This is a genomic window from Streptomyces sp. NPDC052721 (genome assembly GCF_040678315.1).
Classification (GTDB): Bacteria; Actinomycetota; Actinomycetes; order Streptomycetales; family Streptomycetaceae; genus Streptomyces.
This window is the reverse complement of the sequence record NZ_JBFATL010000035.1, coordinates 1-57,671: the sequence shown is the minus strand read 5'-3', so window position 1 is coordinate 57,671 and position 57,671 is coordinate 1. Positions and strand designations below refer to the sequence as shown.

At 70.7% G+C, this 57,671-nt stretch carries 46 protein-coding genes and 5 pseudogenes; 25 read left to right on the top strand and 26 right to left on the bottom strand.

Features of this window, described 5'->3' with window-relative positions; genetic code table 11:
- The first annotated feature begins 76 nt into the window (after positions 1–76).
- The 4 genes from AB0L21_RS28535 to AB0L21_RS28520 all read left to right on the top strand — a co-directional run bounded on the left by AB0L21_RS28535 (position 77) and on the right by AB0L21_RS28520 (position 9,504).
- A complete protein-coding gene (locus AB0L21_RS28535) occupies positions 77–1,951 on the top strand; it encodes a carbohydrate-binding protein (protein WP_365787284.1) in 1,875 nt (624 codons plus the stop codon).
- A gap of 170 nt (positions 1,952–2,121) precedes the next feature.
- Positions 2,122–4,539: a glycoside hydrolase N-terminal domain-containing protein gene (locus tag AB0L21_RS28530; protein ID WP_365787282.1), complete on the top strand. Its 2,418-nt coding sequence runs from the start codon at positions 2,122–2,124 to the stop codon at positions 4,537–4,539.
- A 371-nt stretch (positions 4,540–4,910) separates the two neighbouring features.
- Positions 4,911–6,089 carry an SGNH/GDSL hydrolase family protein gene (locus tag AB0L21_RS28525; protein WP_365703642.1) on the top strand — a complete coding sequence of 393 codons (1,179 nt, stop codon included), beginning with the start codon at positions 4,911–4,913 and terminating at the stop codon, positions 6,087–6,089.
- Between the two features lie 586 nt (positions 6,090–6,675).
- The gene (locus AB0L21_RS28520) at positions 6,676–9,504 is read left to right on the top strand and encodes a SpoIIE family protein phosphatase (RefSeq protein WP_365787280.1); all 2,829 of its coding nucleotides are present in this window, start codon (positions 6,676–6,678) and stop codon (positions 9,502–9,504) included.
- Between the two features lie 80 nt (positions 9,505–9,584).
- Here AB0L21_RS28520 and AB0L21_RS28515 read toward each other — a convergent pair whose 3' ends face one another.
- From AB0L21_RS28515 to AB0L21_RS28505, 3 genes are all read right to left on the bottom strand, one after another.
- A complete protein-coding gene (locus tag AB0L21_RS28515; protein ID WP_365787278.1) occupies positions 9,585–9,956 on the bottom strand; it encodes an STAS domain-containing protein in 372 nt (123 codons plus the stop codon).
- 28 nt (positions 9,957–9,984) lie between these two features.
- Positions 9,985–11,130 (bottom strand): PP2C family protein-serine/threonine phosphatase, encoded by a 1,146-nt coding sequence (locus AB0L21_RS28510; protein ID WP_365703648.1) that lies wholly within the window; start codon positions 11,128–11,130, stop codon positions 9,985–9,987.
- A 354-nt stretch (positions 11,131–11,484) separates the two neighbouring features.
- On the bottom strand, positions 11,485–12,012 hold the full coding sequence (locus tag AB0L21_RS28505) for a DinB family protein (protein ID WP_365787276.1): 528 nt from the start codon (positions 12,010–12,012) through the stop codon (positions 11,485–11,487).
- Between the two features lie 321 nt (positions 12,013–12,333).
- Here AB0L21_RS28505 and AB0L21_RS28500 point away from each other — a divergent pair.
- The 4 genes and pseudogenes from AB0L21_RS28500 to gap all read left to right on the top strand — a co-directional run.
- Positions 12,334–12,486 (top strand): annotated as a pseudogene (locus tag AB0L21_RS28500) (3-oxoacyl-ACP reductase); the annotation flags it as partial.
- A 171-nt stretch (positions 12,487–12,657) separates the two neighbouring features.
- Positions 12,658–13,086 (top strand): NAD(+)--rifampin ADP-ribosyltransferase, encoded by a 429-nt coding sequence (gene arr, locus AB0L21_RS28495; RefSeq protein WP_365703652.1) that lies wholly within the window; start codon positions 12,658–12,660, stop codon positions 13,084–13,086.
- A 1,085-nt stretch (positions 13,087–14,171) separates the two neighbouring features.
- Positions 14,172–15,128, top strand: a complete 957-nt coding sequence (locus AB0L21_RS28490; protein WP_365787274.1) for a helix-turn-helix domain-containing protein — start codon at positions 14,172–14,174, stop codon at positions 15,126–15,128.
- Positions 15,129–15,240: 112 nt separating this feature from the next.
- Positions 15,241–16,239 carry a type I glyceraldehyde-3-phosphate dehydrogenase gene (gene gap, locus AB0L21_RS28485; protein ID WP_365703656.1) on the top strand — a complete coding sequence of 333 codons (999 nt, stop codon included), beginning with the start codon at positions 15,241–15,243 and terminating at the stop codon, positions 16,237–16,239.
- 190 nt (positions 16,240–16,429) lie between these two features.
- Here gap and AB0L21_RS28480 read toward each other — a convergent pair.
- From AB0L21_RS28480 to AB0L21_RS28450, 7 genes and pseudogenes are all read right to left on the bottom strand, one after another.
- A pseudogene (locus AB0L21_RS28480) lies at positions 16,430–16,579 on the bottom strand (SDR family NAD(P)-dependent oxidoreductase); the annotation flags it as partial.
- A gap of 142 nt (positions 16,580–16,721) precedes the next feature.
- Positions 16,722–17,603, bottom strand: coding sequence for a TauD/TfdA family dioxygenase (locus AB0L21_RS28475; RefSeq protein ID WP_365787272.1), 882 nt, complete (start codon positions 17,601–17,603; stop codon positions 16,722–16,724).
- A 31-nt stretch (positions 17,604–17,634) separates the two neighbouring features.
- Positions 17,635–18,462 (bottom strand): ABC transporter ATP-binding protein, encoded by an 828-nt coding sequence (locus AB0L21_RS28470; protein ID WP_365787270.1) that lies wholly within the window; start codon positions 18,460–18,462, stop codon positions 17,635–17,637.
- Positions 18,449–19,528: an ABC transporter substrate-binding protein gene (locus AB0L21_RS28465; protein WP_365703660.1), complete on the bottom strand. Its 1,080-nt coding sequence runs from the start codon at positions 19,526–19,528 to the stop codon at positions 18,449–18,451. Before AB0L21_RS28465 ends, AB0L21_RS28470 begins: the two co-directional genes overlap by 14 nt.
- 47 nt (positions 19,529–19,575) lie before the next feature.
- The gene (locus AB0L21_RS28460; RefSeq protein ID WP_365787268.1) at positions 19,576–20,445 is read right to left on the bottom strand and encodes an ABC transporter permease; all 870 of its coding nucleotides are present in this window, start codon (positions 20,443–20,445) and stop codon (positions 19,576–19,578) included.
- 528 nt (positions 20,446–20,973) lie between these two features.
- Complete coding sequence (locus AB0L21_RS28455; protein WP_365787266.1) at positions 20,974–21,777, bottom strand: tetratricopeptide repeat protein; 804 nt, start codon at positions 21,775–21,777, stop codon at positions 20,974–20,976.
- 104 nt (positions 21,778–21,881) lie between these two features.
- The gene (locus tag AB0L21_RS28450) at positions 21,882–22,742 is read right to left on the bottom strand and encodes a helix-turn-helix transcriptional regulator (RefSeq protein WP_365787264.1); all 861 of its coding nucleotides are present in this window, start codon (positions 22,740–22,742) and stop codon (positions 21,882–21,884) included.
- A 121-nt stretch (positions 22,743–22,863) separates the two neighbouring features.
- On the opposite strand from AB0L21_RS28450, the gene AB0L21_RS28445 reads away from it, so the two are divergent.
- The 5 genes from AB0L21_RS28445 (at position 22,864) to AB0L21_RS28425 (ending at position 27,613) form a co-directional block, all read left to right on the top strand.
- Positions 22,864–23,814 carry an alpha/beta hydrolase gene (locus AB0L21_RS28445; RefSeq protein ID WP_365703670.1) on the top strand — a complete coding sequence of 317 codons (951 nt, stop codon included), beginning with the start codon at positions 22,864–22,866 and terminating at the stop codon, positions 23,812–23,814.
- A 330-nt stretch (positions 23,815–24,144) separates the two neighbouring features.
- A complete protein-coding gene (locus AB0L21_RS28440) occupies positions 24,145–25,050 on the top strand; it encodes an NAD-dependent protein deacetylase (protein ID WP_365787262.1) in 906 nt (301 codons plus the stop codon).
- Between the two features lie 265 nt (positions 25,051–25,315).
- Positions 25,316–25,807, top strand: a complete 492-nt coding sequence (locus AB0L21_RS28435) for a sortase (protein WP_365787260.1) — start codon at positions 25,316–25,318, stop codon at positions 25,805–25,807.
- 218 nt (positions 25,808–26,025) lie between these two features.
- Entirely contained in the window at positions 26,026–26,607 is a 582-nt protein-coding gene (locus tag AB0L21_RS28430) for a class F sortase (protein WP_365703791.1), read from the top strand.
- A 238-nt stretch (positions 26,608–26,845) separates the two neighbouring features.
- Positions 26,846–27,613 (top strand): class I SAM-dependent methyltransferase, encoded by a 768-nt coding sequence (locus AB0L21_RS28425; protein ID WP_365787258.1) that lies wholly within the window; start codon positions 26,846–26,848, stop codon positions 27,611–27,613.
- A 63-nt stretch (positions 27,614–27,676) separates the two neighbouring features.
- On the opposite strand, the gene AB0L21_RS28420 is transcribed toward AB0L21_RS28425, so the two are convergent.
- From AB0L21_RS28420 to AB0L21_RS28390, 7 genes and pseudogenes are all read right to left on the bottom strand, one after another.
- Positions 27,677–28,225, bottom strand: a complete 549-nt coding sequence (locus tag AB0L21_RS28420) for a GNAT family N-acetyltransferase (protein WP_365787256.1) — start codon at positions 28,223–28,225, stop codon at positions 27,677–27,679.
- Positions 28,226–28,322: 97 nt separating this feature from the next.
- Entirely contained in the window at positions 28,323–28,898 is a 576-nt protein-coding gene (locus tag AB0L21_RS28415; RefSeq protein ID WP_365703678.1) for a hypothetical protein, read from the bottom strand.
- 450 nt (positions 28,899–29,348) lie between these two features.
- The gene (locus AB0L21_RS28410) at positions 29,349–30,089 is read right to left on the bottom strand and encodes a VOC family protein (RefSeq protein ID WP_365787254.1); all 741 of its coding nucleotides are present in this window, start codon (positions 30,087–30,089) and stop codon (positions 29,349–29,351) included.
- A 182-nt stretch (positions 30,090–30,271) separates the two neighbouring features.
- On the bottom strand, positions 30,272–30,988 hold the full coding sequence (locus AB0L21_RS28405) for a TioE family transcriptional regulator (protein WP_365787320.1): 717 nt from the start codon (positions 30,986–30,988) through the stop codon (positions 30,272–30,274).
- 26 nt (positions 30,989–31,014) lie between these two features.
- Positions 31,015–31,440: pseudogene (locus tag AB0L21_RS28400) on the bottom strand (hypothetical protein); the annotation flags it as partial.
- Complete coding sequence (locus tag AB0L21_RS28395) at positions 31,394–32,737, bottom strand: MFS transporter (RefSeq protein ID WP_365787252.1); 1,344 nt, start codon at positions 32,735–32,737, stop codon at positions 31,394–31,396. The gene AB0L21_RS28395 and the pseudogene AB0L21_RS28400, both read right to left, overlap by 47 nt.
- 25 nt (positions 32,738–32,762) lie before the next feature.
- Positions 32,763–33,401: an HD domain-containing protein gene (locus AB0L21_RS28390; RefSeq protein WP_365787250.1), complete on the bottom strand. Its 639-nt coding sequence runs from the start codon at positions 33,399–33,401 to the stop codon at positions 32,763–32,765.
- A gap of 135 nt (positions 33,402–33,536) precedes the next feature.
- Here AB0L21_RS28390 and AB0L21_RS28385 point away from each other — a divergent pair, with 135 nt between their 5' ends.
- Positions 33,537–34,511, top strand: a complete 975-nt coding sequence (locus tag AB0L21_RS28385) for a GlxA family transcriptional regulator (protein WP_365703686.1) — start codon at positions 33,537–33,539, stop codon at positions 34,509–34,511.
- Here the strand turns inward: AB0L21_RS28385 and AB0L21_RS28380 are convergent.
- On the bottom strand, positions 34,466–34,702 hold the full coding sequence (locus AB0L21_RS28380; RefSeq protein ID WP_365787248.1) for a hypothetical protein: 237 nt from the start codon (positions 34,700–34,702) through the stop codon (positions 34,466–34,468). The genes AB0L21_RS28385 and AB0L21_RS28380 overlap by 46 nt on opposite strands.
- A gap of 135 nt (positions 34,703–34,837) precedes the next feature.
- Between AB0L21_RS28380 and wrbA the strand changes: the two genes are divergently transcribed.
- The 3 genes from wrbA (at position 34,838) to AB0L21_RS28365 (ending at position 37,020) form a co-directional block, all read left to right on the top strand.
- Positions 34,838–35,452 carry an NAD(P)H:quinone oxidoreductase gene (gene wrbA / locus AB0L21_RS28375; RefSeq protein WP_365703688.1) on the top strand — a complete coding sequence of 205 codons (615 nt, stop codon included), beginning with the start codon at positions 34,838–34,840 and terminating at the stop codon, positions 35,450–35,452.
- Between the two features lie 314 nt (positions 35,453–35,766).
- Entirely contained in the window at positions 35,767–36,492 is a 726-nt protein-coding gene (locus tag AB0L21_RS28370) for a class I SAM-dependent methyltransferase (RefSeq protein WP_365787246.1), read from the top strand.
- A 3-nt stretch (positions 36,493–36,495) separates the two neighbouring features.
- A complete protein-coding gene (locus tag AB0L21_RS28365; protein ID WP_365787318.1) occupies positions 36,496–37,020 on the top strand; it encodes a LysR family transcriptional regulator in 525 nt (174 codons plus the stop codon).
- Positions 37,021–37,394: 374 nt separating this feature from the next.
- Here the strand turns inward: AB0L21_RS28365 and AB0L21_RS28360 are convergent, their stop codons facing one another.
- Positions 37,395–37,565, bottom strand: coding sequence for a hypothetical protein (locus AB0L21_RS28360; RefSeq protein WP_365787244.1), 171 nt, complete (start codon positions 37,563–37,565; stop codon positions 37,395–37,397).
- A gap of 80 nt (positions 37,566–37,645) precedes the next feature.
- Between AB0L21_RS28360 and AB0L21_RS28355 the strand changes: the two genes are divergently transcribed.
- A complete protein-coding gene (locus tag AB0L21_RS28355) occupies positions 37,646–38,362 on the top strand; it encodes a helix-turn-helix domain-containing protein (RefSeq protein WP_365787242.1) in 717 nt (238 codons plus the stop codon).
- A 61-nt stretch (positions 38,363–38,423) separates the two neighbouring features.
- Here the strand turns inward: AB0L21_RS28355 and AB0L21_RS28350 are convergent.
- Together AB0L21_RS28350 and AB0L21_RS28345 are read right to left on the bottom strand one after the other, a co-directional pair.
- A pseudogene (locus tag AB0L21_RS28350) lies at positions 38,424–38,758 on the bottom strand (amino acid ABC transporter substrate-binding protein); the annotation flags it as partial.
- Positions 38,759–38,878: 120 nt separating this feature from the next.
- Positions 38,879–39,865: a helix-turn-helix domain-containing protein gene (locus AB0L21_RS28345; RefSeq protein WP_365787240.1), complete on the bottom strand. Its 987-nt coding sequence runs from the start codon at positions 39,863–39,865 to the stop codon at positions 38,879–38,881.
- 384 nt (positions 39,866–40,249) lie between these two features.
- Here AB0L21_RS28345 and AB0L21_RS28340 point away from each other — a divergent pair, with 384 nt between their 5' ends.
- The 4 genes from AB0L21_RS28340 (at position 40,250) to AB0L21_RS28325 (ending at position 45,844) form a co-directional block, all read left to right on the top strand.
- Complete coding sequence (locus tag AB0L21_RS28340) at positions 40,250–40,855, top strand: sulfite oxidase-like oxidoreductase (protein ID WP_365787238.1); 606 nt, start codon at positions 40,250–40,252, stop codon at positions 40,853–40,855.
- A 2-nt stretch (positions 40,856–40,857) separates the two neighbouring features.
- Positions 40,858–41,580, top strand: coding sequence for a ferredoxin reductase (locus tag AB0L21_RS28335; protein WP_365787236.1), 723 nt, complete (start codon positions 40,858–40,860; stop codon positions 41,578–41,580).
- 29 nt (positions 41,581–41,609) lie between these two features.
- Complete coding sequence (locus tag AB0L21_RS28330; protein WP_365703700.1) at positions 41,610–41,882, top strand: DUF6510 family protein; 273 nt, start codon at positions 41,610–41,612, stop codon at positions 41,880–41,882.
- A 134-nt stretch (positions 41,883–42,016) separates the two neighbouring features.
- The gene (locus tag AB0L21_RS28325; RefSeq protein WP_365787234.1) at positions 42,017–45,844 is read left to right on the top strand and encodes a S8 family serine peptidase; all 3,828 of its coding nucleotides are present in this window, start codon (positions 42,017–42,019) and stop codon (positions 45,842–45,844) included.
- A gap of 190 nt (positions 45,845–46,034) precedes the next feature.
- Here AB0L21_RS28325 and AB0L21_RS28320 read toward each other — a convergent pair whose 3' ends face one another.
- From AB0L21_RS28320 to AB0L21_RS28305, 4 genes and pseudogenes are all read right to left on the bottom strand, one after another.
- Positions 46,035–47,039, bottom strand: coding sequence for a helix-turn-helix domain-containing protein (locus tag AB0L21_RS28320; protein ID WP_365703795.1), 1,005 nt, complete (start codon positions 47,037–47,039; stop codon positions 46,035–46,037).
- A 119-nt stretch (positions 47,040–47,158) separates the two neighbouring features.
- A complete protein-coding gene (locus AB0L21_RS28315; protein WP_365787316.1) occupies positions 47,159–47,650 on the bottom strand; it encodes a glycosyltransferase in 492 nt (163 codons plus the stop codon).
- A gap of 241 nt (positions 47,651–47,891) precedes the next feature.
- Positions 47,892–48,239, bottom strand: a pseudogene (locus tag AB0L21_RS28310) (glycosyltransferase); the annotation flags it as partial.
- Between the two features lie 254 nt (positions 48,240–48,493).
- Complete coding sequence (locus AB0L21_RS28305) at positions 48,494–48,982, bottom strand: hypothetical protein (RefSeq protein ID WP_365787232.1); 489 nt, start codon at positions 48,980–48,982, stop codon at positions 48,494–48,496.
- A gap of 587 nt (positions 48,983–49,569) precedes the next feature.
- Here AB0L21_RS28305 and AB0L21_RS28300 point away from each other — a divergent pair.
- Positions 49,570–53,658: a discoidin domain-containing protein gene (locus AB0L21_RS28300; protein ID WP_365787230.1), complete on the top strand. Its 4,089-nt coding sequence runs from the start codon at positions 49,570–49,572 to the stop codon at positions 53,656–53,658.
- A gap of 93 nt (positions 53,659–53,751) precedes the next feature.
- On the opposite strand, the gene AB0L21_RS28295 is transcribed toward AB0L21_RS28300, so the two are convergent.
- Complete coding sequence (locus AB0L21_RS28295; protein WP_365787228.1) at positions 53,752–54,969, bottom strand: MFS transporter; 1,218 nt, start codon at positions 54,967–54,969, stop codon at positions 53,752–53,754.
- A gap of 256 nt (positions 54,970–55,225) precedes the next feature.
- On the opposite strand from AB0L21_RS28295, the gene AB0L21_RS28290 reads away from it, so the two are divergent.
- Positions 55,226–56,086 carry an NAD-dependent epimerase/dehydratase family protein gene (locus AB0L21_RS28290; protein WP_365787314.1) on the top strand — a complete coding sequence of 287 codons (861 nt, stop codon included), beginning with the start codon at positions 55,226–55,228 and terminating at the stop codon, positions 56,084–56,086.
- Positions 56,087–56,279: 193 nt separating this feature from the next.
- Positions 56,280–57,176 carry a LysR substrate-binding domain-containing protein gene (locus tag AB0L21_RS28285; protein WP_365787226.1) on the top strand — a complete coding sequence of 299 codons (897 nt, stop codon included), beginning with the start codon at positions 56,280–56,282 and terminating at the stop codon, positions 57,174–57,176.
- Positions 57,177–57,671: the final 495 nt, after the last annotated feature.

Here is a 57,671-nt window from a genome sequence, read left to right as displayed (position 1 = left end):
CCTGCCCCGTACCGCACCCGTCCCCCAGCGGGTACCACCGCACCCTTCCGCTCACCCCACCCCCAGGAGGCGACCCATGCGGTCATCCCCGTACACAGCCCTGCGCGGAACCCTCCCCGGCTTCCCGCGCCGTACCCTCAGAACGACGCTGGTGCTGGCCGTCACGGCCGGACTCGCCACAGCGGTCCCGGCCGTCGATCAGGCCATGGCCGCCACCTCGAAGTCCACGACAGCGGCCGTCGATTCCGCTTCGGCCACGGCCGACGCCACCTCCGGCCTCGCGGCCAAGCCCTACATGGGCTGGTCCAGCTGGAGCATGCAGTCCTCCCAGTACCCGGGGCTCAATCCCAACGGCAGCTACAGCTACCTCACCGAGGCCAACGTGCTGAAGCAGGCGGACGCCTTGGCCGCCACGCTGAAGAAGTACGGCTACGAGTACGTCAACATCGACGCCGGCTGGTGGATGGACCAGAACTGGACGTCCGAGTTCGACCAGTACGGCCGGCAGACGCCCGACCCGGTCCGGTTCCCGAACGGCATGAAGTCCGTCGCCGACCACATCCACTCCAAGGGCCTCAAGGCCGGCATCTACCTGCCCGTCGGCCTGGAGAAGGGGGCGTACGGCGACGGCAAGGTGCCGATCCTGAACGCCCCCGGCTGCACCACCGCGGACGTGGTCTACCCCGACCTGCGCACCACCAACGGCTGGGACAGCGCCTACAAGCTGAACTTCGACAACCCCTGCGCGCAGAAGTACATCGACTCGCAGGCGCAGATGCTCGCCGACTGGGGCTACGACTTCCTGAAGCTCGACGGGGTGGGTCCCGGCTCGTTCAAGTCCGGTGACAACTACAACAACGTCCCGGACATCGCCGCCTGGCACAAGGCCATCGGTGACACCGGGCGCCCGATGCATCTGGAACTGTCCTGGTCTCTCGACATCGGCCACGCCGCCGACTGGAAGAAGTACTCCAACGGCTGGCGCATCGACACCGACGTGGAGTGCTACTGCAAGACCCTGGTCACCTGGGAGAACTCGGTCAACGACCGTTGGAACGACGCCCCCGCCTGGAGCGGCAAGGCAGGCCCGGGCGGCTGGAACGACCTCGACGCGATCGACGTCGGCAACGGGGAGATGGACGGCCTCACTCCCGCCGAGCGGCAGAGCTACATGACCCTGTGGGCCATCAGCAAGTCGCCCCTGTTCACCGGTGACGACCTCACCAGACTGGACGACTACGGCCTCTCCCTGCTGACCAACCAGGAGGTCATCGCCGTAGACCAGAACGACTCGCCGGTCGCACGTCCCGTCACCCCGATGGGCGACCAGCAGGTCTGGGGAACCAGGAACGCGGACGGCAGTTACACCGTCGCCCTGTTCAACCTCGGCGACGCGCCGGCCTCCGTCAGCGCCGACTGGGCATCGTTCGGCTTCACCGGCGCGGCCTCCGTGCGCGACCTGTGGAAGCACCAGAACCTCGGGACGTACAAGAACAGGATCACCGCGACCCTGCCCGCACACGGCTCACGGCTGTTCACCGTCAAGCCGGGCGGCCCTGCGCTGGCGACCACGCGGTACGAGGCCGAGGCCGGGAACAACACCCTGACCGGGAACGCCTCCGTCACCTCGTGCGACTCCTGCTCCGGCGGCAAGAAGGCCGGCAACCTCTACCTCGACAGCAGGCTGCAGTTCAACGACATCACGGTGAAGAAGGACGGCATCTACACCATCGACGTCGCCTACGTCAGCGGTGATCCCCGGTCGGTGACCGTCTACTCCAACAGCGGCAACGGCACCCGCCTGAAGTTCCCCTCCACGGGTGACTGGAGCACGGTCGACACCGTCAGCGTCCAGTTGGCCCTGAAGGCGGGCTCCAACACCATCACGTTCGACAGCGGCTGGGACTACTCCCCCGACATCGACAGGATCGACGTCCCCAGGACCGCCTGACCCCGCCCGCCGGGCCCCGGTCCCCCTCCGGCTCACCTGCCGGGTCCCGGCCCCCCTCCGGCCCATCCGCCTCGCACTACCCCGACGGCTCCGCATCCGTCGATCCCGCACCGTCGATCCCGCATCCGTCGTTCCCGCATGCGCCGTTCCCCGGACATGGAGTGCACCACGTGGACACCCAGCACACCGAATCGCGCGACAACCGTCCCAGCCGCAGAGGCTTCCTCGCCCTCGCCGCCACCGCCGGCGCAGCCGCCGCGCTCGGCGGTCTGCCCGCCTTCACCGCGTCGGCGGCCCCTTCCCGCCCCACCTCCTCGCCACTGCTGTCCGCAGCCGCCGCCGCGAAGAACCAGCTGTGGTGGCAGACTCCCGGCTCCTCCCACTCGATGATCCAGCAGGGCCTGCCGGTCGGTAACGGACGCCTCGGAGCGCTCGTGAGCAACGACCCGTCCAGCGAACTGCTGACGATCACCGACGCCACCCTGTGGACCGGTGGCGCCAACGACACCCTGCAGAGCGACGGCCAGTTCCCCTACGGGCGGGACGACTTCGGCTCCCTGACCCTGCTGGCCCAGCTCACCGTCGACATCCCCGGTCACGACCTGGGCTCCGTCGACACCTACCGTCGCACCCTGGACCTGGCCCAGGGCCTCGTCAGCGCCTCCTACGACCTGTCCGGCGTCACCTACCAGCGGCAGATCTTCGCCAGCCGCCCCGACGACGTCATCGTCCTGTACTTCTCCCAACTGGGCGGCGGCACCTACACCGGCACCGTCACGCTGGCCGGCACCCACGGCGAGCACACCACCGCGAACGGCACGGGGCGCTACGCCTCGTTCGGCGCGTCCCTCGCCAACGGCCTGAAGTACGGCGCCGCCGTCACAGCGACCAGCAGCTCCGGGACGGTCGCCGTCACCGGTACGTCGATCTCGTTCAGCGACTGCAAGGACCTCACCGTCGTGGTCAGCGGCGGCACCAACTACGCGCCCGACGCGGCCACCGGGTTCCGCGACCCGGCCCTGGACCCGGAGCGCCTGGCCCGCACCAAGGTCCAGGACGCGGCCGGCCACTCCGCGAGCACCCTGCTGCACACCCACGTCGCGGACTACCGCCCCGTGTTCGAGCAACTGGACATCGACCTCGGCACATCGTCCACCGCACAGCGCAAGCTGGACACCTGGCAACGCGTACAGGCCCGCTACCGGGACAACGTCCCGGACCCGGAACTGGAGGCGGCCTACCTGCAGTTCGGGCGCTACCTGATGATCTCCGGGTCACGGGGCGTCCTGCCGATGGGGCTGCAAGGCCCGTGGCTGGACGGCAACGACCCGGACTGGATGGGCGACTACCACACCGACATCAACCTCCAGATGAACTACTGGATGGCCGATCGCGCCGGCCTGTCGGACTGCTTCGACGCGTTCACGGACTACTGCCTCGCGCAACTGCCCTCGTGGACGGAGATCACGCAGCGGCTGTTCAACAGCCCGGCCAACAGGTACCGCAACTCCAGTGGGAAGATAGCCGGATGGACCGTGGCCATCTCCACCAACCCCTACGGCGGAGGCGGCTGGTGGTGGCACCCGGCCGGCAATGCCTGGCTCTGCCAGAGCCTGTTCGAACACTACGAGTACACCCAGGACCGCACCTACCTGGAAAAGATCTACCCCCTCGTCAAGGGCGCCGTGGAGTTCTGGGAGGCCCGCCTCGTCACCACGACCGTCACCGACGCCTCCGGGTCCTCACGCGAAGTCCTCATCGCCGACAGCGACTGGTCCCCCGAGCAGGGTCCGCTGGACGCCAAGGGCATCACCTACGCCCAGGAGCTGGTGTGGAACCTCTTCGGCAACTACCGCACCGCGACCCGGGTACTCGGCAGGGACACCTCCTACAGTGAGACCGTCGAGGGACTGCGCCGACGCCTGTACCTGCCCGTGGTCAGCCCCAAAACCGGCTGGCTGGAGGAGTGGATGTCGCCCGACGATCTCGGCGAGACCACACACCGGCACCTGTCCCCGCTCGTCGGTCTGTTCCCGGGCGACCGGATCCGCCCGGACGAGTCCACGCCGAAGGACATCCTCGCCGGCGCGACCGCCCTGCTGACCGCGCGCGGCATGAACAGCTACGGCTGGGCCAACGCCTGGCGCAGTCTGTGCTGGGCCCGGTTGAAGAACGCGGAGAAGGCCTACCAACTCGTCGTCAACAACCTGAAGCCTTCGGCGGGCGGCAGCAACGGCACCGCGCCGAACCTCTTCGACATCATGGACATGGGGCAGGGCCGGGGCATCTTCCAGATCGACGCGAACTTCGGCACTCCCTCCGCGATGATCGAGATGCTGGTCTACTCGCGGCCGGGCCACGTCGAGTTGCTGCCCGCGCTGCCCGCCGCCTGGGCGGCATCCGGTTCGGTGTCCGGAGTCGGCGTGCGGGGCGGCTTCGTCGCCGACCTCAGGTGGAGGAACGGCAAGGTCACCCAGGTGACGTTGAAGAGCGTCGGCGGCCGTGACACGACCGTGTTCGCGGGCGGCACCTCTCGGAAGATCAGCCTCAAGCCCGGTGGGTCCGTCACGCTGAGCAACCTCGGCTGAAGTCACGCTGAGCAACCTCTTCTGAGGTCGTGCCGAGCGATCCCGGCTGAGGTCGTGCTGAGCAACCTCTTCTGAGGTCGTGCCGAGCAATTCCGGCTGAGTCCGGTGCGGCGCACACGGTCAGCCCGAGCCAACCCCCGATGACCTGTCGTCCGCGGACCGTCCCGCCGTCCGGAATCCGTCCGTCTTCGGCGGAGGCGGGACCGGGCGGGACCCCCCGCGGAGCCGGCCCGCCGCGGACGGCACGGAGAGTGGAGAGAACAACGATGTCCCCCGAAAAGGAAGGCACGGCGGCGGATCGCCGACCGCGTCGCAGATCCCTGCTGTCCGTGTTCGGTGCGCTGACCGGAATGATCCTCACGGTCGTTCCGTTGAGCACCGCGCAGGTGGCAGGCGCCGCCCCGTCATCGTCGCAGGGCAAGGGGACCAGGGTCAGTGCCTGGTCGCCCAGCATGACGACCGGCGGCCCGTCCTTCGACAACCAGACCATCCGGATGGTGGTGCACAGCAGCGTCGCGGGTTCGGGCGTACGCATCACCCTGTCGAACCGGTACAGCACCACGCCGCTCGATGTCGGCACCGTGGACGTGGCCGTCCAGGCGAGCGGCGGCGAGGCGACGCGCGGCACCACTCGGAACGTCACCTTCGGCGCCTCCCGCCACGTCACGATCCCCGTCGGCGAAGAGGCGGTCAGCGACGTCATCCCGATCTCGGTCAGCGCCGGCGAGAACCTGCTCGTCAGCCTCTACATCCCCGGCGCGACGGGGATGTCGACCTGGCACTCCGACGCGTTCGACACCACTTACATAGCCTCCGGCAACCACGCCGGTGACGACAGCGCCGCCTGGTTCGGCACCACCACGACGTCCTGGTACTACCTGGCAGGGCTGGACGTGCTGTCACCGACCGCGAGGGGCACCGTCGTCGCCTTCGGCGACTCCATCACGGACGGCTACCACTCCTCGACCGGCACCTACACCCGGTGGCCCGACTTCCTCGGACGCCGGCTGGGCTCCGGACCGGGCCCGCAGAAACTGAGTGTCGTCGACGCCGGTATCGGCGGCAACCGCGTTCTCACCGACGTCCCGAACCTGTGGCAGGGGGTCAGCGCTCTCAAGCGCTTCGGCCACGACGCCCTCGGCCAGCCGGGCGTCAAGGACGTCATCCTCTTCGAGGGCATCAACGACATCGGCAACAACGCGGGCCCCGGCGGCCGGCCACTGACCGCCGAGGACCTGATCAACGGCTACCGCACCCTGATCGACGAGGCACATGCCGCGCACGTCGACATCATCGGCGCGACTCTGATGCCCGACGAGGGAAACGGGTACTACACCCCCGACGCCGAGCGGATCCGGCAGAGCGTCAACCAGTGGATCCGCACCAGCGGCGCTTTCGACGGCGTCATCGACTTCGACCAGACCATGCGTGACCCCGCGAACCCGGCAGCGCTCAACCCGGCCTACGACTCGGGGGACCACATCCACCCCAACGACGAGGGGATGAAGGCGATGGCCGACGCGATCGACCTGCGGCTCCTGCGCACCTGACACGTGTGGGTACCGGTCGCCTCCGAGGTGGCACCCGCGAGCCGGGAACGGCTCGCGGGCTCCCCACCGACCAGGCGGCCGGCGGCGCCCACCTCCGGCGCGCGATGGCCCTGCCTCTGGTGATCGGGGCATGGGGAGCCGCCGTCCCGGCAGTTGGCCGCTGCAGACCAGCGTGCCCGACGTGCCGGTAGACGGTGGCCACCCCCACCTTGGCGAGGCGGGCGACGTCGTTGAGCTGCCACCTCGGGGTGCGAGGCGAGGGCACGCCCGACGTCGGCGAGGGCGGCCGGGGCGACGGTGCCAGCTAGGTTTCGCAGCGGCCACCACCGGCCAGTGCTGGATGCAGGGTGGCGGCGACGATGTTGGCCGGCCCGTCACTGTCACGTTCATGTGGGAGGGGCGCGAAGAGGCAGAACGCGCGGTGCTGGTGCCCGCGGCCACGCGGGAAGCGCAGCTGACCGACCCTTCCATCACCGCCGTGCGCGCCGCGCCGCAGCACGTCCTGCCCCGCACGACGGAGCTCGCCACCACGCTGGCAGCAGCCACACCACAGCAAGTGCCGCATTTGCCCGATTATCCTGGAGCTGTGGAGTCGTACCCAACTCCTTCGGGCAGCGATCATGACGACCCGGCGCCGCCTGCGGCCGGAGTGCGCCCGGAGATCCTCGCTTCCTGGCAGCGCTCCCAGTCTCTCGGCATCGACCGCGAGCGGGCGGCGCTGCCGATCGAGAGTGACCTGGATCCCGACTCCCGGCTGACCCGGGCGGCCGCGCCGGTGCTGGCCCGCCTGTGCGAACGGTTCTCGGGCATACCGGTGACCGTGACACTGGCCGACTCACGGGCGCACATCGTGGACCGCTGGGGCGACCCGGCGGGGCTGGAACTGATGGACGCCGCCTCCCTCGTGCCGGGCGCCAATGTCGACGAGCGGTTCATGGGAACCAGCAGCGTCAGCATGGTGCTGAGCACCAGGGCGCCGTTCGTGGTCGTGGGCCACGAGCACTTTTTGCACGACCTCAAGGAGCTCACCTGCATGGCCGCGCCGGTGCGCGACCCGGTGGGCGGCACCGTGCGGGGCGCGGTCAACCTCTCCGTACCCAGGGCGCTGGCCCACCCCGGCATGGCGCTGGCCTTGCAGGACGCCACCGAACGCATCGGGGAACGCCTGCTGGAGCTGAGCACGGCCCGCGAGCTCCAGCTCACGCATTCCTTCCGCCGGGCCATGGAGCGCGGCGGGCATGCCGAGCTGGACGTCGAGTCGGGAGAGCTGTCCCGGCGCGGGGGACCGCCGCCCCGGCTGGCCTCGCAGGAGCGGCTGATCCTGCTGGAGCGTGCCGTCGAGCTGATCTCCTCGACCGGTGAGGCATTCGCCGAGGTGCCGCTCGCGGGCAGTCGTGTGGCCGTCCTGCGCCGACGGGAGCTGCACCACGGCGATGCGGAGGGGGCGGCTGTCGAGGTCAGTTTCGAGGACACCGGCGGCACGGGTACAGCAGGCCCGGCCACCTCGACCGCCTCCGACGGTCGTCGTGTGCCGCTCCTGGGCCGTCCCGCCGAGGCGACGGCGGGAGCGAACGTTCCCGGCGCGACGGCGGAACCGCACGCCACCGGAGCGGCCGACGCGTGGCTGCTGCTCGTGGGCGAGCCGGGCGTCGGCCGGCTCGCCGCCGAGGCGCGCGGACGGCTGGCCCTGCTGAACGAGGCAGGTGTGCGACTCGGCACCACCCTGGACCTGTGGCGTACCGCCGAGCAGCTGGCGGAGATCACCGTGCCGCGCTTCGCCGATCTGGTCGTCGTCGACCTGGTCGAAAGCGTCCTGGCGGGCGAAGAGCCACGGCCCGGACCGCTGAGCCCCGACGTACCACTGCGGCGGGTGGCCGCCTGGGCCGGCGAGGACTCCCGCGACCTCCCGATCGGCGGTGTGAACGAGCCCGCCTGCTACCCCGCCGGTACACCCCAGGCCCGGTGCCTGGAGACCGGGCAGCCCGTCACGGACTCGGTGGTGACCGCCGCCCTGACCGGGCAGCCGGCCGGCCGGGCGCACCCCGTCGACTTCCTCGGCGAGGGAGTGCACTCCTACCTGGGCGCTCCGCTGTCCGCGCGGGGCTCCGTCCTCGGCCTGGCAGGGTTCTACCGCCGCGGCAGGACGAGGCCGTACGAGCAGGACGACCTGACGCTGGCGGGCGAGCTGGCGGCCCGTACCGCGATCAGCATGGACAACGCCCGCCGCTACCGCCGGGAGCACCACGCCTCCCTCACCCTGCAACGCAGCCTGCTGCCCCACGCCCTGCCCCGGCTGAGCACCGTCGACCTCGCCTCCCGCTATCTGCCCGCGGACACCAGGTCGGGTGTGAGCGGGGACTGGTTCGACGCGATCCCGCTGTCCGGTATGCGCGTGGCGCTGGTCGTCGGTGACGTGCCCGGAAACGGGCTGCAGGCGGCAGCGACCATGGGCCGGCTGCGTACGGCGGTACGGACGCTGGCCGGTCTGGACCTGCTGCCCGAAGAGGTGCTGGCCCACCTGGACGACCTGGTCAGCCGCACCCCCGACGAAGAGGCCGACGAACAGGACCCGGCAACGGGGACGACCTGCCTGTACGCGATCTACGACCCGGTGTCCTGCCGATGTACGGCCGCGACGGCCGGTCATCCACCGCCCGTTCTGCTGACGCCGGACGGGGAGGCACAGCTGATCGACCTCCCGACCGGTCCGCCCCTCGGGCTCGGCGGGATCCAGCCGTACGAGTCGGCCACGGTCGGCCTGCCTGCGGGCAGCCTGCTGACGATGTACACCGACGGCCTGCTGAAAGAGAGCCGGGGCTACGAGGACACCGACGCGCGCACCGCGCAACTGCTGGCCTCCCTGAACCGCGCCGGTCCGGAGCTGGAGGACACCTGCGACCAGGTCACGGACACCCTCCTGCCCGGCGGCCCGTACGACGACGTGGCCCTTCTGCTGGCCCGTGTGCACGCGCTGCCCGAGGACCGGATGGCGTCCTGGGAGTTTCCGTCCGACCCCGCGGCCGTGGCCAGGGCCAGGGCGCTGACCCGCGCTCAGCTCGCCACCTGGGGCATGTCGGAGCTGGACTTCAACACCGGGCTCGTGGTCAGCGAGCTGGTCACCAACGCCGTGCGGTACGGCGGCCCGGGACCGGTGGGCCTGCGGTTGCTGCGCGACCACTCACTGATCTGCGAGGTCTCCGACGGCAGCAACACCTCTCCGCGCATCAGGCGCGCGGCCACGACCGAGGAGGGCGGGCGCGGCCTGTTCCTCGTGGCGCAGTTCACCACGAGCTGGGGTGCCCGCTACATGCCGCAGGGCAAAACGGTGTGGGCCGAGCAGATTCCGCAGCCGGAGCAGCCTGCGGCCGAGACGGGCGAGCAAGCGCTGCTGGCCATGTTCGACGACCCCGGCTGACCAGCCCAGGACACGAGGTCTCACAGGGTGGGGTTTCGGTCTCGCTGTCGTGACGCAGGTCCGATGCCGGTTGCGGTCAGTCAGTCGGGGACGGAGTCCGGGCTGGCGTAGCTGTGCAGTACCTGGTCCGCTCCGGTCAGCGCCAGCATGCGCCGTACGCGTTCGCTGGGTGCGATCAGCGCCAGGCGGGCTCCGGTGCTCCGGGCCGTGCGGTAGACCGCGATCAGGCAGGTGAGCCCGGTGGAGTCAAGGAAGGCGACGTCGGACAGGTCCACCAGCACGCTGTGCCCGCAGGTGAGCAGCAGGGGTTGCAGGGCGTCGGCGAGGTGTGAGGCGGTGTGCAGGTCGAGGTCGCCTACGACTGTGACGAGGTGACGGTCAGTCCTCAGAGCACGGACGTGCACCTGCAGGGTGTGCTGCTGATCGCGGGATGCGGGCCGGTCGGTGTTCATCGCCGCTCCTTTCCGCGTGGGCCGGGGTTCACGGGGTCAGCTCCTGCTGGTGTCCGCGGCGCCACTCGGTGAGCAGGACGGTGGCGTCGTCGTCGAGTTTGCCGTCGTGGTGTTCCATGATGGCGGCCATCAGCCGGCGCAGCGTCTCATGGACGGTGTGATGGCCGGAGTGGTGACGGAGGATGAAGTCGACGAACCGGTCCCGGCCGAATTCCGTCCCGTACCTGTCGCGGGCTTCGACGACGCCGTCGGTGTACAGCAGCAGGCGATCGCCGGGTTCCAGCTGTTCGGTGGCCATGGTGACCGGCAGGCCGAGGTCGGCGCCCATGGGACCCGCCGGGGGGCAGGCCAGCTCGGTGGTCCAGCGGTTGCCGCGAATCAGGATGGGCAGGTGGTGACCGCGGTTGATCCAGGTCAGGCAGCCGCTCTCCATGTCCAGGTCGGCCAGGATGCCGGTGACGTAGCGGCTGGTGCCGAACTGCTCGATCAGCGTCTCCTCCACCATCCGGCTGGTCTCGGTCAGCGGGGCACCCTGGCGGCGGGCGTTGCGGCAGGCGGCCACGGCGACGTTCGCGGTGATGCCGGCGGTGGTGTCGTGGCCCATGGCGTCGAAGACGCCCAGGTGGAGGGTGCTGCCGGCCACCGCGTACTCGAAGGCATCGCCGCCCACCTGGTAGGCGGGTTCCATCACCGCGCCGACGGTGGCGTCGTGGCCCGCGTAGGCGGGTGGCGGGGTGAGGTTCCACTGCATCTCCGCGGCCACGTTCATCGGCTCTGTACGCACAAGACGCGCGTAGGAGTCGCTGAAGGACCGCTTGCTCAGCAACAGCAGGGCCGTCATCGACGCCAAGTCGCGCAGGGCTTGGCGGATGGGTTCGTCGTCGGTGTCGGTGTCGGCCCGCAGCACACCCAGGCGCTCCACACCATCGGTGATGGCCACCCACCACCGTCGCCCGCCCGGACGATCACATGCCCCTTCCCGTCCGGGTTCGTGCAGCATTTCCACCCGTCGGTAGGCCTGGCCGGGCAGACTGCCCGAAACGGTGAACTCCTGCCCGCTGTCCCCGGCATCCGGCCCCTGGCCGGTGAGGCGGCGCAGCACCGTCTCCCGGATGTCCACCACGTAGAGGAGCACGTCGTGCATGCCTGCCCCGGCTGCGTGCTCGGCGATCATCCTCGGAAGCTGCTCGAGCGTAGCCGTATGGCTGGCCTGCATCAGTCGCAACAGCGACGCCGCGCTGCTGTCAGTCACACCCTGTACCCCCTCGCCGGGCAGGTACGGCTGGGCACGCCATGGGCAGATGTGCCACTGCGCGCCTCTTTCATGGCCGCTCAGGTCATACCCATCCTCGGACACCACACGGGTACCCGCTCCCGGACAGCACGCGCGGCCCAGCAGCGGACATCCGTTTTCTCGCGCACTCTGGCGCTCGGCGGGCGTACCGGTGCGGCAGCCTCGCCGTCACGCCAGCAGGAGGGCACCGGTCCTCGCCTGCGTCCGCCTGCGCCTGCGCGGTGCAGGCACGTCTCATGCGCCGGTGACTCCGTCGATCCGCTCGCGGATGAGGTCGGCATGACCGTTGTGACGTGCGTATTCCTCGATCATGTGCACCATGATCCAGCGCAGGGAGACTCCCTGATCGCCGACGTGACCCGCTTCCTGTCCGGACAGGCGGCCGGAGTCGTCCAGGGATGCGTCAGCGATCAGCTCACGGCCTCGGGCGATCTCCGCTCGCCACGCGGCCATCGCCTCGTCGAGCCCTCGTTCCGGCTGAAGGGCAAAGCCGTCGCGGTTGCTCTCCCCAAAGACTGGAGGAACGTCCTGATCTGCGAATACACGCTGGAACCAGTTGCGCTCCACCTCAGCCATGTGCTGAACGAGACCGAGCAGCGTCATCGACGACGGCGATGCCGCGGCAAGCCGTAATTGATCATCTTTGAGGCCGGAACACTTCACGGCCAGAGTCGCACGGTGAAAGTCCAGCCACGCTTCCAGCATGGCCCGCTCGTCGGCATGCGCGGGAGGGACAGGCCGTCCATCCGGTGTCGTATTCATGAGCACACCCTGGCAGCAGCAGCCGTGGCCCACGACCGTGTTCACCGGCGACGAACATGCGTCTCGTCCCCAGGCATGCGGGGCGCGCGTTGTGCGGCGCCGGACGCTGGGTCAACGCACCCCGGCGAGAGACCGCGCCCGCGTTCACCATGCCGCCGTTGGGCGGACACTCGGTTCCGATCCCTCCCCCTTCCGCCAAGCGCTCTACGGCGCCGGCTCACCGCGGTGGTCATCGGCCAGGTCGCCGGCATCACGTACGGCTCCCACCGGACTGACCGGGGACCTCGCCCCGCTCCGGTACGGCACCGCAACCGCCCGGTCCTGACCAGCTCCCGACGGCGCTTCACGGTCTCGCCTTGCGTCGTCGCGCGCGCGGCCCGTGGCCAGGGCGCAGCCGAGGAGCAGGCGCTGACCCGGGAGGGCGCGCACGTCGACGTCACCGACGTGACCGAGGCGCCCGGCTGCCGCCCGCTCTGCTGTCGGACGAGGTCGTTCATCACCGGCGCCGAGATCCCCGTCGACGGCGGGCTCACCGCGCACGGCGGCGTGCTTGTCCCCGGCTTCGTCGCGGATCCACCCGTAGCACCCATAGCTGCTGTGGTTCCCTGTTACACCAAGCCCAGGCCCGAAGGAGCAGCCCAGCCCATGACCAGCTCCCCTGTCCCTTTCCAGGTGTACGAGGCAGGAACCTACCTGCACGGTACGAAGGCAGACCTGGTTCCGGGGGATTTGTTGACTCCCGGCCACACATCCAACTTTGAGGAAGGGCGCACGTCCCGCCACGTCTACGTTTCCGAGACCCTGGATGCCGCCGCCTGGGGCGCCGAGCTGGCAGCCGGCGACGGGCCGGGTCGGATCTACGTCGTGGAGCCGACCGGCGATCTGGAGGACGATCCCAACGTCACCGACAGGAAATTCCCCGGCAACCCCACCCGCTCCTATCGCACACGCGAGCCCGTGCGCATCGTGTCGGAGCTGAAGGGCTGGGTCGGGCACTCCCCCGAGCAGATCGAGGCCATGTTGAACGGGCTGGCCGACCTTCGCCGCCGCGGCATCGCCACGATCCTGGACTGACGAGGGCCACCGAGGCGGCGGAACCGGCTGTGGGCTTTTCTTCCGGGCCACCGGCGCGGCAGAGCCCGCACGGAGGCCCGCATCCGCCACCGCACATCCGCACGGGCGAACCGCCCCCGTCCGACCGCTCAGGACGACCGGGCGGCTCGCGTGCTGCGAGACGTGCCGGCTGGCGGAGCCGAGCAGGGCGCGCGAACCTGCCCATCCCCCGGCTGCGACGACCAGGACCTCGGCTCCTTCGGCGGCTCGCAGCAGGACGTCGGCGTGGGTCAGCTCCTGGGTCGTCTTCTGGCGCGTCTCGTCCTCGTCGACGTCCGTGTCGACGTCCGTGTCGACGTCCGTGTCGACGTCCGTGTCGACGTCCGTGTCGACGTCCGTGTCGACGTCCGTGTCGACGGCGGGCCCCGACCAGCCGTACAGGCCCGGCAGCACCCACACCGCGAGCGCACCGCGGCCCCTCGACACCGACCACCACGCGGTGCTCCGGCGGTACGACGGACGGCTGTGCGCCGTCAGCGCTCATGGAGGGCCACCCAGCCGGTTCCACGTGCTCCCACCCTTGCTCCCGGCGTTGTGCGATTCGGGCCCGCCCGCGGGTACACGAAGAGGGATGCTGGTGGGTAGCCGACGGCTGTCCGCGCATCGGGGCAGGCCCGACCGCCAGAAAGGGCCCGGCGCTCCCAAGGGCACCCGGTACTCGCGCATTGGAGGGCTGATGAGCCGACGCACTCAAGCTGATACGCGGGCCGAGCGGACCTGCCGCGGTCCGGTGCTGCCATCGGCGAGGAAGACGCGGCGGCGAGCGGGGCCCCGGCCGGCCGGCTCCGGCCGGCTGAGCGCTCGCAGCGCCGACGGGGAGCGGATGCTGCTGCCCGGCGGCACATGGCGGCGCGTCGAGACCATCAGGGTGCGAAGCCTGTTCGGTTGAGTCAGCCGGGCAGGCGCTCGCCTTGGTGGCCGGGGGCAGCGAACGACCGGGCGTGGCGGATGAGGGCGTCGGGCTCGGGCCAGTGTGCCGGAGAAGTCACGGCTGCGGCGACCGCGCAGGGGGCGTATCGACGGCATGCCCCACGTAACCTCTTCGTGTGCCAGCCTCCCGCCTTCGTCGCGTCGCCGTCCTCGTGCTCGAGGGTGCGAAGCCGCTCGACGTCGGAATTCCCGCGCAGGTTTTCACGACCCGCGCGAGCATGCCGTACGAGGTGCGGGTGTGCGGGGCGACACCTGGTCTCGTGACCGGCGGCGACGGCCTCGCGTACCACGTCGCCCACGGTCTCGACGCGCTTGCGTGGGCCGACATCGTCTTCGTCCCCGGCTACCGGTTCCCGGACCGCGACGACCCGCCGCAGACCGTCATCGAGGCACTGATCGCCGCCCACGACCGGGGCGCGCGGCTCGCCGCCATCTCGACGGGCGCGTTCGCGCTCGCCGCCACGGGCCTGCTCGACGGCAGGCGCGCCACGACGCACTGGCACTACACGCGGGCACTCGCGGCCAGGCATCCGCTGGTCCGGGTCGACGAGAACGTGCTGTTCGTCGACGAGGGCAGCGTGCTCACCTCGGCCGGCGCCGCCTCCGGCATCGACCTGTGCCTGCACATCGTGCGCGGCGACCTCGGAGTGGCCGCGTCCAATCACGCGGCCCGGCGCCTGGTCGCCGCCCCCTACCGCAGCGGCGGCCAGGCCCAGTACGTGCCGCGCAGCGTGCCCGAGCCGCTCGGCGAGCGGTTCGCCGCCACCCGCGAGTGGGCGCTGCACCGGCTCGGCGAGTCCCTCACTCTGGACGTACTGGCGCGGCAGGCGGGGGTCTCGCCGCGCACGTTCTCCCGGCGCTTCGTCGAGGAGACCGGCTACACGCCGATGCAGTGGGTGATGCGCGCCCGCATCGACCTGGCCCGTGAACTGCTCGAGCGCTCGCAGCGCAGCGTCGAACAGATCGCCGCCGACGTCGGGCTCGGCACCGGCGCGAACCTGCGCCTGCACTTCCAGCGCATCCTCGGCACCACTCCGAGCGAGTACCGGCGCACCTTCACGCGGGGCGAGTGACCCGCCCGGTACCACGCCGGCTGGCGAGATCCTTTTGGACCATGGCGATCCCGCCACTGTCGAGGGCGCTGGCGGCGGGCGAGCCTGGTGGCGAACGGAAGGGACATCATTCATGACTCGCATCGCCATCAACGGTTTCGGCCGCATCGGACGCAATGTGCTGCGCGCACTGCTGGAGCGCGACAGTGCCCTGGAGATCGTCGCCGTCAACGATCTGACGGAGCCCGCCGCTCTCGCCCGGCTGCTCGCCTTCGACAGTACGGCCGGGCGGCTCGGGCGCCCGGTGACGGCCGACGGGAACGCCCTCGTCGTCGACGGCCGGCGGATCACGGTGCTGGCCGAGCGCGAACCGGCGCAGCTGCCGTGGGCCGAACTCGGTGTCGACGTCGTCCTGGAAGCCACCGGCCGCTTCACCTCGGCCAAGGCCGCCCGCGCGCACCTCGACGCCGGTGCGAAGAAGGTTCTCGTCAGCGCGCCGTCGGACGGAGCCGACGTCACGCTCGCGTTCGGGGTCAACACCGACGCCTACGATCCGGCCGTGCACACGATCGTCTCGAACGCCTCCTGCACCACCAACGCGCTCGCGCCGCTGGCCGCGGTCCTCGACGAACTCGCCGGTATCGAGCACGGGTTCATGACGACGGTGCACGCCTACACGCAGGAGCAGAACCTGCAGGACGGCCCGCACCGCGACCCCCGTCGTGCCCGGGCCGCCGGCATCAACATCGTGCCGACCACGACCGGCGCCGCCAAGGCGATCGGCCTGGTGCTGCCGAACCTCGACGGCAAGCTGTCGGGCGACTCGATCCGCGTGCCGGTACCGGTGGGCTCGATCGTCGAACTCAACACGACCGTCGCCCGCGATGTGACACGCGACGACGTGCTGGCGGCGTACCGCGCCGCAGCACAGGGGCCCCTCGCCGGCATCCTGGAGTACTCGGACGACCCGCTCGTGTCGTCCGACATCACGGGTAATCCCGCCTCGTCGATCTTCGACTCGGCCCTCACCCGCGTCGACGGCCGCCACATCAAGGTGGTCGCGTGGTACGACAACGAGTGGGGTTTCTCGAACCGTGTGATCGACACGCTCGAATTGCTCGCCACCCGCTGACCGGACGCCGGGGTGGTGCCCCGTCTCCGCGACCGCGCCGGCCGGCCTTTCCGCTGGGCGCTTCTGGGTGCACTGGTTGACCGATCGGGCCGGCCAGAGCGCCCGGTGGCCCTGATGGAACTCCAGCAGCGGTACCTTGCCTCACCGAAAGGGACTGGCAAGTCCAGAACGTATCCGGCGTCTGCCGGACCACGTCCTGATCGCCGGTCGACGCGGTGATGTCCTGGGCGACGCGTTCGCCCGCCGCGACGTCCCGCACGGCGAGGGTGACGGCCGCGCCGGTCGCGGCCAGGGCGCGGGCCGTGTCGGCCCCGGGGCCGGAGGAGGCGCCCGTGACCACCGGACGCGGAGATCCTCGGCGAGGCGGGCGACGACGTCGGTGTCGGTGACGTCCAGGGCGAACGTCATGGGAGGGGTGGCGGTAGTGGGCCACCCCTCCCACCGGTTGACAGGAATCAGATCAGCACGGACCTACCCAGAGGTCAGCGTGCGTTCGCGGGACCGACGGGGGTGTCCCCACGCAATGTGATGCGGTGCATGACCCGGTGACGGTCGCCGTAGTCACGGTTGGCGTAGTGGGCCGTGCTGCGGTTGTCCCACAGGGCGACGTCACCGGGCTGCCAGCGATGCCGTACGACGTGTTCCGGCTTGGTGAGGTGGGCGTACAGGATGTCGAGAATGCCCCGGCTCTCGTGCTCCGAGACGCCCACGATGTGCGAGGTGAATCCGGGGTTCACGAACAGACCCTTGCGACCGCTCTCGGGGTGTACGCGCACCACCGGATGCTCGACCGGCGTCAGGTCGGTGAAGACCTGGCCCTCCCAAAGGTTTCCGCGGCCTTTCCGACGCTGGGCGAGGTAGTACCCGAACTCGCGGGTGCCGTCGTGGACCGCGGTGAGTGAGTCGGCCAGCGTCCGCAGGCCCGGCGCCAGCGACTCGTAGGCGAGTTGGCTGTCGGCCCAGTTCGTGTCACCGCCGTTGGGCGGCAGCACCACGGCCCGCAGGAGGGAGATCGCGGGCGGTCGTGGTACGAACGTCACGTCCGTGTGCCAGACGTCGGCGAACCCGTTGTCCTGGCTGTCCAGGGAGTACACCTCGGGGGCCACGTCACCGGAGTCGTGGATCGGGTGCCCGACGGTGACCTCGCCCAGGCGTCTGCCGAACTCGATCTGCCCGGCGTCGTCGAGGCTGTCCTGGCCGCGCACGAAGAGCACCTTGTACTTCACGAGTGCGTGCCGGAGCGCGAGGACCTGGTCGTCGTCCAGGCGGCCGAGATCGATGCCGTGGATCTCGGCTCCGAAGTGCGGGCCGAGTTCGGTGATCGGCAGCTGTGCCGCTGCGGGCCGTTCACTGAGGATGCTCATCTGCCTGTGTTTCCTTTCCTTGATACGGAGGTCAGGCCGCGGCGGCGGCCTTCACGGCGTGGGAGACCTCCGTGCGCAGCTCGGCGAACTCGCGTGAATTCCGGAGCGCTTCGGCGTCGACATCGCCACGCGGCAGGGAGACCGGCAGGTCCAGGGCCACCGTCCCCGGCCCCTTCGTCAGCACCACGATGCGGGAGGCCAGGAACACCGCCTCGTCCGCCGAGTGGGTGACGAACACCGTGGTCCGCCCGGTCTGTGCGGTCACCCGGCGGACGTCCTCCTGGAGCCGTTCCCGGGTCAGCGCGTCCAGCGCCGCGAACGGCTCGTCGAGCAGGAAGAGCGGGTTCTCGGCGGCGAGGGCCCGGGCGATGGCGACCCGCTGCCGCTGGCCGCCGGAGATCTCCCAAGTACGCCTCCTGCCGGTGCCTTCGAGCCCCACCCGTGCGAGCAACTCCGCTCGCCGCTCGGGCCGTTGGCTGCGGTTCACCCCCGCGTACCGCAGTGCCAGGTCGATGTTGCCCCGCACGGTACGCCACGGGAACAGCCGAGGCGTCTGGAACACCACGCCGGCCGACTCACCGGGCCGCGGCTCGGCGCCGGACACCCGCACCGAGCCGTGAGTGGGCTGCTCGAATCCGGCGATCAGCCGCAACAGCGTGCTCTTGCCGCAGCCGGAAGCGCCCACCAGGACCAGGAACTCGCCTGCGGGGACGGTCAGGTCGACCGGCCCGACGGCGGTGACGGTCTCCCCGCCCCGGCGGTACTGGTGGGTGACGTGGTCGAGGCGCACGGACCCGGCACGCGGGGTGTCCGTTCCGTCGTCCTCGACTGCCTGGTGCAGGGCTTCACTTGAGGACATCGGGCAGCCCCTTGAGATAGAGCGCCTCGCGGACGACGTCCTCGGACGGTGCGGCGTCGATCTGCTTCTGGCCGGCCAGGAACCGGCCGGTGTCGGTGACGTACGACAGCAGCTTGCCCGGGGTGCCGTCAGTGCCCAGCCAGTCGGCGGAGGCCACCTCCTCGGGGGTGAGGAAGACGCCTTGCGCGAGCTGCGCCCGGGCGTCCGCGGTGCTGATGCCGAGTTCGGCCGCGACGGCCTTGACCGAGCCGTCGGGGTCGGACTTGAGCAGGCGGAGCGCCTTCGCCTCCGCCTCGCGCCAGGCGTCGATCGCCCGCGGGTCCCTGGCGATCAGTTCGTCGGACACCACGGCGAGGTCCAGGGTCGGTTTGCCTGCCGCGCCGATCTCCTTGCTGCTGGTGAGCTGGGTGCCGGTCTCGCGTAGCTCGTCCAGGGTCGGCAGCCAGACGTAGGCGGCGTCGATGTCCCCCCGCTGCCAGGCGGCGAGGATCGCCTGCGGCTGCAGGTCGACGAGTTTGACGTCGGACGTCTTGAGACCTGCCTTCGTCAGCGCGGCCAGCAGGCTGTAGTGCGAGGTGGAGGCGAACGGAGTCGCGATGGTTCTGCCCTTGAGACCGGCGACGTCGAGGACGCCGGTGGCCTTGCGTGCCACGAGGGCCTCGTTCTCACCCGCGACGTCGAGGATCCACGCGACCTTGTACGGGATCGGCGAGGTCCCGGACACCCCGCGGGCGAACGGGCTGGAGCCCAGCGCGGCGATGTCGAGGGACTTGGCGATGAAGGCCTGGTTGACGCCGGCACCCGAGTCGAACTTGATCCAGGTGATGCTGTAGTCCGGCAGGGCCTTCTCGAGCAGCTTCTTGTTCTTCACGATCAAATCGCCGCTGGGGAAGGCGAAGTAGCCGATGCGCAGCCGCTTGGATCCGCCGGACGTCGACGCCTCACTGTCCGAGGAGCAGCCGGTCACGGCCGCGGACACGGCGGCCAGGGCACCGGCGAGCAGGAGCCGGCGGGACGGTCCCCCCGCGGGGGAGCCGACGGGAACTCTGGGCAGTGAGCGAGACATGGTGGAGCCGTTTCTGTGCGAGAGGAGGGGAGGTGAGGCGGGCTTGGCTAGGAGTGACCGCGCCAGGGCACGGCGGTGCGTTCCAGCCGCAGCAGCAGACCGTCGATGATCAGGCCGGAGACTCCGATGGCGATGACGCCGACCAGCACCACGGGGGTGTTGTTGTAGTTGGCGGCGTCCTTGACCATGCCGCCGATGCCGGGCAGTCCGTTGACCAACTCGGCGGCGACGAGGGAGGAGTAGGCGACTCCCACGGCGAGCCGGACGCCGGTGAGTGTCTCCGGCAGAGCGGACGGGAGGACGACGTCCTTGACGACGTCCCACCGCGAGGCGCCGAGGGCGCGGGCGGCTTCGATGAGGCTCCGCGGTACGGCCGCCACGGCCGTCGTCGTGGACACCGCCACCGGTGGGAAGGCGGCCACGGCCAGCAGGGTGACCTTCGGCTCCTCGTTGATGCCCAGCCAGATGATGAGCAGCGAGAAGTACGCCAGCGGCGGCAGCGTTCGCAGGAAGGTGATCCAGGGTTCGAACAGCGAGCGCAACCAGCCGACGGTGCCCATGGCGAGCCCGAAGAGCACCCCGAGGGCGATGCCGGCACCGGATCCGATGGCGATGCGCCGCAGGCTGATGCCCAGGTGCTCGATGAGGTAGGTCCCGTTGTAGCCCCGTACGCCGTCGTGTGTCGTGGAAACGTCGATGAACGCGTCCCACACCTGTGCCGGCGGCGGAACCAGCGTCTCGCTCCACGTCCCGCTCGCCGCCAGCAACTGCCACAGCGCGAGGAACAGGAGGAGCGAACCGAACGGCAGGGCGACACGGCGCACGCGCGCCCACGCGCCCCGTGGGGACCGTCGAACCGGCGGTTCGACGGCTATGGGGGTGAGATCGGCTTCTGGCAGACGGGATGTCGTGGACATGGGGCAGCCTCCAAGGGCGCCGCGCATGAGCGGCTGGGGTCAGCGGAGCTGACAGACGCGGAGCAGGCACCGCCGGGTACAGGGGACACAGCTCCCGCCGGGTGACACGACCGGACAGCGGGAGGGGAAGAGCCTCAGAAACGCTGAGTCAGCGACAACACGAAGCCGGGCGCCGGCACAGGTCGATGACCAGGCGTCGCACCAAGAACCCGTGAATCATGGGCCTATTTCTACAGCAGTACCCGCTCCCCGCAAAGAGCGTCCCACTCTCTGGACCAGGCCTCTTACCGATCGTTTCGGCCGTGGGTCGCCGTCGCGGAACGCCCTGCCCCGTGGGCCCTCGAAGAGCGTGCCGATCCCGCCCGTCTCGTCGCGTCCCGCCACGGCCTGCCGCCCGACCGGGTCGGTCCGTGACCGCGCTGCTGCCTGAGGCGCGAGTCGCGAACCTCTGTCGTGAGGTCTCGGCGATCCCGCCCCACCGGCTCGGGGCAGGCCTGTCGGCGGATCGGTTCCCGGCCGGACGTCGCGTCAGCTCCGGCTGCCGCCCAGGACCGTGCCGATCAGGGCCTCCGCCGATCCTGGGTCGCGGGCGAGCCGCCCGGCTTCCCGTATCTGTTCCTCGTCCAGCGCTCCGGTCTTCGCCAGCTGGATCGCCTCGTGGACGCCGTTTCCGTCGCCGTGCGCGAGCATGACGAAGAACCAGCGCACCGCCTGCACCGGGTCCGGGGTGGTACCGAAGCCGTCGCGGTACCAGCAGGCCGCCGCGTTCATCGCCCCTGTATGCCCGCGCTCGGCCGCCCAGACGTACCAGCCCAGCGCTTCCTCGTCGCGGTCCAGCGCCGACAGACGGTCGCCGAGGGCCGCGCCGGCGGCCACGATCCCCTCGCGTGCGGCGGTTTCTAACAGCCGCAGGGACTCGTCGAGGTCGTCGGCCAACTGCGCGAGGTTGAACATGCCGTAGGCGTCCCCGCCCTCGGCGGCCGACCGGAACAATGCAGCGGCACCCGCGCGGTCCTCCGCGACGCCGCGACCCGTCATCAGCATGTGCCCGTAGGTGCGCTGACCGGCCGGGAGCCCGGCCTCGGCCGCCGCGCGGGCATAACGCACGGCCATGGGCAGGGCCGACTCGTCGAAGTACTCCAGGTAGATCCCGGCGAGCAGCGCGGCGGCCTCCGCCGACCCGCCGTCCGCCAGCGGTACCAGCTCGACGGTCACCCGGGCCGCCAGCTCGGCACCCTCCGCACTGCCCTCCATGGCAGCCCGGACGAAGGCGTGTCCCGCGCCTACCCAGTCCCCGGCCTCGGCTGCCCTGATCCCCTCGTCCACGTCCATGCGGGAACCCCTATGCCGTCGTCCGGAGGGTCATCCTCGGAGCCATGACCCGATCGGAGCGGTGGCGGCGGTGCCGTGGAAAACCTAACGCCCCCGTGGAGCGCCTACTGCTCGGCGCCTGTCACGGGCTGGGCGTTCCACGAGGCGAGGATGCGCAGGGAGGCGTGGGAGGGCGTGCCGGGCTCCGCCGTGAGGACCATGAGGCGCTGGTTGCTGCCGTCGGGGCTGGCCCACATGTCGCAGTCCAGGGTGAGGTCGCCGACGACCGGATGTCGGTAGTGCTTCGTCCCGTTGCTCGCGCTGGTCGCGTGGTGCGCTGCCCACCAGGTGCCAAAGTCCCTGTCCTGTACGGAGAGTTCGCCGACGAGAACCGCGAGCTCGGGGTCATCCGGACAGGTCGCGGCTTCCATCCGCAGAGCGGCTACGGCGGTGCGGGCCGCGGATTCCCAGTCGACGTGCAGGGCTCGTACCGCCGGATCGGTGAACAGCAGTCGGACGTAGTTGCGGCCGGCGGGACGGAGCGCGGCGAAGTCGGTGTAGAGGGCGTGGGCCATCGGGTTCCAGGCCAGGACGTCCATGCGGCGGCCCAGCACGATCGCTGGGGTTTCGGTGAGCTGGTCGAGGAGTCTGCGCATCGCCGGGCGAAGCCGCTGAGGGGTGCGGCGCGCCGGGCGGGTCAGGGGCTTGCCTGCCAGTAGGTGGAGGTAGGTCTTGTCGTTCTCGTCCAGTCGCAGGACGTCGGCGAGGACGGCCAGGATCGCAGCGGATGCCGGCTTGCGGCCCTGCTCCAGCCGTGTGTAGTAGTCGACGCTGATCGACGCGAGCTGCGCCACTTCCTCACGCCGCAGCCCACGGACGCGCCGGGGACCGCCGTCGGCCAGGCCGACGTCCTTCGGGGTCAGTGCGGCACGTCGTGCCTTGAGGAAGGCACCGAGCTCGGCCGAACCACCGGTTGAGGGCTTCATGGGTCCAGTGTCTCTCCGAGAGGGAACCGGTTGGGAGGGCCGAAATCGTCCCGGGCAGCCCGTGTCCTACGGACGAGAAAGGCTTCTGGTACGGATCCGGCTGCCGCGTCAGGCTGAGGTCATGAAGACGAACGTGACCTTCGACAGCGCCGGGATCAGGATCGCCGGGCATCTCTACCTCCCCGACGACACGACGGCCGGCCCGTACCCGGCGGTCGTGGTGGCCCACCCCGCCGGCGGCGTCAAGGAGCAGGCCGCGGGTCTGTACGCCCGGCTCCTGGCCGAGCGGGGCTTCCTCACTCTGGCCTTCGACGCCGCCTACCAGGGGGAAAGCGGCGGCGAGCCACGCGGCCTGGAGGATCCCGCCCACCGGGTCGAGGACATCAAGGCAGCGGTGTCGTACCTGAGCGCCCACGAACGGGTGGACGCCGACCGCATCGGCGCGCTGGGCATCTGCGCCTCCGGCGGGTACGTGGTGCCTGCCGCGGTGGGCGACCACCGGATCAAGGCCGTCGGGACCGTCAGCGCCGCCGACGTCGGCCGGCAATTCCGGCAGGGCCCCGACGACGAACAGGATCCCGCGATCATTCAGGGCATGCTCGATGCCGCGGCCGCGTCCCGCACCGCGGAGTTCCGCGGCAGCGAACCGCACACCTTCCCGATCTTCCCGAGCACCGAGGAAGAGGCCCGGTCCGGCGGTCAGCACGTGTACGAGGGCTGGGAGTACTACTGCACCGACCGGGCCCGGCATCCCCGCTCCGCCAAGACGTTCACCTGGAGCAGCATCGACCGCATCGTGGCCTTCGATCCCTTCAGGTTCATCCACCTGATCGCACCACGCCCGCTCCTCATGATCGCCGGGACCGAGGCCGTGACCCGCCACATGACGGCCCAGGCGTTCGAGAACGCCGGGGACCCCAAGGAACTGGTGTGGATCGACGGCGCCAGTCATGTCGACCTCTACGACAAGCCCGAGTACGTCACGCCCGCGGTCGCGCGGCTCACGGACTTCTTCCGCGCCCGGCTCACCCGCTCCGCCGACGTCCCCGAGGTGGCATCGCCGAACAGGTAGCCGGACGGGCGTGGCCTCGCTGGGCGGTTGGTCCGCAGGGGGAGCCGGGACGCTGCCGGGCTCCTGCGCCGCGGTGCACGGGGTTCAGCCCTCCCGGCAGGGTCCGGCACATCCGTGTGCACACCGATGTCCGCACCGTCCGGGATGCGCGAGCCGGCCGCCGCGGCGGCACGCGATCGGCTTCGGCCTGTCCGGTGCAGGCCGAATTCGGCCATGGCGGCGACCCGGACCGGACCCGGATCCCGGCAGCCGCGGCGCTGCGCTGCGCGCAAGAGGTGGGGGACGCCGTAGCGGACTCCCCGACGGCAGCCTGTTCCGTACCCTGGCGGCATGCGTATGCGCCCCACTCTGCGTTGGATACCCACCGAGGACCTGCCGCCCGGCACCACGGATCTGGAGCCGGTCGCCGATGCGCTGAGCGCCGGCGGTGTGCTGGTGCTCAGCGGGGCGGGCATCTCCACGGAGTCGGGCATCCCCGACTACCGGGGCGAGGGCGGGAGCCTGAGCCGGCACACCCCGATGACCTACCAGGAGTTCACCGCCAGCGCCCGGGTCCGGCGCCGGTACTGGGCGCGCAGCCACCTCGGATGGCGCACCTTCGGCCGTGCCCGCCCCAATGCCGGGCACCGGGCCGTGGCCGCGTTCGGGCGGCACGGCCTGCTTTCCGGCGTGATCACCCAGAACGTCGACAGCCTGCACCAGGCCGCCGGCAGCGAGGGCGTCGTGGAACTCCACGGAAGCCTGGACCGGGTCGTATGCCTCGGGTGTGGCGCGTTCAGCCCGCGCCGCGAACTCGCCCAGCGGCTGGAAGCGGCCAATCCGGGCTTCGAGCCGGTGGCGGCGGGAATCAACCCGGACGGTGACGCCGACCTCACTGACGAACAGGTCAAGGACTTCCGCGTACTGCCCTGCGTGATCTGCGGCGGCATCCTCAAGCCGGACGTCGTGTTCTTCGGCGAGGCAGTTCCCCCGCAGCGGGTCGAGTACTGCCGCGAGCTGGTCCGTGAGGCAGCCTCACTGCTGGTCCTCGGGTCCTCGCTGACGGTGATGTCCGGGCTGAGGTTCGTCCGCCAGGCGGCCGAGGCCGGGAAGCCGGTGCTCATCATCAACCGGGACCAGACCCGAGGTGACCGCCACGCCCTCACCCGGGTCGCGCTCCCGCTGGGGAGAGCCCTCACCACCGTGGCCGGCCGGCTGGACATCCCCATCGACGTCCAGGCCTCGCCCCGGGCCTGACCCCCGACCGGGACACGGTCCCCGCACGGGACCGCCCGGTCGTCGTTCACCGTTATGGGGACGGGGCGGTGGGTGATGAGTACGGATGATCTCCGCCTCGTTGACCTGCGTAAGCGATCAAGAGGGAAGGCCGGAACGCCTGACCGGGTGACAGGTTGGGCGACTCGTCAGGTTGCGGAACTGACGGACTGTCGGTTGCCTCGTGAGCGGAACACACGAGATGTGCCGCGCAGCAGGCCGGACACTGTTCCGTTGGAGGATTCGCATGCGCTACAGACACATGGGTGCGGGTATCGGCCTGGTTCTCGGTGCCCTCGGGCTGCAGATCCCGGCCGCTGCCGCCGCTGATGACTCAGATGTCCGTATCGAACCCTGGAACGCCCCACCGGGTTCCACGGTCACGGTCAGTACGAGGGCCTGCGACGCTGACGCGGACTATGGCAAGGGCCGGTCGGAGGTGGCGGGAGAGTTCCACCTCTTCGCAGGCGAGGAGGAGGGGGTGCTCACGGGCGAGTTCCAGATCCCGGAAGGAACCCGGCCGGGCAGCGACACAGTCACCGTGAAGTGTCCGCCACTGACCAAGGTCACGGAGACGTACCGGGTCATCGGACGCCCTCCGAGCGGCTCGGTCAGCGCCGGCTTCGGACCGGCCGAAGACGCGGGTGCGGGGCTCGCCCTGGGCGGTGGGCTGCTCGTCACGGCCGCCGTCGGGGGTGCGGTCTGGCTGCGCCGCCGCCCGAACGGCAACCGCACCTGACCGTCCCGATCCGCCGGCCGGCCGGAGTCCCCTTCGGCCTGTGACCGGCCCCTGGAACGGCTTCGGACCCGGTGGCCGCGAGGCCCGCCCACCGCAAGGCACCACCCGCTCCGACGCACCCGCCGTGCAGCAAAGACCGAACCGCGATGGCAGCCAGACACCACACCAGCTCGTCCCGAGACCCGTCCACTCCCGCGGTGGTCCTTCTGGCCTGCGCGATGACGGCAGGTGTGGTGCTGCTGATCAGCGGGGTGCGCGACGGCGAGTCACCACCGCAGCCGTCGGCGGCGCGGGCCTTCTCAGCCTCGGCAGACCCCACCCGCCCCACCGTCCACCCGCTGCCCCCCGCAGATCCTGTCCGGCTCCGGATCGCCGCCATCGGGGTGGACGCCCCGATGACACGCGTGGGCCTCGATGCGGCAGGGGCACTGCGGACCCCACCACCTGACAAACCCGACTACGCCGGCTGGTACGGCGACGGCACGCCTCCCGGCTCGGAAGGCACCGCCATCGCCACCGGGCATGTGGACACACCCACCGGCGACCCCGGTGTCTTCTACGACCTCGGCGCCCTGACCGAGGGCGCCACCATCGAGATCAGCCGGGCCGACCGGCGGACAGCGGTGTTCACCGTCCGCGCCGTCGAGCTGTACGACAGGGAGAAGTTCCCCAGCAAGAAGGTCTACGGCAGTTCCGGCCGGCCCGAGCTGCGGTTGATCACCTGCGGTGGCGGCTACGACAAGCGCACCGGCTACCTGGGCAACGTCGTGGTCTACGCGACGCTGACCGCGGTGACGTAGTCGGCCGAACGGGCCATGACCGCTGGACGCGGACGCCGACCACCGCGTACGCGCAACGTCGCACGCCATCCGCTCAGCCGGCTTGTTCAAGAAAACTCGACCGTCGCTCACGGTGGCCGCGTCACAGAAGGGGAGCCAGAACCCGAGACGTGACGGCACCCCCGTCCGCAAGGGTGTGCGCGCCGATGACGGAGCTGACCAGCGCCTCCGGGAGGGTCAGCCACGGTCATCCCGGGACATGTCCGGGACATCGGTGGCGCACTTCTACGACGAACTGGCCGACGACTACCACCTGATCTACTCGGACTGGGACGCGAGCATCCGTCGGCAGGGCGACGCTCTGGCCGCCCTGATCGGCCAGGATCGCGCGGCGGTGCTCGACTGCTCCTGCGGCATCGGCACGCAGGCCATCGGCCTGGCGCTGCGCGGACACAGCGTCACCGGGACCGACCTCAGCCCCCGCGCAGCCGCCCGCGCTGTCCGTGAGGCCGCCCGCCGGGGCCTGAACCTGCACACGGCCGCCGCCGACATGCGGCGCCTCCCGTTTCCCGATGGCCGGTTCGACACCGTCGTCTGCGCCGACAACTCGCTGCCTCACCTGCTGACAGAGCAGGATGTGCGCGTCGTCTTGGCCGAGATGCGCCGCGTGTTGCGTCCCGCCGGCCTGCTGCTGGTCAGTACACGCCCCTACGAAGATCTGCTGCGCGACCGCCCCTCGTCGACGCCTCCACATGTGCACCGGGCCGCCGACGACGGAGAACGGACCGTCACCTTCCAGCTATGGCACGGGCACGACGACGGCGAGCACTACGACCTGGAGCATTTCCCACTCCTTCCGGGAGGCGGAGCATGGCGCGTCAAGGTCCGCCGGACCACCTACTGGGCACTCGGCCAGGGACGGCTGGCCGACCTCGCAGCCGAGGCCGGGTTCGTCGCACCCGGGTGGCGGACGCCGCAGGAGACAGGCTTCTTCCAGCCGCTGCTCGTGGCCCGCGCCGGCAAGTAGTCAGCCGGGAACAGCAGGTGTCAGCCTGCTTCGGCGGTAGCTCCCGGTGAAGGAAACGGCCGCTCAATCGGACGGCATGACCGAGGACCACACACCGAACCACTGCTCGGCGCCGTACTCCTCGAACCGCTCCACCTCGGCGAACCCCAGCTTCGCCGCGAGGCGCATCGCACGAACGTTGGCGGTCTGGGTGGTGAGCACCACCGGCTCACCGGGAAACACGTCCGCGAACCAGTCGAGTGCCGCCGCACACGCCTCCGCGGCATACCCGCGTCCCCATGCCTCCGGCAGGAACATGTAGCCCAGCTCGGCCTCCCCGCCCTCCGGACGGACGCGCCCCGGACGCTCCGCGTCGCGCCGTTCGAGCGTGATCATTCCGATCATCGCTCCGTCGAGATCAACCACGAAAAGGCCAGGGCGCCGCCCGGGCACCTCAGGCACCGCGCGCTCGAGCTCATCACGCGGTCGAGGACCACCGACATAGGTGCCCACCTCTGGCGATGCGAACAACTCGATGAACGCCGCACGGTCCCGGGCCTCGGACTCGCGGAGCACGAGCCGTTCGGTGCTTATCGGGGCAGGCGGCCAGAGGACGGACCCGAGTTCAGTCATGACGGGCAACCTATTACTCGCACGTGAGAGTGATCCAGAAGAGAAGGTCAGTGGGGTTGAAGCTGCGATCACCGGGCGTACCGGGGGCGGCGCGACTTCAGTCGGAGAAGGAGCGGGCGAAGCCGGCCAGATTCCGCGGGCAGGCCCATATCTCCCGCGTCATGCGGCCCTCGTACCAGGACTGGGCTCCTTCCTCGTCGGGCCAGTTCTCCTCATCGGCCAGGGCCGCTTCATGGGCGGCGTCCCGCTCCGGATGGGCCAGCATCTCCAGGACCCACCGGAAGTTGTCCAGCCCGGCATCGAGCGGCATGTCGTCGCACGGATGCGCCTCGTGCGCACAAGCCGCCTGCCCCAGAGCACGTTCGACCGCGCCCATCGCCTCCAGCACCCGAGCCTCGGCCACCGCGTCCGGGCGGGCATCGATCACGTAAGGGCCTATCAGCACCAGCCCGAGGGTCCACAGAGCGGTGTCCGGTCCGCCGGCCGCCACGCTCGCCTCAAGATTCTTCGCGCACTCCAGTACCGTGCCTGGCGCGTCGCCGAGGTAGTAGCCGTGCCGGATCTCGTCCCACTCGTCGATGAGGGCGTCCCACTCGGCAGGGGTGGTGGGCGCCGGAGTCGGGGGCAGCTCATCGTCGTCGTACCGGTCCTGGACCGTCTCCGTAGGGGTCATGATCAGAGGATGACATGAAGGCCGGAGGCGTCGCCCGGCGGGCGCCCATGTCCGAGACTTGCAGCTTCTCACTGACTGACATCGAGGTGGCGAGGATGCTGGACGAGCCCATCGGCGACAAGGAGTTCCGGCGGGGCGTCCGGCTTCTGCTGGAGGCCGGCGCGGACGTGGCACCCCGCATGCCGAGCGAACTGCGTGACCTGTTCGAGGAGTTGCGCTTCGCCATGCGCCGACGATCTCGTCCCACTCCAGCCGCTGCCACCGCAGTACCGTGCGGAACCTCAGCCCGGCCGGCCCCGCCTCCGCACGGCGGCCGAGCGCCGCGAGGGCGCTCACAACGGTCAGCGCATCTATGGCTCCGGAGAGGATCGGTGCTCAGAGCGGCCAGCTGCGGCACTCGATCAACAAGCGGGTTGCGCCGGCCCCTCGGGGTGTCGTCAGGGCGCCGCGTCAGGACGGGGCGAGGACGCAGAACTCGTGGCCCTCCGGGTCGGCCAGGCATGTCCACGGGACGTCGCCCTGGCCGAGGTCGAGGTCGGTGGCGCCGAGGGCGCGCAGGCGGGTCACCTCCGCTGTCTTGTCGTCACCGGGGTACGGCAGCATGTCAAGATGGACGCGGTCTGGCACGGTCTTCACCCCGGGCGTGCGGAGGAACTCGAGATACGAGCCGACGCCCCTGGCGGAACGCAACACCGCGCGGTCGTCGGTCACCTCGTGCAGGGTCCAGTCCATCGCCTCGCCCCAGAACCGGGCCATGGCCCGCGGATCCGTACAGTCGACCACCACCCGGGCGATCGGCCCGGTGTCCCGGTAGATCTCCCGAGGCTCCCGTACGCAGAACTCGTTGCCCTCCGGGTCGGCGAGAACCGTCCACGGCACGGCGCCCTGGCCCACGTCGACGGGTGTCGCACCGAAAGACTTCAGGCGCGCGACCAGCTCCGCCTGGTGGGCCGTAGACGTGGTGGCGAGATCGAGGTGCACACGGTTCTTTGTTGCTGTCTTGGGTTCCGGGACGGGAACGACGTCGACGCAGACGGCGACCGGGTCCGGCCAAACGGGGCCGCCGGCGGGTCCGACGTAGGTGGTCACACCGGGGCTGTAAGCACTCCAGCCGAGCGCCTCCGCCCAGAACCGGCCGACCGCCGAGGCGTCAAGAGCCTTGATGTTCACCTGCACAGGTCGCAGTGTCATGCCGGCGACCCTATGCGCCCGTTCCGCAACGACATCCGCACCGCCGCCGAACGGAAGAGCGGGCGCTTCACGACAAGGCACTGATCCGGTCCGCGAGGATCGTGACGGTCCCGCACCCACGGCGGACGCCGCGGCGAGCGCCGTACACCAGGGCAGTGCGGCTCCGATGTCGAATGCGCAGGTCAGATCATGGTTGGTTCGCGCGCTCGGAGGTAGGCCGCCAATTCGGCGGCCCCGGTCAGCATCGCTCGCCCGCGGGCGGACAGCCTCCCGTGCCAGTCGCACAGTGCGGCCTCCAGTGGCTGCAGCCCGCCGGCCGCCCGCACCTGGGCGATCAGCGGGGCGATCTGCTCCAGCAGGTAGCCGCCCCGCCTGAGCTGGTGGGCCAGCCGGGCGTCCCGTACGTCGGCCTCGTCGTAGACGCGGTAGCCGGTCCGCGGGTCACGGCGCGGGCGTACCAGTCCGGCGCGCTCCCATGTGCGCAGCGTCGCGGGCCGGATGCCGAGTTTCGCTGCCAGCGGCCCGATGAACGTGCTGCCGGGCCTCGGCACCTCGGTCGGCTCGGACCGCGCACCAGGCTCGGGCGCCGTGGTCGACTCCAGTTCGCGCAGGGCGCTCTCCACGGCCTGGAGGGTCCGCCGGTCGTCGAGAAGCTGGGCATGGCTCTCGTCGATGAGGCGGAACGCCTCGTCGACCGCGTCCTGGTTCACGGCTCGCATGATCGACGTCGCCGTCTGGTGACCGTGGCCGGGCACCAGGGCGAGAAATGCGCGCAGGGCCTGGGCGTGCAGCGCGGTGTAGACGCGGTAGCCGTGGGGTGTGCGACCGGCGGCCGGAAGGATGCCGGCCTCCTCGTAGTTCCTGATCGCCTGCGTGGACAGACCGCTCCCACGGGCCAGATCAACCGGCCTGAGCCTGTCACCGTTAGGACGGTCTGGCCGGTGACGAGGTCGGCGTGGTCGAACAGGCCCTGCCCGGCGGTCGGTCCGGAGATGGGCAGTGCGGCTGCCACCGTGTGGCCGACGTCGGCGGGGAGCGGGGCGATGTTGCGGGCTTCCACGGCGACGTGCTCGGCGAGCGAGCCGTTGCCGATCCAGTGGGTCAGTGCGAAGACACGCTGTCCGACGGTGAGGCCGGTCGTTCCGTGGCCGAGTTCCGTCGCCACCCCCGCGACCGACCTCGCGGCCGGGCACGCTGGGGGTGCGGCGCGGCCGGCGAGGTCGGTCCGGCGTGCGGGCCGGTCGAGCGCTCCTCGGGTGAGGCCCGCGGCGTGCGCCCGCACGATGACATCGAGGTGGAGGGCGTCAGCGGACCTTCGGCGGGGAGCCGTCGCCGCTCGCGGGTGGGCGATGTGCGACAGTCGGCCCCGCCTGACCGGAACGGCCGGCGCAGGCGGTGAGGGCGTCGGCGCCCCGCGGGGATCCGGTGTCGCGCCCCGTGGGCCCGTCGGCCTGCGACCGGGCCGCGTGGACCAGTGCGAGCAGCGACAGAGACCCGACGAACGCGACGTAGAGGAAGCTGGTGGTCCTCAGACCCCATGCCGGTGCCAGCAGGCCGGCCGCGAGGGCGGGAAGACTCAGCGCCGCATAGCTGACGACGTACACGGCGGAGAACACCTCCGATCGGGACTGCGCGGTGGTGACCTCGCCGATGGCTCGCAGGTTGCCGTTGTACGTCAGGCCGACCCCCAGACCCGCCACGACGGCCCCGCACGCGTAGACGACCGGGGACGACAGGGCGATGGCCACGGCCAGTCCGGCCGAGCCCAGGGTCAGCAGGACCGCGCCCAGCAGTGTGGCCCGCCGCACCGTGTGCCGGGCGGACCACATGCCGCCCGTACCGCCGGCGAGGAACAGCGCGGCGATGTCGAGCCCGCCCGCGGCTCCCCAGGTGACGTGGAGGACACCGGCGACCACGGAGGGGGTCAGGGCGAGGAACAGCCCCGTGACGGACCAGCCCGCCACGAGGGCGGGTACGGCGGCCAGGAACCGGTGCCGGGATCCCTGCGGGATGCCCACTCTCGGGCGGAGCCTGGCCGGCGCGCCGGCCGGCGGTGCGACCGTCTCGGGGATGTACCAGACCGCCACCGCGAGGAGCAGGAAGACGCAGGTGAGGACGGAGAAGACGTACGTGTCCGGGTGGGCGACCGACTGGACCAGCAGTCCCACCACAGCGGCGCCGGCGGCCAGGCCCACGCTCGTCCCCACTGCCGTCACCGTGGTCCCCGCGTGCGGGCGCTTCACCGGGGAGAAGTCGACCAGCCCGGCGGCCAGCCCTCCGATGGCGGTTCCGGTGGCGACGCCCTGCACCGTCCGTGCGATCACCAGGGACAGGACACCACTGGCCGTCCAGAAGATCGCCGTACTGGCCGCGGCCAGCAGGAGCGCGGTGAGCAGCACGGGACGGCGCCCCAGGCGGTCGCTCACCGGCCCCAGGGTCAGCAGGGCTCCGAGCAGCCCCACGACGTACACGGCGAAGACGACCGTCACCGTGGTGACCGAGAAGTCCCAGCGCTCCCGGTACAGGGGATAGATCGGTGAGGGCGCGCTCGCGGTCGCCATCAGTACGACGGTGGTGGCCGAAAGCACGCTGAAGGCGGCGCGCCGGCTCAGACGAGGAGGGGTGCGGCGAGAACGCGGCGGTTGCATCGATTCGTTCCTGGCCGTCGCCGGGTCACCGCGGCCAGGGAGCATCGTTGATGCGCTCGACCATGGACACACGGCGGAATCCGGGAACGAAGTGTTCCAGGATGTCCGCGTTCATGGTCCCGTAGGTGGTGTCCGGACGGTCCTTGAGGCCGTCCAAGAAGGCCTGCAGGAACTCCTTCTTGAAATCACCACGCGGGTGCGCGGCGACGATCTCGTCCATCTGGTCGCCTTCGAGCCTGTCCATCCCCCAGCCGATCGCGTCCGTGAGCACGCCGTAGGTCGTGGCAGCGATCTCGGGGCCCAGCCGGCCGGGAATCTCCGGGGTCGTGTGCAGGGCGATCGCCATCCAGACCACCTCGGCGGCGCTCTCGGAGAACCCGCGGTCGAGCAGGAACTTGCGCGCGTGGTCGGCGCCGTCCACCTCGAAACGCTGTTGCGTGTCGGAGAACGGGATCAAAAGGCCCGCGTCATGGAACATCGCGGAAATGTAGAGCAATTCGGGGTCGGGCCGGAGGTCCAACTGCCGCGCGTGGAGGGAACCGAAGAGAAATACCCGCCGGGAGTGGTGGAAGATCAGGGGATTCGTCCGCTCCCGAAGAAATTCCGTGGCCTCCGCGACAGCCGAGGTCTCGGGTATTTCCACCCCTGCGATGATGTCGGTCATGATGTCCGTGCTTTCTGGTGCGATGTGCTACGAGTGGACCGTGCGTCCGTTCTCCACAGTGCCGACCCCGCGGCCCCCGGCGCCGCCTCGGTCCGGCCATGAACCACTCGAATCCAGTCACCTCAGGATGGCGCCGTGAGCTCCGACACGCATCGTGTGGCGATCCTCGTCTACGACGGGGTCAAACTGCTGGACGTCGTCGGTCCCGCCGAGGTCTTCGGGGAAGCGAACCTCCTCGGTGCCGACTACAGCATCACCCTGGTGTCGACGACGGGCACGGACGTCGCCTCCTCGATGGGCATGCGGATCGCCGTCGACGGCAGCGCCGCCACGGAGCCGGCCCCGGACACCTTCCTGGTGCCGGGCGGAGACGTCTACCCCAGAACCCCGGTCACGCGCGATCTGGTCGAAGCCGCCAGGGATCTGGCGGCCCGTTCCGGCCGGATCGCCTCCGTGTGCTCCGGCGCCTTCGTCCTGGGCGCGACAGGCCTTCTGGACGGAAAGCGGGCGACCACCCACTGGAAGATCGCGAGCGAACTCGCCGCCCGGCATCCGAAGACCCGCGTCGAACCCGACGCCATCTACGTGCGCGACGGCACGACGTACACCTCGGCGGGAGTCACCGCCGGCATCGACCTCGCGCTCGCTCTCGTCGAGGAGGACCACGGTCCCGACGTCAGCCGGGAGGTGGCCCGCTCCCTGGTGGTCTACCTGCAACGGGCGGGCGGCCAGTCACAGTTCTCCGCCCCGCTGCAGGGGCCGCCGCCCCGGTCGCCCGCTCTGCGCAGGGTGGTCGACCTGGTCACGGCGGATCCCACCGGCAACCACTCCCTGACCGAACTCGCCGGGCATCTCAACCTCAGTACGCGTCACCTCACCAGGCTGTTCCGGGAGGAACTGGGCACCACGCCGGCCCGGTACGTGGAGTCGATCCGGTTCGACATCGCGAAGTCGCTGCTCGACCAGGGGTACACCGCGACGCAGGCGGCGTCCCTGGCCGGTTTTCCGAGTTACGAGAGTCTCCGCCGCGTCTTCGCACGGGAGTTGGCCATCTCCCCTGCCGCCTACCAGCGCCGGTTCGCGACCGCCCGCCGCGCGCAGGCCGAGTAGCGTCCGGCCGGCGCCGGCGGGAGTGGCTTGGCGACGCCGGTGGTGTGCCCCGGCGGCGCATCGCGGTCGCCGCGCCCGGTCGTCCGGCCAGTGCAGGCGAGACCCGGGCTCGCGGCGAGCGGGGCGCGGATGCCGACGGCCGGGACGGCGAGGTGGTCGCCGAAGTAGCCGCCCGGTACGGGAGGACGCATGTGGTTGACCATTGAACGAGTTGGTTTAAGATTCACCTACTGCGTCGGGCAACACACCCGCACGACACCTGTACCGCAGGTGAACTGCGTCCGCCATGACGCACTGCACGCATTCCCAGGATCGGAGACGACGCCATGACCACCCCTGTCCGCCTCGCCGTCATCTACTACTCCTCCACCGGCTTCTCGGCCGAAATCGCCAAGGAGATCTCGGAGGCGGCCGAGAAGGCGGGCGCCGAGGTGCGCCTGCTGAAGGCCGCCGAGCTGGCTCCGGAGGCCGCCATCGCCTCCAACGAGGCGTGGGCCGCCCACGCCGCGGAGAGCGCGGGCGTCCCCGTGGCCACGACCGCCGACGTCGAGTGGGCGGACGCGATCGTCTTCGGCACCCCGACCCGCTTCGGCAACATCTCGTCCCAGCTGAAGCAGTTCATCGACACCCTCGGCGGCCTGTGGGCGCAGGGCAAGCTGGCCAACAAGGTCTACAGCGGCTTCGTGACCACCGCCACCGCGCACGGTGGCCAGGAGTCCACGCTGCTCGCCCTGTACAACTCCATCCACCACTTCGGCGGGATCATCGTGTCCCCCGGCTACACCGACCCCGTCAAGTTCGTCGACGGCAACCCGTACGGTACGTCGCACGTCGACGCCCAGGGCAACAACCCGGTCGGTGAGCAGACCCGCAACGCGGCCCGCCACCAGGCCGAACGCGTGGTCCAGGTCGCCGCCGCCCTGAAGGCCGGCCTCGCCTGACGCACCTGGCGCGCGGCTTGCCACATGTGAGTGCCGTGCGACCGGGCGTTCCTTCCGGGGATGTCCCGGAAGGAACGCCCCGCACGGGGTGATTTCGCCCCGGTGCACGACGTGGTGGAGTGCACACGTGCCGCCGCGCCGCCTGCGGCGGGTACGCCGGACGGTCGTACCCTTACGCGTGGACGTCTGCGGCGATCAGGCGTCGCCGACCATCATCACGGTGCTCCGCATCACCTGCGCCCGAGAACCCCAGCCGGCCGAATCCGTCGAAACCCGGTAGCTCTCCGGGGCCGGCTCCGCGTACGTTCGGCCCTATGGCTGACGCATGCTTCGCGCATCCACGACTCGCCGCGATCTACGATCCGCTCGACCCCGACCGCAGCGATCTCGATGCCTACCTCCGGATCGTGGAAGAGGCCGGGGCGCGCCACGTTCTGGACATCGGCTGCGGCACAGGGGTGTTCGCACTTCTCCTGGCCGACCGCGGGATCGAGGTCGTCGGCATCGATCCCGCCCAGGCATCCCTCGATGTCGCCCGGGCCAAACCGGGCAGTGACCGAGTCCGCTGGATCTGCGGTGACGCGACAGCCCTCCCGCCGCTGCGGGCCGACGTCGCGACGATGACAGCGAATGTCGCCCAAGCGATCGCCGATCCGCACACATGGCGGGAGACACTGCGGGGAGCGTACGAAGCCCTGCGGCCCGGCGGGCACCTGGTCTTCGAGACCCGTGATCCGACCGGACGGGCCTGGGAAGAGTGGACCCGCGAGAACTCCTACCGCGTGACGGAGATCCCGGGTGTCGGCTCCGTCGAGAGCTGGGTCCAGCTGACCGAGGTGAGCTGGCCTCTCGTCACCTTCCGCTCGACCTACGCCTTCGCAGCGGACGGACAGGTGCTGACGTCGGATTCGACCCTGCGCTTCCGGGATCGGGACGAGGTCGAGGCGGACCTGGTCGCGCACGGCTACGTGGTGCAGGACGTTCGCGACGCACCCGACCGGCCGGGAAAAGAGTTCGTCTTCCTCGCACGACGCCCCTGATCCCTGGCGATCCACGCCGCTCAGGAACCGCACACCGCACAGTCCAACGTCAGCGCCCGGATCCACGCGCTGGAGAAGAAGCTCGGCGCTCCGCCGTTCCGTCGGCACGCCCGTGGCGTGGCACTGCCGAAAGTGCGGCGAGGCGAGCAGCTGCTGCCGTACGCCACGCATCAGCCGGCCCGTCGAAGAGGCGGGCAGGCCATCGGCGACGAGACCGATCCGTTCGGGTGCGCTGCGGACCCGTTCCGTGCCGCTCACCACACAGCATCCGACGCAAGGCTGCTTCGCGCCGACCTCAGCTCGCCGTACGAGCCTGCGTTGTCCTGTGCGTGCACCGACTTGATCCTGAGAGTGCACGGCTTTCATGAGTGTTCCCGGAGGCGTGACCGCAAGAGCGAGAGGCCGTTCCTGCGCTCAGGGCAGGAAGCGGTGCACTCCGGGACTACTTCCCGGGGGTTTTCCGGGCTCCGGCACGGTGCCGGCACGGCCGTTCCTCCTCATCGGGCCTTTGCCCGTTACGTCCGGTGACGTCTGACGCGGTCTCCGCACCCTGTCGAAGATTTGAACCGCCCCTTCCACGGCTTGTAGAAAGACCGCGTTCGAGAGAGGGGGCGCAGCATGGCTGAACGAAGACAACGTGTCCGGGTGGGCAGCGACGCACTACAGGAGCTGATCGAGGAACTGGCGGTGCGGCTGCAGCGGTCGGTGGTCGTCGACGACCCGTTGGTGCGGCTGATCTGTTCCAGCCAGCACTTCGGGGACGCGGACCCGGTCCGCATCCGCGGCCTGCTGCAGGGCCGGGCCGACGACGTCGCCATTCGGTACGTCCTCGACCAGGGCGTGGCCCGCTGGCACAAGCCGGGCTTCGTCCCGGGCCGTGACGAACTGGGACTGCTCACCCGCTACTGCGTTCCGCTGCGTGAGCGCGGCGAACTGCTCGGCCTGCTGATGGTCATCGCGCCGCAGGGATCACTGACGCACGAGGAGACCGACACCATCGCGCGGGCGGCGCCGGCGATCACCGCCCAGCTCCGCGCGGACCAACTGTCCAGCGACACCGGGGAGCTGGACATGCAGCAGACGCTGGACATCCTGTTCGGCACCAGCGAGGGGGGGCCGTACCGCCGCCCGTCAGCAGATCCTCGACAGCGGCATGCTGCCGGACGATCCGCACGCCGTGGTCACCGTCGTCCAGGTCTCCCGCTCCTCGGAGCCGCCCGGCCAGGTGGAGATCGCCCTGCGCGCGGCCCTGGATCCGTTCCTGCGCACCCGTTCGGCGAGCGGCCTCCTGTCCGCCACAGCGGACGGCGCCGTCCTCCTGCAGGTCTCGTCCAAGCCCCTGCCTGCGCTGGAGCTGGCCGACCAGGCCATGGCCGTCCGCGAGGCACTGACCACCTATCTCGACGCCTCGGCGGCCCCCGTACTCGGTATCGGCGGCACCCACGACGGCCTCGCCGACGCCTGGACGTCACGTGCGCAGGCGCTGGTCGCGGCCCGCGCCGCACGCCGGCTGCCCCACCTCAAGGGCGTCGGCGCCTGGGAATCACTGGGCGAACTCGCCGTACTCCTCCAGGTGCCCGAGCACGCCCTGACCCCGTCACTGCTGCCCACGCCGCTCCGCCTGCTGCTGGACAGCCCCGGTAGCCAGCGCCTGCTGGACACACTGCGGTGCTTCCTCGAACACGCCGGGTCCATCCCGCGCACCACGGAGGCCCTCCAGATCCACCGCACATCCCTGTACTACCGGCTGCGCCAGATCCAGGAGATCACCGGCCTCGACCTCGACAGCGGGGGCGACCGCCTGGTCCTGCACCTGGGCCTGCGCACGCGCGACCTGCTCCAGGCACAGGCCGCCGAACCCGCCGTCTGACCGAGCCCGGCCGTCCTGCAAGCGGGGACACGGAACCGGGTGACACGCTCGGCACGCTGCATCACGGACCGCCGGGCCCCCGGCACCGTCCAGGCACAGGGCCCTGGTCCCGAAGGAGAACGACGAGCCGGGTCGGCCCGCGGGTGCGTTCGGCTGCGACATGTGGCCGGGATCCGGCAGCCCGCGTCCGGTCCACGCCGTGAGAGCGCGGCACATCGGCGAGGACGGCAACCGTGTCGAGCCCTGGAGGGCGACGAAGGAGGGCGCTTCGGTCAGCCGCTCGCGGAGAGCCGTCTCGACGCGTACGCCGCGTGAAGTCAGGCGTTCGGGCAGGTGGCGCAGGACCGGGATCGCGGCGCCGTCGTCGCCCGGCTACGTCGCCCATTCGGTGAACTCGTCCGGGATCGGAAGGCACGAGCTGGAGCAAGCGGTGAAGCAGGCCGCACGGCACGCCCAGGAGGAATCCGGCCGTCGAAGCAGCCCGTCCCGGCGTGCACGGCGACGGCCGCCGGCACCTCAGGCGGCCATGCCTGTCCCTGACCGCCTTGCGTCCGACAGCCCGTACACCAGCCATTCGCGGGGTGTCACACCGTAAGCCTGCCGGAAGGCCCGGCTGAAGTGGGCGGCGCTCACGAAGCCCCACCGTCGTGCGATGACCGCCACCCCGGTCTCCAGTGCCCGCGGGCGGAGCAGGTCACGGCGGCACCGCTCCAGGCGCTGCGCCCGGATCCATCCGGCCACCGTGGTTCCCTCCTGCTCGAAGAGCTTGTGCAGGTAGCGCACCGACACGAAGTGAACGGCGGCGATCGTGCGGGGTGAGAGGTCGGGGTCGCCGAGGTTCCTCATGATGTGGTTCTTGACGCGCACCAGAGTGGCAGCGGCCGTCGTCGAGGGCGGCCGGGACAGACGGCCGCGGCGCTCGTCGATGAGCAGCGCCAGCAGATCCAGCGCGGTGACGGCGAGCTGACGGCCGACGGCGTCGTCGACATCGGCTGCCACGCCTGCCAGGCCCGCGCAGTACTGGGCCAGGACGGCCGCACTCCCCTCAGTGCCGGTGAAGGTGGTCGCGGTCAGCGACCGCAGGTCCTCGGGGCGCACGGAAAGTACTTCGCGAGGAAAATGGAAGGACGTGAAAGCGAATCTTTCATGGAGCGTTTTCGTGAATGTGCGGGAGGAATCCGAGAGGGAGAACTGGCCGGGCCGGACCACGCATTGCCGCCCGTCCTGTTCTTTCATCGCGGTACCTCGCTCCTGGAGAGTGAGGATGACGAATTCCTGGTCTTCGCCGGCTATCAGGCGCCTGCTCCGCGTCACGGTTTGCGGCCCCGCCTGGACACGGGAGATCCGTAGGACGCCGAGCCGGTCGCTGACGATGTCCCCAGGTGACGGCTCCTCCTCGAGGAGATCGACACCGAGCGGTATGAAGGTGTTCGTCACCGCTTCGTGCCAGCGCTCCACCCGGTCGGCGGCGGGGAGCTCCGCGGTGGACACAATGACGGGCATCGGTCTTCCTCCACAAGTTGTGCAGTGAGCAGGAGGCTGTGGCCGGCATTGGGCCCACCCTTGCGCCTGGTGGCTGGAATGTCCACCCAGGGGCCGGGCAAGAATTCCCCATATGCGCTGCCGCCCCCGATGCCGAGGCGGAGAGGGCGATCCTCGGCCGGCGTTGCGCGACGGGGCGGCGGCGGTGGCCGGCTCGTTCCGCGCAGCAAGGTCCCGGCGGCCTGATCCACAAACGAGTCCGGCGCGCGCATCATGACCGCGGTGCCCGCGCTCTGCGAGCGGTCCCCCCGGTCCCGGCCCGAGTGGTCAAGCCACCGTCATGGTCCGAGACTGGAGAAGGACCCCCTCGCTCCCCCCCCCGTGGCGGGTCATATCGCTCAGGAGATGACGTTGACTTCCTTCTCACCCGGCTTCCGAGGGCGACCCCACTCGTTGACGGAGCGGCTGCCGCCCGGACAGTATCCGACCGAGTCGTTCCCCGTCCTGTCGGCCGGTCCCACCCCGCGGGTGCCGACCGAGGCCTGGTCGTTCACCCTCGCCACGGAGCTGGGCGAGACGCGGAGCTGGTCCTGGGAGCAGATGATGGCCCTGCCCCAGCAGGACACGATGACGGACATCCACTGCGTCACCCGCTGGTCCAAGTTCGACACGCGCTGGCGCGGAGTGTCACTCGACGCCTTCTTCGAGGGGCTGGAGACGACCGCCGAGTACGTGGTGGTGGACAGCTACGGCGGCTACACCACCAACCTTCCGCTCGCGGACCTTCTCGACGGGAGGGCATGGATCGCCCACACCTACGACGGCTACGCGCTCTCGCCCGAGCACGGCGGGCCGGCCCGGCTGCTGGTCCCCCACCTGTACTTCTGGAAGTCGGCGAAGTGGGTGCGCGGACTGCGGCTCACGCACGAAGACGACCCGGGTTTCTGGGAGTCCGCCGGTTACCACAACTACGGCGACCCCTGGCGCGAGCAGCGTCACTGGGGTGACTGACCATGGCTCTCGCCTGGCTGCCGGCACGGCTGGTCGGGCGCCGCGCGCAGAGCGCAACCGCCCGCACCCTGGTGTTCACCGTGCCCGGCTGGCCCGGTCACCTGCCCGGCCAGCACGTCGACGTGCGTCTCACGGCCGGCGACGGCTACCAGGCCGTCCGCAGCTACTCCCTGGCCGCGCCCGCCGACGGCGACCGGCTGGAGCTGGGCGTGCAGGCCGTGGCCGATGGTGAGGTCTCGCCCTACCTGGCCGACCAACTGCCGCCGGGCGAGGAGGTCGAGATACGCGGACCGCTGGGCAACTGGTTCGTGTGGCGCCCGGAGCGGACCGAACCGGTGCTCTCGGTGGCGGGCGGCTCCGGTGTCGTACCGCTCATGGCCATGATCCGTGCCCACCGCTCGGCCGGCTCGCGCGGTCTGTTCCAATTGGTGTACTCCGTGCGCGGTCCCGAGGACATCTGGTACCGGGAAGATCTCGTCGACGGCGACCCGTTCCTCGACATCCGGCGCATCCATACCCGTCGGATCCCGCCCGGCACGTCCCGCGCGGCCGGCCGCATCACGGCAGCGGACCTGCGGGAGCCGACGGCCCGCCTGGAGCCGATGAGTCCCGTCTACGTCTGTGGTTCCACCGGATTCGTGGAGACCGTCAGTGACCTGCTCGTCGAACTGTTCGTCGGCCAGGGGAAGGAACCCGCGACCATCCGCACCGAACGCTTCGGCTGACCCTTCTGTTCTCGACAGGGGAGATTGTCATGGGAGACCCCGCCGCCTTCCTCGACGGCAACAGTCTTGCCGGTCCGTTGTCGGAGATCCTCTCCGTGGAGCCCACCACGGCCTGGTGGCGATGCCCGAACTGCAGGCAGGCCGGGCCTTTGGCGCATCTGCACATCTACGGGCCCGAACCAGGGATGACCGCTCGCTGCCCGGGGTGCGCGTATGTGGCGCTGCGCCTGGTCAGGGAGGAAGACCACGTCTGGCTGACCCTGGGCAGTGGGACCGGCGCCTTCCGGTTCCGCACGGCCTGAAGGAAACACCGCGGTCCGTGTCGCCGTTGAGACATGTCGCAGCTGTGACAGCTCGCACCAGTGACAGGTCCTGCCTTCTCGCCAAATGATTTCGGACAGTTGTGATCTACGGCTGTTCGAAAGGTGTTTCCCTGATGGCAAAGTTCCGCCTCATGGCGGCGATATCAACAGGATTGATACTGCTTGCTGGAGTCGCGCCCACCACCGCCGTGGCGCGGACGGCGACCATCGGTACCGTCACTCGTCCCGCGGCCGAGCCGGGGGCTCGCTCCACGACCGTACGGCTGATCACCGGCGACCAGGTGACCGTCACATCGCTGCCGGGCGGACGGCGCACCGCGTCGGTGCGGCCCGGCCCCGGTCGCGAGCACATCCCCTTCGAGACGCTCGAAGAGGACGACAAGTCGCTGACCGTGCTCCCGTGGGACGCCGAGGCCCTGGTGTCCGCGGGCACACTGGACCGCCGGCTGTTCGACGTGACCGCCCTGATCTCTCAGGGCTACGACGAGGCACACACCTCCGCGCTTCCGCTGATCGTCTCCTCCGAGCCGTCCCGTCAGGGGGCCAGGGTCACCGCTGAGGCGGCACGGGCCGCCGCGGCCACCGCCGACCGGCTCGTGGCGCTCAACACGCGGGGGACTCCCTCCCGGAACCTGCCGAGCATCCACGCACGGTCACTTCGGGTCGCCGGCCGTCAACTGGGGACGTTCTGGAAGACGTTGAACCCCGGCGGCAGGGCCGGCGTCGCCCGTGCCGCGCTGACTCCGCGGGTGTCGCTGGACGGCAGGGTGAAGGCCGTACTGGACCGCAGCACCGCGCAGATCAACGCCCCCACTGCCTGGAAGGCGGGTGACGAGGGCCAGGGAGTCAAGGTGGCCGTGCTCGACACGGGTGTCGACGCGAGCCATCCCGACCTGGCCGGCCGTATCGCGGAGGCCGAGGACTTCTCCGGCAGTTCCAACACGGACGACCACTTCGGTCACGGCACGCACGTCGCCTCGATCGTCGGCGGCAGCGGCGCCGCGTCGGGCGGGACCCGCCGCGGCGTGGCGCCCCGGGCCGACCTCCTCATCGGCAAGGTCCTGGGCGACGACGGCTACGGGACCGAGTCGGCCGTCATCGACGGCATGCAGTGGGCGACGCGCGAGCACGCCAAGGTCGTCAACATGAGCCTGGGGTCGGGGTCTCCGACCGACGGCACCGATCCGCTCAGCCAGGCGGTCGACTCCCTGACCGCGTCCACCGGCACACTCTTCGTCGTAGCGGCGGGCAACGAGGGGGAGTCAGGTCGGTCCAGTGTCAGCTCGCCAGGCGCGGCCGAGGCGGCGCTGACCGTGGGGGCCGTCGACCGTGACGACTCTCTCGCCCCGTTCTCCAGCCGCGGCCCGCGTCTGGGCGACGGCGCGGTCAAGCCCGACGTGACCGCTCCCGGAGTCGGCATCACCGCCGCCCGCGCGTCCGGCACCACCCTGGGCGACCCGGTCGACGCGCACTACGTCGCGCTGTCGGGGACGTCCATGGCCACCCCGCACGTCGCCGGCGCCGCCGCGCTCCTGGCCCAGCAGCACCCGGACTGGGACGCCCAGCAGCTCAAGGACGCGCTGATCAGCACCGCGCACACCGTGCCCCACACCCAGGTGACCGAACAAGGCGGTGGCCGTATCGACGTGGCCGCGGCCCTCGGCCCCGTCAGGGCCAGCGGTTCCGTCTCCCTGGCCCCGCTGCGTACGGGTGGCTCAGAGGGGCGGCAGCGGTCGGCCACCGTCCGCTACACCAACTCCGGCGACCGTCCGGTCACCCTCTCCCTGGCCCTCGGTCTGGCCACCGAATCCGGGCGGGCGCTCCCGGACGGGGTGGTCAGCCTGGACTCCGACACCGTGCGGCTCGCCCCCGGCGCGACGGCCGAGGTACCGCTGAGCACCGACGCCCGGCACGCGGTCCGCGGCACCTTCTACGGATACCTCACCGCGAAGTCCGCGGACGGTACCGTGCTCGCCCACACCACCGTCTCCCTCGCGGTCCACGCCCCGCAGCACCGGCTGACCGTGTTCTACCGCGACCGCGACGGCAAGGTGATGCCGGACTGGCTGCCCACGATATGGGGCCCTGACGGATTCGTGGACTACACGGACAGGCAGGCCCATGCCGCCCTCGTGGAGGAGGGCACGTACTACGTCAGTTCGGCCTTCTACGAGATGACCGATCACGGCGGCGAGGCGGGCACCGTCGTCGCCCCCGAGGTGAGGGTCACCCAGGACCGGACGGTGACGCTGAACGCCGCCGAGGCCACCCAGGTGCACATTCGCACACCACGCCCCGCCGAGCAGCACGGCATCCTCAGCACCACCGTGCACCGCCGGATCGACGGTCGCGGGCTGATCCAGGGAGTCATGTACTTCGACGACGTCACACGCCTCTACGTCAGCCCGACTTCCCGGGTGACCGACGGCGCCTTCGAGTTCTCCTCGCGCTGGCAGATGGTGGCCCCGCAACTGCGGGCCAAGGTCTCCGGCAGCTCCCGGGAGTTCGTCCCGTACTACGACCCGAACTCCCCCGCCTTCCCGGACCGCGGCGCGCGGCTGACCGCCGTGGACGCGGGCACGTCGTCGGCGCCCGACTTCCGCGGCGCACGCGGGAAGCTCGCCGTCGTACGGTTCGACTTCTCCGTCACCGAGCCGGAACTCGCCCGGTCCGCCGCGAAGGCAGGGGCCAAGGCACTGCTGATGGTGTGGCCGCAGGAGCAGCGCAGTGCCTGGACCCGGTGGCAGCCGACGGGTGACCGGACGGCCCTGCCCAGCATGCGAGCCGCCTGGAAGGACGGCACCGCCCTGCTGGACCGCGTCAGGAAGGGCACCACGACGGTGACATTCTCCGGCACGGTGCGCAGCCCGTACCTGTACGACGTGATGCAGGTGTCGAAGGGCTTCGTTCCCAAGCGGGTCGTGCACACCGTCTCGGAGCGGGAGAGTGCCGTGGTGCGCAGCACGTACACCCGCACCGGTGCCTCGCGCTGGGCCAGCGAGCAGCGTTTCGGATGGCGCCCGTACCAGGCGACCGCGTGGAACCAGTACAGCCGCTACGTCCCGGTGGGCCGGGAGCGCGTCGAGTACGTGACCGGCGGGGACACGCTGTGGAACCACGTCGTGCACCACAACGTCGTCGACGTTTCCGACGTGCCCTTGGCGGCCGGCATGCGGAACGCGCCGCGTGCCTACCGGCCCGGCCAGCGCACCACGGAACGCTGGTTCCAAGCGCCGGTCCGCCCCTCCATTCCCCGCGGCTGGACCCGGCCGTCGGTCCGCAACGGCGACACCCTGTCCGTGTACGTCCCGGAGTTCACCGATTCCGACACCGGCCACTGGGCGTTCGCGGAGAGGGGTGGCTTCGGCACCAGCCGGGCGACCGCTGCCGACGACGTGGCATCGGCGGTGCTGTACCGGAACGGGGAGCAGATCGCGGTCTCCGACAACGGTGCGTGGGGCGATTTCGAAGTGGCCCCGGGCGATGCCCGGTTCCGCCTGGACCTGACGACTGCCCGTGTCTCGGAGGACTGGCACCTCGGCGTGCGCACGCACACCTCGTGGACGTTCCGTTCGGACACCACGGCCGGCGCCGTCCCACTGCCGCTGCTCCAGCTCGACTACGACGTACCGGTCGACGCGCAGGGCGCCGTGAGCCGGGCACGCGCACACCACCTGGGCCTCACCGTCCGCACGCAGGACGGCATGGCCGCCCCGCGCGGCGTGCGGGTGAAGGCCGAGGCGTCGTACGACGACGGGAAGACCTGGACCACGGCGCGTACGGTGGGGCACGGCGGCCGGCCGTTCACGGCCACCGTGGAACGGCCGTCGAAGGTGCGTGGCGACGCCTATGTGACGCTCCGCGTGACCGTCACGGACTCCGCCGGCAACAGCGTGCGGCAGACCGTGGAGCGGGCGTACCTGCACCGCGGTACGGCGTGACGCGCGGACGACGCTGACGCGCTCGTGCCTTCACTCGGCGCGGCGGGTACCACGCCCATGGGCCTGGTGCCCGCCGCGCCTGTGAAGGCACGAGCGGGGTGACTTCATCGTGGCAGCGATCGGCACCCGCCTCGCAAGCGCGTGCCCGTGACGTACGACCACCGGCGTTCCGCACGCCGGGCGAGCCCGTTCACAGCCAGCCGCGTCGCGACGCCTGCCAGGCGAGTTGCATACGGGTCACCGCGCCGGCGCGCTCCATCATCCCCTGGATACGGCGCTGGACCGTCCGGCGGCTCAGCCCCATCTGCGAGGCGATCGCCTTGTCGGCGACTCCCGCCACGAGCAACGACAGCAGCTTGCGGTCGGTGGCCGAGAGCGAGTCGGCCGGACCGACTCCGTCGGTTCCCGCGAGCATGCCGGTGCCGTCGATGTCCAGGGGGACGGCGTCCTCCCAGTAGCAGTCGAAGAGGGCGATCAGGGCGGCGAGCAGATTGCTGTCCCGGACCAGCGCCGTGGTCGGCTCTTCCGGACTGCCGTGCGGCCCACCGGCCACGAGGGGAAAGACGGCGACGGAGCGGTCGGCGACGGCCAGACGCAGCGGCAGGTGCGGGACGGCCCGAGCCACCTCGCCGGCCCGTACACCCGCCACCACGTTCTCCAAGGCGCCTTCGTCGTCGAAGAACGCCTTCTCGTACAGCACCCGGTAGCGCACGCCCCGGGCCAGCGCCTCGAACTCCTCGGCATTGGTGCCCGACGGCATGGCCACGTACTGGGCCTTGCAGAACCAGAGCATCTCGTGGCGCGCGCTCGACTGGATCTGCCGGAGCTGCTGACGCAGGGCCTCCGCCCCGGTGATCACCTCCAGCAACTGGCCGGCGTCATGCCTGCGCATCGTCTCCCGATAGGACTCGATGAGACGTGCGGCCTCGAATCGGGCCAGGTCCAGCGCGTCGGCGCTGCGTTTCAACCGGGGCAGCAGTGCCACCTCCGGCGGAGCGGGACGGAACACCCGGGGTGTCCCGTCCGTATGGGTGGCAAGGCCCTTGGAGACCAGTGAGTCCAGGATCCGCTCGGTCTCCGCGTCGGTCAGGCGGGCCCGCTGGGCGAGGTCCCCTCGGGTGGCCCGGCCGGACGTCACGAGCATCTGGTAGAGGGATTCCTCCTCGGGCGAGACGCCAGCCGCCTCCAGCGCCACGGACGCCTCCCGGAATCTTGGAATCCAACGGTTGAATAGCGTACTACGCCGGGGGGTGGCGCCGGTGCCGGTACGGAGACCGGCGGCGCACTCCTGTACGACTGGCGAGTCGGCGGGAGTCAGGCCACCGGGAGCATGTCCTCCCGGGTGGCCGGTACGGTCCGGGCGATCGCCGGTGCCGGCGTGGTGGCGGTGGCGACCACCTGGCGGTACACCGCCTCGTACCCGGCCGCCATGGTCTCCGGCTGGAAGCGGTCGACGACATGGTCGCGGCAGTCCCGGGGATCGAGCGCGCCGACCGCCTCGATCGCCTCCGGCAGCTCGTCGGCGCCGCCGCGGACCAGGCCGGTCACCCCGTCCACGACGACCTCGGGGACCGAGCCGCGGCGCAGGGTGACGACCGGGGTGCCGCACACCATCGCCTCGATCATCACCATGCCGAACGGCTCCTCCCACTGCAGCGGGAACAGCAGGCAGCGCGCCCGGGCCAGGAGCTGCTTCTTGCGGTCGCCGGCGACCTCGCCCAGCCACTCCACGCCCGGCCCGAGCCGGGGCTTGATCTCGGCCTCCAAGTAGGCGTGTTCGGCGGGCTCGCTGCACTTGGCGGCCAGCTTGATCTCCCGGCCGGCGGCGACGGCCGCGTCGATCGCGAGGTGGCATGCCCTTGTCGGGCGTGCAGCGGCCCAGGAAGAAGACCCAGTCCTCCTTGTCGCGCCGGTAGGGGAAGTCGTCGGCTCTCAGCGCGTTGTGCACGGTACCGGCCCAGTTGAGGTCGGGTGCCTGGCCGCGCTGTGCGTGGGAGATCGCCACCAGGTGCACGCTGTCGCCCAGGTGCCGGTAGTACTCCCCCGGTTCGCCGTCCAGCGGACCGTGCGTGGTGACGACCGTGGGTGCCCGGTGACCACGGGCGAGCAGGGGTCCGGCGAGGGTGTGGTCGTGGATGACGTCCACGTCGAGGTCGTCCAGGAACCGGGCGGCGGCAGCGGAGTGCAGCACCTCCGGAAGCGGTTCGCCCAGGCGCCGGCCCTGCGGCATGTCGTAGGTGCGCAGCATACGGTGGGCGCGGGTGCCGTTGCGTCCCGCCGCTACCAGGGTGACGTCATGGCCGCGGGCCACGAGCGCGTCGGTGAGATCGGCGCACATCGCCTCGATGCCCCCGTAACCGCGCGGCGGGAGCTCGAACCACGGCGGCGCGACCATGGCGACACGAAGCGGCCGGTCGTTCACGAGAGGACTCCTTTCCCGTCGCGCCCGTGGTGGACGCGCACGGCACGGCTCCACCGCGCCGCGGCGTGCCGTGTCGTGCCCGCGGGGACGGGCGAGCGGGTGAGGGCCGGACCGCGGGCAGCGTCGGCCGCGGCGGCGAGTCGCACGCGGCGGCCAGGCGTCGGCCGCGCGCTGCGACGGAAGAGGGAAAATCTGAAGAAGAGGGAAATCCTGAAAAGGGTGAACGCTCAGGGGGAGCCGGGGGGTGCGGCGTCGACGGCCGTGCAGGGGCACGGGGCGTCCGTCAGTCGTACGTCGTCGGGCAGTCCGGTGACCTCCGGGCGGCCGTCCCCGGACACCGTCAGCGTTGCCAGGGCCTCCCCCAGCGGTACCCCGGTCAGCCGCAACGGTCCGGAACGGGGCGGAAGTTGGGGGTTCACCCGGACGACGCGGTGCGGCAGGCAGACCTCCGCGCCCAGCAGCACCCGCAGGACGAGCAGCGGGGCGGCCGACGCCCAGGCCTGCGGGGAGCAGGCGGCCGGGTACGGCACCGGCTGGGCGTACTCGGCGCGGTCGAAGCCGCACAGCAGTTCCGGCAGACGCCCGCCGAAGGCCGCGGCGGCGTCCAGCACGGCCTCCGCGAACCGGCGGGCGTGGTCCGCGAAGCCGTACCGCATCAGGCCGGCGGCGACGATGGCGCTGTCGTGCGGCCACACCGAGCCGTTGTGGTAGCTCAATGATGTCGGTGAGGTGGTCGGCCAGTGTCTGCCAGCACCAAGGGCCGTGCCACGCGCCGTGCACGAGCAGAAGGGCGGGGAGGTTGCTCATGGGGCTCTTTCCACGGCTTCTGGGCCAGGGCTGCCGCTGGTCCGGCAGCGCATGTCCCGGCGCGGGCGCGTACACATCCGTCACATGCCCGTTCGTCACCGATCACATCTGCAACTGCCCGGCGGATTCAGGGCGAGCGCCCGCTGCACCTCGCGCGGTCTGCCGAAGTGACGCCCGACACCACAGGAGGCCGCCTGGCCGGAGTTCGACGCCGTAGGAACATGGTCAAGCCCCCACACCCCGCACCGACTCCCGCACAGCACGCCCCGAGCCACCCGCACGCACACGGACCGACGACCACACGCTTCCCGCGTTCGCTACAGCCACGATCCACCAGAACCCGTCAGATGATGACGGAAGCGGTCAGGCGCCGATCCACGTATCAGGGGTTGACATGAGCCGCCGCGCCACCCAGCCTTTGGCAACGTTGTCATTCCTACTGCGGCAGGCCCGGAGCGGTCCGGACCGCACCGCTTTTTGATGGGACGTCACGCTCATGACAGATCAGTCGGATCCGTCGCGCCATCCGTCGCGACGGGCCATCGTCACCACGGGTACCACCCTGCTGGCCGGATTCGGCCTCGGTCCCTTGCTTCCTGCGGCGACCGCCGCCGCCGCGCCCGACGGCGCTCCGGTCAACTCCTCCGCCGCACCCGGTGAGCTGGCGCTCCACCGGCCGGTCTCGGTCTCTTCGACGGCCTACGCCGCCACCCCCGGCTCCTTCGTGGTCGACCGCCTCTCCTCCCCCGGCGTCAAGGGCAGCGGCTGGCGCGCCGAGGGCGGCGATCCGCAGTGGATAGCCGTCGACCTCCAGGCGGCCTGCGAGGTCACGCGGGTCCGTCTGACCTTCGAGGCGGACGCCTCCGACCCGGTGTACACGCCGCCCACCACCGGCAATGTGCACAGCGGCACCACCGGCGACGAGATCCAGTCGAGCTTCTCGCTGGTCTTCGTGGTCGAGACATCCGTGGACCACACGTCCTGGACCACGGTGTACAGCACCACGGCCGGAACCGGTGGCGTCGTGGACATCCAGCTTCCCCGCCCGGTGTCCGCGCGCTGGGTGCGCATGACTTCGAGGAAGCGCTCCAGTCCGCTGCCCCTCGGCCTCAACGGCTTCGAGGTGTACGGCACCGCCGAGGGCCACCGCCCCTCGGCCACCGGTTGGACCGACTGGGGCACCCGGCACGACGAGGCTCCGGCGCTCACGGTCGCCGACGACGGGACCGTGCCCGTGGAGTCGGGCTGGAGTCTCACCATGGACGACTGGGCCGGCGCGGACGGCGCCGGTCTGTCGAAGACGTCCGTCGACACCAGCACCTGGCTGCCCGCGACCGTTCCCGGCACGGTGCTGGGCTCGCTCGTGGAGCAGGGCAAGCTGCCCGACCCGGTGGCGGGTCTGAACAACCTGCACATCCCGGAGGCGCTGTCGCGCCACTCCTGGTGGTACAAGCGGGACTTCGCGCTGCCGCGCGGCCTGCGCACCGGCACCGGCCGGCACATCTGGCTGGAGTTCGACGGCGTCAACCACAAGGCCGATGTGTGGCTCAACGGCAAGCAGGTGGGCGACCTGACGTACCCGTTCGCCCGTGCCGCTTTCGACGTCACCCGGCAGCTCGGCGAGAGCGGCGAGAACGCGCTGGCGGTGAGGATCACGCCGATGCCGGTCCCCGGCAGCCCCGGTGACAAGGGTCCGCTGGGCGAGTCCTGGGTGGACGCCGGCGCGCAGCAGATGAACCTCAACTCCCCGACGTACCTGGCGTCCTCGGGCTGGGACTGGATGCCGGCCGTGCGCGACCGCGCGGCGGGCATCTGGAACCACGTCCGGCTGAGATCGACCGGGCACGTCGTCATCGGCGACCCACGTGTGGACACCGTGCTGCCCGCGCTGCCCGATGTGTCGGTGGCCGAGCTGACCATCGTGGTGCCGGTGCGCAACGCGGACACCGCCGACCACCAGGCGACGGTCACGGCCGCCTTCGACGGGGTGCGGGTGTCGAAGACGGTCACCGTGAAGGCGGGCGAGGACCTGGACGTCGTCTTCGCGCCGGACGCCTTCGGCCAGTTGAGGCTGCGCGACCCCCGGCTGTGGTGGCCGAACGGTCTGGGCGAGGCCAACCTGCACGACCTCACGCTCACCGCCTCGGTGGGCGGCCAGGAGAGCGACCGGCGCACCACCCGCTTCGGCATCCGGCAGTTCGGCTACGAGTACGAGGTGCCGCTCGCGTTCACCGCGTCCGGCGACGCTTGCACGCAGAGCGTGACCTTCGACCGGCAGCAGGCCCGGCACGTCCGCATCAGGTGCCTGACCCGGGCCACGTCCTGGGGCTGCTCCCTGTGGACCCTGTCCGTGGGGGACAGCGCCCGGCCGGGTACCGACCTCGCGCTGCATGCCCACGCCGACGCGTCGAGCACCGATCAGGACAGCAACGGCGCGGCCAATGCCACCGACGGTGACGCCGGCACCCGCTGGTCCTCCGCCTACGAGGACGACCAGTGGATCAGCGTCGACCTCGGCTCCCTCCAGTCCTTCGACCGGGTCGACCTCACCTGGGAGCAGGCGTACGCGAAGACCTTCGTGGTCCAGGTCTCCTCGAACGGCTCGGACTGGACCGATGTGAAGTCGGTGGACAACGGGGCGGTGCCGCTGCCGTTCAACAACGGCAACGCCAGCCTTCAGGTCGAGGACTTCGACCGGCGCACCGCACGCTACGTCCGTCTCGACTGCGGGCTCCGGAACACCAGTTGGGGCAACTCTCTGTGGTCGTTCGCTGTCGTCGACCGCAGTGACCCCGGCACCGACCTCGCCCTGCACCAGAAGGCCACCGCCTCCACGGAGGAGTCCGACCACCCGGCGTCGCACGCCACCGACGGGGACCCGAACACCCGCTGGTCGTCCGCCTACGAGGACCACCAGTGGATCCAGGTGGACCTCGGCTCCTCGCGGACGTTCGACCGCGTCGCCGTCGTCTGGGAGACCGCGTACCCGAAGTCGTACACCATCCAGGTGTCCGACGACGGCGGCACGTGGACCGACGTCAAGTCCGTGTCGAACACGCCGGATCCGCTGAAGATCAGCGTCAACGGCGTGCGCGTGCTGGCTCGCGGCGGCAACTGGGGCTGGGACGAACTGCTGCGCCGGATGCCGGCGGAGCGCATGGACGCGGCGGTGCGGATGCACCGGGACATGAACTTCACCATGATCCGCAACTGGGTCGGCAGCAGCGACCGGGAGGAGTTCTTCGCCGCCTGCGACCGGCACGGCATCCTGGTGTGGAACGACTTCCCCAACGCGTGGGGCATGGACCCGCCGGACCACGACGCGTTCATCTCGCTCGCCCGTGACACCGTGCTGCGCTACCGCGTCCACCCCTGCGTGGTGGTCTGGTGCGGCGCGAACGAGGGCAATCCCCCCGCCGCCATCGACAAGGGGATGCGCGAGGCGGTGGAGCAGCAGGTGCCCGGCGTGCTGTACCAGAACAACTCGGCGGGCGGCATCATCACGGGCGGCGGCCCCTACGGCTGGGTGGAGCCGGAGAAGTACTTCGACCCGATGACGTACGGCAGCCGTGACTTCGGCTTCCACACCGAGATCGGCATGCCCGTCGTCTCCACCGCGGCGAGCACCCGCAGCATGACGGGCGACGAGCCGGAGTGGCCGATCCGGGGCGCGTGGTACTACCACGACTGGAGCGAGCACGGGAACCAGGCGCCGCAGAACTACAAGGCCGCCATCGAGGCCCGCCTCGGCGAGTCCGGCGACCTGGACGACTTCGCCCGCAAGGCGCAGTTCGTCAACTACGAGAACACGCGCGCGATGTTCGAGGCGTGGAACGCCAACCTGTGGGACAACGCCTCCGGTCTGATGCTGTGGATGTCCCACCCGGCCTGGCACAGCACGGTCTGGCAGACGTACGACTACGACTTCGACGTCAACGGCACCTACTACGGCGCCCGTTCGGCCTGCGAGCCGCTGCATGTGCAGGCCGATCCGGTGAAGTGGCGGGTCATCGCGGTGAACCACACGTCGGCGGACCTGCGGGGCGCCACGGTCACCGCCCGGCTGTACGACCTGTCCGGCCGGCAACTCGGCGGGAACAGGACGGCCCGGGTGGACGTGGAACGGGCGGCCACCGCCGAGGCGTTCACCGCGGCGTGGACGGACGGCCTGCCGGACCTGCACCTGCTGCGGCTGACCCTGGAGGATTCCCGGGGCAGGGAGCTGTCGCGGAACACCTACTGGCGCTACTGCGAGGCCGCCGCGCTGCGGGGGCTGAACAAGGCGAAGCAGGTGAAACTCACGGGTGCGATCACCCGGTGGTCGGGCTCCGGTGACCGTCGGGAGCTGACGGCGGTGATCCGCAACCAGGGTTCGGCGGTGGCCGCCATGGTCCGGCTGTCGCTGCTGGAGGACGCGCACGGCCGGCGGGTGCTGCCGACGCTGTACAGCGACAACTACCTGTGGCTGCTGCCCGGCGAGTCCCGGACCGTCCGGCTGTCCTGGCCGAAGGGGGCCTGCTCGTCACGGCACCCGGTGCTGACGGCGGAGGCGTACAACAGCCCGGTCGCGACGCTGCGCGGCTGAGCCACTCCGCGCAGCGGGCCGCTGCCCGGGCCCGGCAAAGCGCCGGGCCCGGGTGTGCCGGACAGCTTGACTTCTGTTCCTGGTCCCTGGGTGCTACCGCGCACGACGGCCGGACGTGCGGGCCCACAGCACGGTCGCGAGTGCGGTGACGCCGAGGCCGCTCAGGCAGACGCCGGTCCAGCCGGTCCCCGCCCACACGAAGGACGCCAGGGCGGAGCCGAGAGCACCGCCCAGGAAGTAGAACGTCATGTAGATGCTGTTGACCCGGTTGCGGGCCGCCGCGTCGACGTCGTAGATGACACGCTGGTTGAGCACGTGCAGCCCCTGGACGCCGATGTCCAGGACCAGCACGCCCGCGATGATGCCGCCCAGGGTGTCGCCCGCGACGAGCAGCACCGCGTAGGCGATGGCGATGAGGGCGATCGCGACGGCGGTGGGCAGGGGGTGGGCGTGCCGCTGGACGCGGCCGGTGAGGTTGGCGGCCGTCGCGCCGGCGGCGCCGAGCAGTCCGAACAGGCCGATGACGGCGGGCGAGTAGCCGAACGGGGCCCGGCTGAGCTGCAGGGCGGCGGTGGACCAGAAGATGCTGAACGCGGCGAATCCCAGGGCGCCGTAGGCGGAGCGGACGCGGACCGCGGCTTCGGTCCGGTAGATGCGGACGGTGGAGCGCAGTACCTCGCCATAGCCGACGGGCCGGCCCGGCACGGCGTCGATGCCGTGCAGAGCGCGGCGCAGAACCACGTTGACCAGGACCATCAGCACCGCGGCACCGAGGAACAGGGGGCGCCAGCCGACGAGTTCGGTCACGATGCCGGCGACGGTCCGCGCGAGGAGCATGCCGGTGAGCAGGCCACTGATGACGGTCGCCACGGTGCGTCCGCGCTGGGTGTCGTCGGCGAGGTGGGCCGCCACGGGCACGAGAACCTGGGCGGCGACGTTCGCGAGACCGAGGGCGGCGAAGGCGACGAGAGCGACGGCCAGCCGGGGCGCGAAGCCCACCGCGGCGAGCGCGATGGCGTCGGGCAGCAGCAGACCGCTCGTCAAGGAACGGCGTGTGACGATGTCGGCCAGCGGGAGCACGAACACCAGGCCCACGGCGAAGCCGAGTTGGGTGACGGTGACGATGACACCGGCGGCGCCGGTGGAGGTGCCCAGGGAGCGCGCGATCAGGGCGAGGAGCGGCTGGGCGTAGTACACGTTGGCGGCGATCGCCCCGGTGGCCACCGCGAGGAGCAGGGTCAGGGCGCGCGAAATCCCGGGGTGCCCGGGAGCCGCCGTGGTGGCGGGCCGCGCCGCGGCGGTCTGGGACATGGGGCATCTCCTTGGGGCATGGCAGTCGGTCCGCATCCCACGCTCCGGGCGGGGCCCGCGGATGTCCAAGACCTCTTCCGGCGTCGGTGATGCCTGCCGGGCATCAGCCGTCGACGGCTACGACACCCCCGGATCGGTGATGCCCTTCGGGTATCACAGACGGCGGAAGAGGTCTTGGACGGGGATCCGTCTCCGAGCGCAGGCTGGTCAGCGAAGTCAGCCAAGTCACCGAGCTACGGAGATGGGAGCCATGACCATGAAGATCTTCCTCACCGGCGGATCCGGATACATCGGCAAGGCCACGATCGGCGCGCTGATCCGCCACGGACACACCGTCGAAGCGCTGGCCCGCAACGACCACGCCGCTGAGACCGTCACCTCCCTCGGGGCGACTGCGGTGCGCGGCGGGCTGGGGGATCTCGGTGTGCTGAACGCGGCGGCGGCCCGCGCGGAGGCGGTCGTCCACCTGGCGCAGGCCGAGACCGGGGACGAGGACCTCGCGGCGGCCACCGCCATGCAGGACGGCATCGGCACCGGCACCTACGTGCACACCGGCGGCACCTGGGTCTACGGCGACACGGACGGGGTCGTGGACGAGACCGCCCCCTGGAACCCGCCGTCCCTGGTCGCCTGGCGCAAGCCGGTGGAGTACGCCGTACTGCGGCGCGCGCAGCAGGGTGGCCGGCCGGTCGTGGTGCAGCCCGGCCTGCTGTACGGCGGTGAGAACCGCCTGATCGACATCTTCTACGCCGTCCCGGGCAAGGAGGCGGGCGCCGTCCCGTACATCGGCGACGGTGAGAACCGCTGGGCGCTGGTGCACGTCGACGACATCGCGGAGCTGTACGTCGCCGCCCTGAAGGCGAAGCCCGGTTCGGTGTACGTCGGCGTGGGCGGTGTGAACCCCACCGCCAAGGAGTGCTCGCTGGCCGTCGCCCGCTCCGTCGGACTCGACGGCAAGGTCGCCTCCATCACGCTGGAGCGGGCCCGTGAGCAGATGGGCCCGATCGCGGACGCCTTCGCCCTGGACCAGCAGCTCACTCCGGCACGCGCCGGGGCCGAACTCGGCTGGAAGCCGAAGTTCACCGACCCACTGGCCGTCCTCGCCCGCGGCGAATGACCCGGATCAGCGAGCGAGGCAGCACCGACTGTGCACCTAGACGGACAGCGGCTGCGACGGCCCACCGTGGCCGCGGCGGGTAGATTCGTGAACAACTGCCTCGGTCGTCCCAAGGGGCGATCGGGGAGTCGTTCCAGGAGAGCCGACCGCCCGGCCGGGTGGTCGGCTCACAGAGAGTGAGCGGTGAGTCCGGGTGGATGTTGACCTGCGGAAGCTTCGGTATTTCGTGGCAGTGGCCGAGGAACTCCACTTCGGACGCGCGGCCGACCGGCTGCACATCGCGCAGCCGGTGCTGTCCCGGCAGATCCGGAGCCTGGAGGACGACCTGGGCGCCGAGGTCTTCGCACGGGACCGGCGCGGCACGCTGCTCACGCCGGCCGGGGAGCAGTTGCTGGAGGACGCCGTCCCCCTGCTCGCCTCGGCCGAGGCGCTGCTGCGGCGGGTGAAGGCGGCGGCGCAGGGCACCCCCACGCTGACCATCGGGTTCATGCCCGGCATCACGGTCACCCCGGCCACGGCCGTCTTCACCGCTCGCCAACCCCATGTCAACGTGCGTCTGCTGCGCACCAGTTGGAACAACCAGGTGGAGGTGCTGCTGGACGGCCGGGCGGACATCGGCGTCGTACGGCTGCCCATCGACCGGCGGGGCCTTCAGATACGGCCGCTGTTCCGGGAGCCCCGGGTCGTCATGCTGCCGGCGGGGCACCGTCTGGCGGACAGGGCGTCGGTGACCGTCGGTGACCTCGCCTCCGAGCATCTGCTCCAGGACCCGGACGCCGTACCCGAATGGCGTGACGTGGCGCTGGAGTTGCGTGAGCGGCGGCGTCCCGAGGTGCCCGCGATCCACCAGGTGGAGGAGAAGCTGGAACTGGTGGCCTCCGGTGCGGGCATCTGCGTGCTCCCGTTGTCCACCGCCAGCTTCTACACCCGCCCGGACGTGATCCCGCTGCCCGTGGAGGACATCGGCCCCAACGAGGTGGCCCTGGCGTGGGTGGCGTCCCGCCGCTCCCCCCTCGTCCACGACTTCGCCGAGGCCGCGGCGGAGACCCTCGGCGGCCCTCGGACCGGGGAACAGCCGCCGGAACGCTGAGGATCAGCGCGGCACGGCGGGCGGCCCGCCGGCGAGGTGTCGACGAAGGCCAGGCGCACTGCTGACCGGCGCAGCGGCCGGGACGGTCGGCGGAAACAGCCGACCCGGCCGTTGATCGCCTCGCCGATGACCCGCCAGAAGTCCTCCGGCTCGTGATCCGCGTGCTGTCCAGCACATAGGTCGTGGTCACGTCCGGGAGGATACGTACGGCTGCCGGCATGCCTGATCTCGCCTGTCGTTCGAGTCCTGGTCACTGTGCTGGTGGCCACTGACTGGATGCGCTCCGGGCGACGGAGGACGACGGTCGACGGGGGCTGACGGCGGCCTTGGGCGCTCTGGTCTTCGAGGCGCCCGGCTGCCGGTCCGATTCCCTTGCCCCGGACGGGGACCGTCGGCATTTCGGCCTAGGTGTGCTGTCCCGGGACGTTGGTGACACGCGTGCTGGGTGCTTGAACAGGTGAGGGCCTTCTGGGTTCGGTGTGGATTGCGAAATCT

What these genes read in the sequence shown, in the direction of transcription:
- AB0L21_RS28535 (WP_365787284.1), top strand. Translation starts at nt 77, where the DNA reads ATGCGGTCATCCCCGTACACAGCCCTGCGCGGAACCCTCCCCGGCTTC.
- AB0L21_RS28515 (WP_365787278.1), bottom strand. Translation starts at nt 9,956, where the DNA reads ATGAACACCGACCGGCCCGCATCCCGCGATCAGCAGCACACCCTGCAG.
- AB0L21_RS28510 (WP_365703648.1), bottom strand. Translation starts at nt 11,130, where the DNA reads ATGATCGCCGAGCACGCAGCCGGGGCAGGCATGCACGACGTGCTCCTC.
- AB0L21_RS28505 (WP_365787276.1), bottom strand. Translation starts at nt 12,012, where the DNA reads ATGAATACGACACCGGATGGACGGCCTGTCCCTCCCGCGCATGCCGAC.
- arr (WP_365703652.1), top strand. Translation starts at nt 12,658, where the DNA reads ATGACCAGCTCCCCTGTCCCTTTCCAGGTGTACGAGGCAGGAACCTAC.
- gap (WP_365703656.1), top strand. Translation starts at nt 15,241, where the DNA reads ATGACTCGCATCGCCATCAACGGTTTCGGCCGCATCGGACGCAATGTG.
- AB0L21_RS28475 (WP_365787272.1), bottom strand. Translation starts at nt 17,603, where the DNA reads ATGAGCATCCTCAGTGAACGGCCCGCAGCGGCACAGCTGCCGATCACC.
- AB0L21_RS28470 (WP_365787270.1), bottom strand. Translation starts at nt 18,462, where the DNA reads ATGTCCTCAAGTGAAGCCCTGCACCAGGCAGTCGAGGACGACGGAACG.
- AB0L21_RS28465 (WP_365703660.1), bottom strand. Translation starts at nt 19,528, where the DNA reads ATGTCTCGCTCACTGCCCAGAGTTCCCGTCGGCTCCCCCGCGGGGGGA.
- AB0L21_RS28460 (WP_365787268.1), bottom strand. Translation starts at nt 20,445, where the DNA reads ATGTCCACGACATCCCGTCTGCCAGAAGCCGATCTCACCCCCATAGCC.
- AB0L21_RS28455 (WP_365787266.1), bottom strand. Translation starts at nt 21,777, where the DNA reads ATGGACGTGGACGAGGGGATCAGGGCAGCCGAGGCCGGGGACTGGGTA.
- AB0L21_RS28450 (WP_365787264.1), bottom strand. Translation starts at nt 22,742, where the DNA reads ATGAAGCCCTCAACCGGTGGTTCGGCCGAGCTCGGTGCCTTCCTCAAG.
- AB0L21_RS28445 (WP_365703670.1), top strand. Translation starts at nt 22,864, where the DNA reads ATGAAGACGAACGTGACCTTCGACAGCGCCGGGATCAGGATCGCCGGG.
- AB0L21_RS28440 (WP_365787262.1), top strand. Translation starts at nt 24,145, where the DNA reads ATGCGTATGCGCCCCACTCTGCGTTGGATACCCACCGAGGACCTGCCG.
- AB0L21_RS28435 (WP_365787260.1), top strand. Translation starts at nt 25,316, where the DNA reads ATGCGCTACAGACACATGGGTGCGGGTATCGGCCTGGTTCTCGGTGCC.
- AB0L21_RS28430 (WP_365703791.1), top strand. Translation starts at nt 26,026, where the DNA reads ATGACGGCAGGTGTGGTGCTGCTGATCAGCGGGGTGCGCGACGGCGAG.
- AB0L21_RS28425 (WP_365787258.1), top strand. Translation starts at nt 26,846, where the DNA reads ATGTCCGGGACATCGGTGGCGCACTTCTACGACGAACTGGCCGACGAC.
- AB0L21_RS28420 (WP_365787256.1), bottom strand. Translation starts at nt 28,225, where the DNA reads ATGACTGAACTCGGGTCCGTCCTCTGGCCGCCTGCCCCGATAAGCACC.
- AB0L21_RS28415 (WP_365703678.1), bottom strand. Translation starts at nt 28,898, where the DNA reads ATGACCCCTACGGAGACGGTCCAGGACCGGTACGACGACGATGAGCTG.
- AB0L21_RS28410 (WP_365787254.1), bottom strand. Translation starts at nt 30,089, where the DNA reads ATGACACTGCGACCTGTGCAGGTGAACATCAAGGCTCTTGACGCCTCG.
- AB0L21_RS28395 (WP_365787252.1), bottom strand. Translation starts at nt 32,737, where the DNA reads ATGCAACCGCCGCGTTCTCGCCGCACCCCTCCTCGTCTGAGCCGGCGC.
- AB0L21_RS28390 (WP_365787250.1), bottom strand. Translation starts at nt 33,401, where the DNA reads ATGACCGACATCATCGCAGGGGTGGAAATACCCGAGACCTCGGCTGTC.
- AB0L21_RS28380 (WP_365787248.1), bottom strand. Translation starts at nt 34,702, where the DNA reads ATGCGTCCTCCCGTACCGGGCGGCTACTTCGGCGACCACCTCGCCGTC.
- wrbA (WP_365703688.1), top strand. Translation starts at nt 34,838, where the DNA reads ATGACCACCCCTGTCCGCCTCGCCGTCATCTACTACTCCTCCACCGGC.
- AB0L21_RS28370 (WP_365787246.1), top strand. Translation starts at nt 35,767, where the DNA reads ATGGCTGACGCATGCTTCGCGCATCCACGACTCGCCGCGATCTACGAT.
- AB0L21_RS28360 (WP_365787244.1), bottom strand. Translation starts at nt 37,565, where the DNA reads ATGTCCAGCTCCCCGGTGTCGCTGGACAGTTGGTCCGCGCGGAGCTGG.
- AB0L21_RS28355 (WP_365787242.1), top strand. Translation starts at nt 37,646, where the DNA reads ATGCTGCCGGACGATCCGCACGCCGTGGTCACCGTCGTCCAGGTCTCC.
- AB0L21_RS28345 (WP_365787240.1), bottom strand. Translation starts at nt 39,865, where the DNA reads ATGCCCGTCATTGTGTCCACCGCGGAGCTCCCCGCCGCCGACCGGGTG.
- AB0L21_RS28340 (WP_365787238.1), top strand. Translation starts at nt 40,250, where the DNA reads ATGACGTTGACTTCCTTCTCACCCGGCTTCCGAGGGCGACCCCACTCG.
- AB0L21_RS28335 (WP_365787236.1), top strand. Translation starts at nt 40,858, where the DNA reads ATGGCTCTCGCCTGGCTGCCGGCACGGCTGGTCGGGCGCCGCGCGCAG.
- AB0L21_RS28330 (WP_365703700.1), top strand. Translation starts at nt 41,610, where the DNA reads ATGGGAGACCCCGCCGCCTTCCTCGACGGCAACAGTCTTGCCGGTCCG.
- AB0L21_RS28325 (WP_365787234.1), top strand. Translation starts at nt 42,017, where the DNA reads ATGGCAAAGTTCCGCCTCATGGCGGCGATATCAACAGGATTGATACTG.
- AB0L21_RS28300 (WP_365787230.1), top strand. Translation starts at nt 49,570, where the DNA reads ATGACAGATCAGTCGGATCCGTCGCGCCATCCGTCGCGACGGGCCATC.
- AB0L21_RS28295 (WP_365787228.1), bottom strand. Translation starts at nt 54,969, where the DNA reads ATGTCCCAGACCGCCGCGGCGCGGCCCGCCACCACGGCGGCTCCCGGG.
- AB0L21_RS28290 (WP_365787314.1), top strand. Translation starts at nt 55,226, where the DNA reads ATGAAGATCTTCCTCACCGGCGGATCCGGATACATCGGCAAGGCCACG.